This window comes from Stenotrophomonas koreensis, assembly GCF_001431525.1.
GTDB lineage: Bacteria > Pseudomonadota > Gammaproteobacteria > Xanthomonadales > Xanthomonadaceae > Stenotrophomonas > Stenotrophomonas koreensis.
Genome location: NZ_LDJH01000014.1, coordinates 1 through 55,756, shown reverse-complemented (window position 1 = coordinate 55,756; position 55,756 = coordinate 1). Strand labels below are relative to the sequence as shown.

The window sequence follows — 55,756 nt, the reverse complement described above, 5'->3', positions numbered from 1 at the left end:
ATTCGGCGTGGACTTTGACATCTACTTCCTGGAAAGCTCGCTGTACACCGACGGCAAGGTCGCCGAAACGGTGAACCAGCTGATCGCCTCCGGCCACACCTATGAGGAAGGCGGTGCGCTGTGGCTGCGCTCGACCGATTTTGGTGACGACAAGGACCGCGTGATGCGCAAGTCCGACGGCACCTACACCTACTTCCTGCCGGACGTGGCCTACCACCTGTCCAAGTGGCAGCGCGGCTACGAGCGCGCGATCACCGAACTCGGCGCCGACCATCACGGCTCGCTGGCACGCGTGCGCGCCGGCCTGCAGGCGCTGGATGTCGGCATCCCCAAGGGCTGGCCGGAATACGTGCTGCACCAGATGGTCACGGTGATGCGCGGCGGCGAGGAAGTGAAGCTGTCCAAGCGCGCCGGCTCCTACCTGACCCTGCGCGACCTGATCGAGGAAGTCGGTGCCGATGCGGTGCGCTGGTTCCTGATCGCGCGCAAGCCCGATTCGCAGCTGACCTTCGACATCGACCTGGCCCGCCAGCAGAGCAACGACAACCCGGTGTTCTACGTGCAGTACGCCCATGCGCGCGTGTGCTCGCTGCTGCGCCAGGCCCAGGAAAAGGGCTTGAGCTATGTCCAGGCCGACGGCATTGCCGGGCTGCACAGCATTGACGATGCGGTCTCGATGACCCTGATGTATGAGATTTCACGCTATCCGGAAGTGGTGGAAACCGCCGGCGAGGCGCTGGAACCGCATCTGATCGCCCAGTACCTGCGTGAGCTGGCCAACGCCTTCCACACCTGGTACGCCGGCACACCGGTGCTGGTGGACGATGCTGCCGAGCGCAATGCCAAGCTGGCACTGGCCAGCGCGGCGCGACAGGTCCTGGCCAATGGCCTGGGCCTGCTCGGGGTCAGCGCCCCGGAAAAAATGTAAGCGCGGACCGGAGACAGATCGGCTCATGGCTGCACGACGCAACAAGCGCCAGGCAAAGCGCACCACCCATTCCGGCACCCCGGCGTGGGTCTGGCTGATCGCCATCGCCGCCATTGCGGCGGTGGTGTTCATGGCCCTGCCCAACCTGTTCAACAAGCAGGGCGATGGCTTCCTGCGCGCCGGACCGCGGCCGAATCCGGATGCGGTCCCCACCCAGGTGGACGAGGCCGAGATTGATGCGCCGGCTTCGCTGCCGCGACCGGCAGGCAACCGTGGCAACACACCCGCGACCGCAGCCACGACCGAGCGACCGAGCCAGCCCTCCTACGACTTCTATACCCTGCTGCCGGGCAGCGAGGTGCAGATGTCCGACGCTGAACTGGCCGCCACCGCCCGTGCCGAAGCCGAGCGGGTGGCACGGGCCGAACGTGATGCCGCGCGTGCTACCGGCGAGGCGGGCAGCACTGCCGCCCAGCCGGCGCCGATAAGCGAGACAGCGCCCCCGGTCAGCGAGGCCCAGCGCGCACTGGCCGCACTGGAGGGCCGACCACTACCCAAGCCGGCACCGGCACCGGTACCCAGTGCCCCGGCAAAACCGGTCAACCAACCGCCGGCGCCCGCCGCTGCCCCTCCGGCCACCGCCAGCGCGGAACCGCCCGCCAACGTGCGCTATCTACTCCAGGCAGGGGCGTTCTCTGCCCAGAACGAGGCCGAGGGCACCAAGGCACGCCTGGCCCTGGCCGGCGTCGCGGCCCGGGTCGAACCGGCGCAGATCAACGGCAACACGGTTTACCGGGTACGCATGGGGCCCTACAACTCGGCCAGCGAGCTGGCCGCGGCCAAGGCCAAACTGGAGGCCGCCGGCCTGCAGGCGATGGCGATCAAGGCCCAGTAAGCTGCAACAACGCCCGGCCAGTCCGGGCGTTGTGCTGTCTGGGCGGCGGCTTTGGTGCGAAAATTGGCACCCCATCGCTATCTGCCTGATCCGCCATGACCCGTACTGCTTTGATTACCGGCGCCACGTCCGGTTTCGGTGCCGCCGCCGTGCGCCAGTTTGTCGCTGCTGGCTGGCGTGTGATTGCCACCGGCCGCCGCGCCGAGCGCCTGGCGGCCCTGGTGGAGGAACTGGGCGCCGAGCGCGTGCATCCGGCCTGTTTCGACATCCGCGATGCCGGGGCCATGCGCGCCGCACTGGCTGAGCTGCCGGCCGAGTTCGCCGGGATCGACCTGCTGGTCAACAACGCCGGCCTGGCCCAGGGCACCGCGCCGGCACAGCGTGCCGACCTGGAGGACTGGCGCACGATGATCGACACCAACATCACCGCGCTGGTGACCCTGACCCACCACCTGCTGCCACAGCTGATCGAGCGCCGCGGCGCGATCATCAACATCAGCTCCACCGCCGCGACCTACCCCTACCCGGGCGGCAATGCCTACGGTGGCACCAAGGCCTTCGTCAGCCAGTTCTCGCTGGGCCTGCGCAGCGACCTGCACGGCACCGGCGTGCGCGTGACCGCGATCGAGCCGGGCATGGCGCAGACCGAGTTCACCCTGGTGCGTACCCATGGCGACCAGGCCGCCTCCGATACGCTGTATGCCGGCGCCCACCCCATGACCGCCGAGGACATCGCCGCACAGATCCTGTGGGTGGCCAACCTGCCGCCCCACCTGAACATCAACCGGATCGAACTGATGCCGGTGAGCCAGTCGTTTGCCGGCTTCCAGGTCGCACGCGAAAGCTGAACAGCCATCCGGCGGGCTGCAGGAAGCCACACTCGCTGTTGCTTCCTGCGACCTTCAGAAAAAGGCAGGCTCACTATTGGCCAATTGCCTCGCGGCCTGGCCGGGGAAAGGGAGCAGCGCCAAAGCAAGCCCCTGAACGACAAGGGCGCACGCACCTTACCCGCGGAGCGTGCTGTCGGAGCGGGAATGCAGACAGGCCACGGTGGGATCACCGTGGCCTGTCTGATTCATGCCCCTGATTGCTGGTCAGATCAACGGCTCATCACTCAGATACGTATACCCGGTCAATCCGGCTTCCAGTGCGGCATCCAGCTCTTGCGCACGCTCTGCATCCAGACCTGCCGCAGCCACACGCGCCTTGTAGGCCTCGCGCAGGTCGTCGAGCTTGTAGCCGACGTAGTCCAGCATCACATCGGTGGTGTCGCCGCGACGCTGCTGGGTGATCACGTAGCCATCGTCATCGACCAGCACTTCCACCGCATCGGTGTCGCCGAACAGGTTGTGGATGTCGCCGAGGATTTCCTGGTAGGCGCCGACCAAAAAGACACCGAACAGGTAGCTCTCGCCGTGGGCCAGGCTGTGCACCGGCAGCGAGGTATCCAGCGACTCGTTCTCGACATAGGTCTTGACCACGCCGTCCGAGTCGCAGGTCATGTCGGCGATGATGCCGCGGCGGTCAGGCCGCTCGTCCAGACGCTGGATCGGCACGATCGGGAACACTTGGTCGATCGCCCACACATCCGGAATGGACTCAAATACCGAGAAGTTGACGAAATACTTGTCCACCAGGCGGTCGTTGAGCTCGTCCAGGATCGGCCGGTGGCTCTTTTCCTCGTGGCTCAGGCGCGCACGCACGCCGTGGGCAATGGCATAGAACAGGTCGTCGATACGCGCACGCGCGGTCAGGTCGATCTGGCCCAGGGCGTAGGCACTCAGGCCTTCGGCATGGAAATGCTGCGCTTCCTGGTACAGCTCCACCGCCGGGCGCACATCCAGTTCCTGATGGATCTCGCGCAGGTGACGGATCGGCGCCGGCTCGTCATCGAAGGCCTCCGGCACACGGCCTTCCGGTGCCTGCTCGACCTCGGCCACGTTGGCGATCAGCACCGCGTGGTGGGCGGTCATCGCCCGGCCGCACTCGGTGACCAGGCGCGGCGGCGGCAGGCCATGCTGCTCGCAGGCTTCGGCCAGCGGCTGCACGATGTTGCTGGCATAGGCATGCAGGCCGTAGTTGATCGAGCAGTAGCTGCGTGAACGGGTGCCTTCGTAGTCGATGCCCAGGCCACCGCCGACATCGACATGGGTGATCTTCGCGCCCAGGCGCGACAGCTCGACGAAATAACGGGTGGCCTCGCGCATGCCGTTGGCGATGTCACGCACGTTGGAGATCTGGCTGCCCATGTGGAAGTGCAGCAGGTTCAGGCAATCGGCGTATTCGCTGTCACGCAGGGTCTTCCACAGGTCCAGCACCTGGCGCGGGGACAGCCCGAACTTGGCCTTGTCACCACCGCTGTTCTGCCACTTGCCGGCGCCAAGGCTGGCCAGGCGCATGCGCACGCCCAGGCCGGGCTTGACCTCCAGCGCGCGCGCCTCCTCCAGCACCAGCTTCAGCTCGGAGGGCTTCTCGATCACGATGAAGGTCTGCAGGCCGAGCTTGCGCCCGATCAGCGCCAGGCGGATGTATTCACGGTCCTTGTAGCCATTGCAGACAATCAGCCCACCCGGGCGCGACAGCGCCAGCACCGCCATCAGCTCCGGCTTGGAACCGGCCTCCAGGCCAAAGCCCTCGCCGTGGTTGGCGGCCAGGGTGCCGGCCACGCCACGGTGCTGGTTGACCTTGATCGGATACACGGCCGTGTAACCCCCGCTGTAGTCCCAATCGGCCTGGGCCTGGGCAAAGGCCGCCTGCAGCTTGCCCAGGCGCTGGTTGAGGATGTCCGGAAAGCGCACCAGCATCGGCAGCCTGGCGCCATTGGCGCGCGCGGCAGCCACGACCTGCGGCAAGGACACCGCCGGGCCGGCCGCGCCGGTTGGTTTGACCACGATGTGGCCTTTGCCGTCCACATCAAAATAGCCATCAGACCAGTGCGGGATGGAATAGGTCTTGCGGGCCTGGTCGGCGGACCAATCGCTCATCGGCGTAAGAACTCGGTGGTGGGTGAAAGGAGGCGCATTCTACCCCCCATTGCCCCGCATATTCCTATACAATCCGCGCCCGCACCGGCCCCCTGGCGGGGAACTCCCGGCCGCGTGAAAGATGAACGCGCGCCACGTGTCTGTCAGCGGTCTTCCAAGGCAGTCCGTCCGAAGCGACACCCTTTGCTCCCCCTTGGCCCCTCGTTGTTCCCGCAACCCCAAGGCCAGCTTGCAGGAAACATCATGAGCGACAACTCCCAGTGGTACATCGAACACTTCCAGCCGACCGGTTCGGCGATCGGCTTCCGTATCAACGGCAAGCTGGATGAAGTGCAGTCCCCGTTCCAGAAGATCGAGATCTATGACTCGACCGACTGGGGCAAGTTGATGGTGATCGACGGCGCGATGATGCTGACCACCAAGGACAACTTCTTCTACCACGAGATGATCAGCCACCCGGTGCTGTTCACCCACCCGAACCCGAAGCGCGTGGTGATCATCGGTGGCGGCGACTGCGGCACCCTGCGCGAGGTGCTCAAGCACCCGGGCGTGGAGAAGGCCACCCAGTGCGACATCGACGAGCAGGTCACCCGCATGGCCGAGAAGTACTTCCCGGAGCTGTGTGAGTCCAATGGTGATGCGCGCGCCGAGCTGCTGTTCGACGACGGCGTGGCCTACATGGCCAACCTGGAGCCGGGCAGCGTGGACGTGGTCATCGTCGATTCGACCGACCCGGTCGGCCCGGCCGAAGGCCTGTTCAACAAGGCGTTCTTCGAAAGCTGCTTCCGTGCGCTGAAGGATGACGGCCTGCTGGTGCAGCAGAGCGAATCGCCGCTTGCCCTGCTGGACCTGATCGGTGACATGCGCGCCGAGATGGGCAAGGCTGGCTTTGCCTCCTTCAAGACCCTGCCGTTCCCGCAGCCGTGCTATCCGACCGGCTGGTGGTCGGTGACCGTGGCCAGCAAGCAGGCTGGCTTCGGTTTCGGCTTCCGCCAGGACGACTCGGCCAACAAGCCGTTCGACACCCTGTACTACACCGCCCACCAGCACAACGCCGTGCTGGTCGCCCCGCCGTTCGTGGCCAAGGCCCTGGGCGAATAAGCCAGCGGCTGACGGCTGTCCAGAACCCACAGTGCCGCAGGCGCTGTGGGTTTTTTAATGCAACAAAGACGACGCAATGCAGGACGATGCATTCCATCTGCATCTTCTTACATTTTTTTTACATTCAGAGTTCCTGAACCGAACGGTATTAAAATTACCCCGGTCGGCGCCCCCTCCCCAATCGGCGCCCCACTCACCGGGCCGTTGCGGCCAGCGCCCACGCCCGGTGCGGAGAACTCTCATGAATGCCATCACCCTGCTGCCCGACGACGCCGTCGGCCCGCTGACTTCAGACAAACAACTGCTCAAGCGCGGCGAGCGCCTGCTCGAACCGGACGTCTATCGGGCGGCCATCGATGGCCGCATCGCCGTGATCAAGGATTACCGCCGCTACCGCGGCACGTTCCTGGCGCCGGTCGCGCGCCTGCTGGTACGCCGGGAAGCCCGCATGTTGCGCCAGCTCGCCGGCTGGAAGCATGCACCAGCCCTGGTCGGGGTCATCGGCGGCCTGGCACTGGGCATGGAATACATCAATGGCCAGACCCTGAGCAGCCTGCAGGTTGCCGATGGCCGGGTCTTCGACCAGCTCCACAGGGCCCTGGAGCGTCTGCACGAGCAGGGCATCACCCATAACGACCTGCACGGCACCAATGTGATGGTCGCTGCCGGGGTACCGGTGTTGATCGATTTCACCTCTGCCTGGCGCACCCCGCGCTGGCGCCGCAACAACCCGATAGCGCGCCAGCTACGCCGCAGCGACCTGAAGAACCTGCTGAAGATGCGCAAGCGTGTCACCGGTGTCGAGGTGCCACCGGAACTGGCCGCCAAGGTGGCCGAACCGCACTGGGTGAGCGTTATCCGTAGCGGCTGGAAGCGCAATTACCAGCGTTTCAAGGCCCGCCACAACGTCCCCGCCTGAAAACCGCAGCGCCCCGGCGCTTGCCTGGGCCCCTGCAGGGCCCAGGCCCTGCCATCACAGGGCGTCGGCATCCATCTCGCCGGTACGGATACGCACCACCCGGCCCAGGTCATAGACGAACACCTTGCCATCACCGATCTTGCCGGTGCCGGCCGCCTGGACAATCGCCTCGACCACCTCATCGGCCTGCTCATCGGTGACCGCCACTTCCAGCTTCACCTTCGGCAGGAAATCGACCACGTATTCGGCACCGCGGTAAAGCTCGGTGTGGCCTTTCTGCCGTCCAAAGCCCTTCACCTCGGTCACCGTGATTCCGGCAACACCGCGTTCGGCCAGCGCTTCACGCACGTCATCGAGTTTGAACGGCTTGACGATGGCCATGACCATTTTCATCGCTTCTCTCCTGCTCCTGCTGCAATTCCCACAGCATACCCGTCCGTCCGTTCGCCGGCAGCCGAGGATTAGCCTTACCATCTTCCCTGACAGCTGCCGATGGCTGACCGGCCGCCATCCCGGCAGGCTGAGACCTCGCCCACAGGAATCCTCATGATCGATCTCAAGCACATTGACGAACTGGCCCGCCGCCTCAGTGACCTGGTTCCCCCGGGCCTGCGTCAATCCCAGCAGGATATCCAGGAAGCCTTCCGCGGCGCACTGCAGGCAGGCCTGTCCAAACTGGACCTGGTCACCCGTGAGGAATTCGACATCCAGCGCGCGGTCCTGCAACGCACCCGGGAAAAGCTTGAGGCCCTGGAAAAAACCGTCGCGGCAATGGAAGCCCAACAGCATGGTGACAAGACGCCCTGACGGTGGTCCCGGATGAGCCTGGCGCTGGTGCACAGCCGTGCCCGTGCCGGCATCGATGCCCCGGCTGTCCGGGTCGAGGTGCATCTGTCCGGCGGCTTGCCGGCCATCCAGATCGTCGGGCTGCCCGAGGCGGCGGTACGTGAGTCACGCGACCGGGTACGCGCTGCCCTGCTCTGCGCCCGTTTTGAATGGCCCCAGCGCCGCATCACCATCAACCTCGCACCGGCCGATTTACCCAAGGACGGTGGCCGCTTCGATCTTCCCATCGCCCTGGGCATCCTGGCGGCCAGCGGACAGATCCCGCTCGATGCCCTGGCCGGCCACGAATTCATCGGCGAGCTGGCCCTGACCGGCGAACTGCGCCCGGTAGATGCCGTAATACCCGCGGTGATGGCCGCTGCCAGCAGCGGCCATACCCTGATCCTGCCCCAGGCCAACCAGGCAGAGGCGGCCCTGGTCAGCCAGGCGTCCACCCTGGTGGCAACGACCCTGTTGCAGGTCTGTGCCCACCTGCAGGGCCAGCAGTCACTGCCCGCTGCCGAGCCTGCCGTGCAGGCTGGCAACTTACCGAATGGGCCGGACATGCGCGATGTGCGTGGCCAGGCGCAAGCCCGACGCGCACTGGAAGTAGCTGCCGCCGGCGGTCACCATCTCCTGCTGGTCGGTCCTCCGGGCTGTGGCAAGAGCATGCTCGCCAGCCGGCTGCCCGGCCTGCTGCCAGCACTGGATGAACAGCGCGCGCTGGAGACGGCGGCCATTCATAGCCTGGGCAACACCAGCAAGACCTTGTCGGCCCAGTGGCGACGACGTCCATTCCGCGCCCCGCATCACAGCGCCAGCGCCGTGGCCCTGGTGGGTGGCGGCTCCCATCCGCGGCCGGGCGAGATTTCCCTGGCGCACAACGGCGTCTTGTTTCTGGATGAACTCACCCAATGGCAGCGCGGTGTGCTGGAAGTCCTGCGTGAGCCACTGGAAACCGGCTCGGTCACCATTGCCCGTGCCGCACGCAGCACCACGTTCCCGGCGCAGTTCCAGTTGGTCGCCGCGATGAATCCCTGCCCCTGTGGCTGGGCCGGAGACATCAGCGGCCGTTGCCGCTGCAGCAGCGAACGCATCACCCGCTACCTCGGCCACCTGTCCGGCCCGTTGCTGGACCGCATTGACCTGCAGGTACGCATCCCCAGGTTGCCGCTGGAACTGCTGGCAAAACCGGTTGCCGCAGCCGAAGACAGCGCATGCATTGCACAGCGGGTGGCCAATGCCCTGCAACGACAGTGGCAACGCCAGGGCTGCGCCAATGCACAGCTCGATGCCGCCGGCACCTTTGCCCATTGCGTGCTTGATGGCGAGCAGCAAAACCTGCTTGAGCAGGCTGCCCAGCGCCTGCAGCTTTCCATGCGCGCGGTACAACGCAGCCTGCGTGTTGCACGCACCATTGCCGATCTCAATGATCAGCCGTCCATCGACCGTGCGGCACTGGCCGAAGCCCTGAGCTATCGACAAACCGCACCTGAAGCGGCCCCTTGAAGCACACGACGGGCTATCCCTGCCCGTCCGGCGGCCATAACACCACCACACCAACCGGTGTTCTCCGACAGCCATCCTCCAGGCCTGCACGCATAGTGAAGCTGCCGCATGCGGCAACGCACTGTCATCGTCAGGAGCCCACCATGACCCGATCACGGAAGATCACACGCGCGTTGCACGCATGCGGCTACTGCACCGGCCTGTTGCTGCTGGCCACCATGGTTTGTCTGGTGCCTGCCCGGGCCTCGGGCATGCCGGTGTTTGATGCCACCAACTGGGCCGAAAGCATTGCCCAGTTGCAGCAGCTGCAACAGCAACTGCAGACCCAGCAGAAGCTCACCGGCATCAGCGAACGCGGCCATGCCCAGCACGCCATCGACAACCGCAGCTATCAAGGCCAGCGCAGCCTGCGCAACCAACAGCCACTGCGTGAAGAAGACCATGACGTCAGCCAGCGTTGCAGTGCCTCGCGTGCACCATCCCAGGCACTGCGGCAGGCATGCAGCCTCTGGGTCAGGGCCCAGAACCGGCGCTACAACACCGCCGTGCAGCTGCAGCAGCAACTCCAGCAACGCGAACAGCAATGGCTGGAAATGCTCAATGAGCGCAACCAACTGGAGAGCGAGCAGAGCGGCCTGTTGCAATCGCATATCGGCCGCATGAGCGAGTTCCAATCCCAGCTGCAGATCGATCTGCATTTCAGCCAGACCCTGATCCAGGCGCACGACCAGTATGTGGATGCCGTGCAACAGAGCTACATCCAACAACTGCGCAGCTATTTTCATGGCCAGACAACGCGCAACGCGCTGGCCCGGGAAGCGCAACTACTGCTGCTTCAGGCCAGCTTGAAACTGGCGGCAGATAAACGCCGCTGAGGAAACCGCATGAACGGCGCATGGTCAAACCAGCTTGAAGATGTACTGTACTTTTCGCTGATCAAGCAGTTCATTGACAGCGAGCTGGAGCAGTACGCGCACAACCTGCTCGATCGCATCGGTGATCTGATGCTGACGATCGCCTTGCCGCTGCTGTCGCTCTGGATCATGTGGCGGGGCTGGGAAATTGTCAGTGCACGCCAGCGTGAACCAATGATGGCCCAGGTAGTGGATCTGCTGCGCGTCAGCGTGGTGGTGATGCTGGCCAGTACCGCGGCCTTGAACCATGATTCGCTCTACCGGGTGCTCACCGATGGCATCAGCAATGCCACCGTCAGCCTGGTTTCCGGCAAGCCTGCCGGTGCCCTGCTGAACGATATCGACCGCGGTTTTGCCGTGATGGACCTGGCCTATTCACGGCTGCAACAGATCGATACCGGGGATGACATCCAGGCCAGCAACCAGCGCGACAAGAGCAGCGAACTGGCCAGCCTGGGGGCCGCCAGCCCGGCGGTGGTCGGCAGCGCGATGATGGTGCTCAACCGCTTCATGCTGGCCATCCTGCTCGGGCTGGGTCCTTTCTTCGTGCTGTGCCTGGTCTTCAAACAGGGCGAGGGATTGTTCCGCGGCTGGCTCAGCGCCCTGGTCGCCTGTCAGGTCTCGTTGGCGGTATTGAGCGTGGCCATCAGCCTGGCGATGGATCTGGTGGTTGCGATGGGCGCGACCCTCTGGCTCAGCGACACCCTGCTGGCCGATGGTCTGGGCGTGGATGCCGGCGGCATCTACAACATGGCCCGGCTGCAGGCAGCCACCGGGTTGATCCTGAGCACCTTGATCCTTGGCGCACCACCGGCTGCGGCTGGTCTGTTCCGCAGCGCGGTGGCCAACTTCAATCCCTACAGCCCCTTCAACAAGGGCAGCGAGATGGCGCCGGCCAACCGCGGCAAAGCCAGTTGATGCCCGCAGCGCTACATCCATGCCGGGTTGGGTGACGCCATCCATCACCCGCTCAGTGCCACGCAGCTCCCGTAGCCATTACCGCTGCATACCGCCACAGCAAAGGAACTGCTCCCGTGGCAGCTGCTGGCTGTCAGCTGCAGGTGCACCGGCCGTGTGACCGGCAGTGCTTGCCGAGGCTCCAGCCGATGATTGCACCGGGCAATGGGTGGCAGCCGGGCCGTCAGGTCAGGCACCAGAGGCGGAGCCAGGATGTTGTCGGGATTACCGGCTGAAGGAGGGCTCAGTCGCTGATATGCAGGGCCCGCGGGCGGTGGCCCACGGCCACGGGCCAACGGTTTGCGCGTTGCACAGACCGCATCGTATTGCGTGCTGTCTGCGCCAGGCTGCCGCACACCCGGCTTGAGCAGGAGAAACGCAAAAACCCCGGTTTCTGGCCGGGGTTTCGTTCTTGCAGCGGGGCATCGATCTGGCGCGCCTGGAGGGATTCGAACCCCCGACCAATGGCTTCGGAAGCCACTACTCTATCCGGCTGAGCTACAGGCGCGTTGTCTGCGATGCCGCTGCAATCCTGCCTGTCGCCGAGGGCGATGGCAGACCGTGATTGTAGCTGAAAACAGCGGCAGTGAGCAGCACAGCCGCACTTTTTTGCATCCGGCCCGCAACACCACGCAACAACGCGGCGGGCAGGCCACTGAGCAACACCCCCGATCGCGCCCCCGGGGCGCCCCCGCTGGTAACCTTGGCACATGTCTTACGAACGCTATACCGAACCTGCCCAGGTGCCGGACTCGCGCCTGCGCCTGTACTGGAAACTGATGCGCGCCGACCGCCCGATCGGCACCCTGCTGCTGCTCTGGCCCACCTGGTGGGCGCTGTGGCTGGCCGCCGGGGGCACACCGCCGCTGTGGATACTGTTTGTTTTCAGCGCCGGGGTCTGGCTGACCCGCTCGGCCGGCTGCGTGATCAACGACTATGCCGACCGCTGGCTGGATCCACATGTCCAGCGCACCAAGGACCGCCCGCTGGCCAGTGGCGCATTGACCGGCCGCGATGCCTTGAAGCTGTTTGCGGTGCTGATGCTGGCTGCCTTTGCGCTGGTGCTGACACTGAACTGGCAGACCATCGCGATGAGCGTGGTGGCGGTGATCCTGGCCGCCAGCTACCCCTACATGAAGCGCTATACCCACCTGCCCCAGGTCTACCTCGGCCTGGCGTTCGGCTGGGGTATCCCGATGGCCTTCACCGCGATCACCGGCAGCGTGCCGGCCGTGGCCTGGCTGCTGCTGATCGCCAACGTGCTGTGGTCCACCGCCTATGACACCTGGTATGCGATGGTCGACCGCGAGGACGACCTGAAGGTCGGCTCGCACTCCACCGCGATCCTGTTCGGCGAACTGGACCTGGTAATCCAGGCCATCCTGTACGCACTGTTCATTGCCGCACTGTCACTTGTCGGGCAGCACGCGCAGCTCGCCTGGCCCTACTGGGCCGGCCTGGGTATCGCGGTACTGCTGATCGGCTGGCAGTTCTGGATCGCACGCAAGCGCGAACGTGGCCCGTGTTTCCGGGCATTCCTGCACAACAACTGGGTCGGTGCGGTGATCTTCGCCGGCCTGCTGGGCGCGCTCTACCTGCCCGGCGTCACCTGATTCAGGGCGTGCGGGCCGCCACCCAGGCCCGCACCTGCACCACGCCGGCGCGTTGCAGCGCCTGCGCCGCAGCTTCCAGCGTGGCTCCGGTGGTCATCACATCGTCCACCAGCACCACGCTGGGCGGCAGCGGTCCGGGAAGCGCGACAAAGGCCCGCCGCAGGTTTTTCCGCCGCTGCTGGCGATCCAGCCCGGATTGGGCCGCAGTAGCGCGTTCACGCCGCAGCAGATGGCCGCTCGGCAAGCCGGTTGCCTGCGCCAGTTGCGCGGCCAGTTCATGGGCCTGGTCGTAGCCGCGCTGTGCCAGCCGCTGACGGTGCAGCGGAACCGGCACCAGTACCTGGCCGGCCAGCCACGGCGGGCGCTGCTGCAGCATCAAGCCGGCCAACACCGCACCGGCGGCCAGATCCTGTTCGAACTTGTAACGCCGTACCAGCGCATCCAGGGTCGGGCCATAGCGCCAGGCGGCGTGGCAAGCCAGCAGTGCCGTTGGCGCCGACAGGCAGGCAGCGCAGACCGAAACCTCACCGGCAGGCAAGGGCAGCGCGCAACGCGGGCAGGCCGGCAGGTTCGTCTGTGCGGCGGCATGGCAGGCCGGACACAGGTCCATGCCCTGATGGCCGCGCTGGGCACAGACCCGGCACCGCAGAGGCAACAACCAGCGTGCAAGCGAATGGACAATCCCCACGGTCATCCTCATTGGCTCAAGAGCAACCCGCACAGCATCGGACGGCCCTGCAGCGTCCACCATCGTCCATTGCGAACTGCCAGCCTGGGGCATCACCGCGGCCCGACGTCGGCCGAAGATGCCGCCGCGATCGACAACCGTTACCCTAGCCAGCCTCGTTCCGTCAGCGTCGTCTGCCTGCCATGAGCCGCCCCACCCTGTCCCAACGCCTGCAACAGCTGCCATCGACGCGTTTGCCGGTGGAACCGCTGCAGACCCAGGCAATGCCGGTGCTTGATTTCGCCAGCCCGGATTACCTGGGTCTGGCGCGGCATTTCCAGGTACTCGGTGCCCTGCAGGACTGGGCCGCGCGCCAGGGCATGCAGGCCGACGGGCACAGCCGCGAGCACACCCAGCTGGAAGCCGGGCTGGCCGACTGGCTGGGGTTTCCGGCCGCACGCAGCTACCAGAGCCTGGCCCAGGCCCGGCTGGCCGTACAACAGGCCCTGCTCACCGAGGAAGAGGACCTGTGCCTGCATGACCACCTCAACAACCCGGCGTTGATCCAGGCCACCCACCTGACCGGCAGCCGCCTGCGCCACTACCCGCACCGCGATGCCGAAGGTGCGGCCTGGCAGCTGCGCCAGGCGCCCCGCGGGCTGGCCTTGCTGGTCAGCGAGGGGCTGTTCCAGGCCGATGGCCAGCTGGCACCGCTGCGCACCCTGGCACTGGTGGCCCAACGGCATCAGGCGCACCTGCTGGTCGATGACGTGCATGCCATTGGCGTCTGTGGCGAACAGGGTGGCGGCAGCCTGGAAGCAACCGGCCTGGCCGCGACGGCGGTAACCGCACTGGTGATTTCGCTGGAGCATGCCCTTGGCCTGCAGGGCGCGGTGGTACTGGCCGGCAAGCCTCTGATCGAACAGCTTGAACGGCTTGGCATGCTGCACCAGCATCCACGCCCGCCCACCGCAATCGCGGCCGCAGCCCAGGTCTCGCTGAAACTGGCCCGGCGTGACGGCTGGCGGCGCCAGCGCGTACTGGAACTGGCACAGCAGCTGCAGCAACGCCTGGCCAGCCTTGGCATCAACGCAGCGCCTTCGCCCGGGCCCTTGCTGTGCCTGGAGGTCCTGGGCGAGGCCAGCCACTGGCAGGCGGCCCTGGCCCGGCGTGGCCTGCGCGTGATTGCCAGCCCCGACAACCGGGACCCCGACACACCGATGACCCGCCTACGCCTGCAGCTGTCGGCGTTGCATGACAGCGCACAGCTGGACCCGCTGGCCGAATCGATTGCACGGCTCAACGACAGCGCGCGCCTGAACGTGCCGCTGCTGCAGCCGCAGGAGGTTTGAACGCGTGCTGCATATCGACGTGCAGGGGCGCGGACCGGCCCTGATCCTGCTGCATGGCTGGGGGCTGCATGGCGGTGTTTTCGCCCCGCTGTGCCGGCAGCTGGGCGCGCACTTCACGCTGTACAACGTCGACCTGCCCGGCCACGGCCGCAGCAGCCACCTGCCGGTGCCGGCCAGCCTGGACGCCTGGGCCACCGCGGTGCTGGACGAGGTGCCGGCCGGTCTGTGGCTGGGCTGGTCACTGGGCGGGCTGGTCGCCCAGCGCGCCGCACAGCTGGCGCCGGCGCAGGTGCGCGGGCTGGTCAGCATCGCCAGCAGCCCGTGTTTCGTGCGCCATGCGGGTTGGTCACACGGGATCGAGCCAACGGTGCTGGCCGGATTCACCGGACACCTGCAGCAGCATTACGCGCAGACCGTTGACCGCTTCCTGGCCCTGGACCTGATGACCCTGCCCGGCGGACAACAGGCCGCGGCGGACCTGCGCGATGCGCTGCTGGCGGTCGGCCGCCCGAGTGATGCCGCGCTGGCCACCGGCGGCCAGTTGCTGCTGGACAGTGACCTGCGCCAGCAGTTGCCCGACCTGCGCATGCCCAGCCTGTGGCTGGCCGGCCAGCGCGACCGTCTGGTCACCCCGGCAGCGATGGCCGCCGCCGCGTCGCTGGCACCACAGGCACGGCAACTGACCGTGCCCGGCACAGGCCACGCACCATTCCTCGGCGATACTGCCGCCATTGCCCGCGCCGTGCTGGATTTCCAGCGCCAGTGCACGGGCTGATGCTGATCTTTCTGCCGCGCCTGCGCGGCCCTGGTTGGATGCTCCGATGACCCTGCTCGACCCCTTACAGATCCGCCGCCACTTCGGCCAGGCTGCTGCCGGCTTTGATGACGTCGCCGTGCTCGCGCGCGAAGCGGGCAAGCGGCTGTTCGAATCATTGGACTACCTGGATGACCGCCAGCCGGAGGTCATCCTGGAAGTAGGCTGCGGCACCGGACACAACGCCGCACTGCTGAAAAAGCGCTGGCCCAGGGCGCGGGTGATCGCGCTCGACAGCGCCCTGCCGATGCTGCGCCAGGCCAAGGCCCAGGCTGGCTGGTGGAAGCCGTTCCAGCGCGTGGCCGGCGATGCGGCGCAGCTGCCACTGGCCGATGCCAGCGTGGACCTGCTGGTCTCCAACCTGTGCCTGCCGTTCGTCAATGACCTGGCAGACACCCTGGCCGGCTTCCGCCGGGTGCTCAAGCCCGATGGCCTGCTGCTTTGCTCGACCTATGGCAGCGAGACCCTGGGTGAGCTGGATTACGCCTTCGCCCAGGCCGACACGCTGCCGCATGTGCACCCGTTCGCGCCGATTGCCAGCTTTGGCGATGCACTGATGCGTGCCGGCTTCCGCGACCCGGTGATCGACCGGGACCTGTTTACCCTGACCTACCCCGACCTGCCTGCGCTGATGGCCGAACTGCGTGCGCTGGGCTATGCCAATGCGCGCAGCGACCGCCGCCGCACGCTGACCGGCCGTGGCCGCTTCGCCGCCGCGACCCGCGCCTACGAGGCACTGCGCCAGGCCGATGGCCGCCTGCCCAGCACCTGGGAAGTGCTGTACGCGCACGCCTGGGCGCCGGCGGCGGGCACGCCGATCCGCCAGCAGGGCCAGGACATCGCCGCGGTTCCGCTCAGCGCCATCCCGATCCGGCGCCGGCAGCCCTGAGCCGTCGTTGCCGGTGCGGGCCAGCCGGAACCCGTGTCCGCACTGTGCACGCCGGGCTGATGGCGCCCGGGGTGCTCAGTACACCTGGTCGATCCAGTCTTCCAGGTTGTAGTAGTTGCTGACCCGGGTAATGCGGCCATCGCTGACCGCAAAGAAGGCGCCCCCCGGCAGCTTGTAGCGCTGGCCATTGGCCGGCGGCAGGCCCTCGTCGGTGGCGATGTACTGCCCATGGACCACGTATTCGGCGGCACCGCGGCTGCCATCATCGGTAGCCATCAGCACCACCGGGTCCAGTGTTTCGCGGTAGCAGGTCTCCATCCGTGCCAGGAAGGCGGCAAACGCCGGGCGGCCGATCTCGCGCACGCCCTGGTTGAGGTCATGGGCGACCTCTTCGGACAGGCAATCCAGCATGCCGGCCCAGTCGCCACGGTTGAACGCATCGTAGTAACGCTGCAACAAGGCCAGCGTGGTGGCGCGCGGGGAGGTATCAGTCATGGCCGGATCCAGTTATGAGCGGAGTTGAGCCCACCAGCGACGTGCCTGATCGAACAGGTCGCGGTGGAAAAAGTAGATTTCCTGGGCCAGGAAGCGCCAGCTGCTGCGCAGCGAACGGAAGCGGGTACTGGGCGTGGCACTGGCCACCGCCTCGATGCCGAGATCGCGGCTGATCCGCAGCGCGCGTGCCATGTGCAGCGGGTCGCTGACCAGGATGACCTTGTTGATGCCATTGGCGCGCATCAGTTCGCGCGCATACAGCAGGTTCTGCCGGGTGCTGCGCGAGTGGGTTTCGATCAGGATCGCCTCATCGGGAATGGCGTGCCGCAGCGCATAGCGACGGGCCACTTCGGATTCAGCAAAGCGCGCGCCACTGCCACCGAAGCCGCCGGTGAAGATCAGCCGCGGCGCCAGCCCGCGCTGATACAGCGCCAGACCATGGCGGATGCGCTCTTCAAATACCGGGGAAGGCCGCGCATCGTAGGCAGCCGCACCAAGCACGATGATCGCATCGGCCGGTTCGGCCTGGTCGTTGTGGCCCACCCAGAAAACCCAGCCACCAACGGCCAACAGCCAGAGCAACAGCAGCAGCGACAGCCGCCACGCCCAGCCGATCCAGCCACGTTGCCGCTTCATCGCCACCCTGCCCATGCCCCTGCCACAACCACGCCCGCACAGGTGGCGCCAGCATGTCGGCAGTCAATGGGCACGGTGGTGGCAGCGGTTGGCCGGATCATCTGCCAAGATTAGCCCAGCCTTCACATCACGGCGACTGGCTGCAGGCAAACCGCCTGCCCGCACCGGCAGCGAGGTTAAGTGGCGATTCAATCGCCTGATCCGATGCTGCCAATCGTCAACACCCACCAGGGGGGAGCGTAATGATCAAGCGATTCGTTATCGGCGCCGCGGCGCTATTGGCGCTGTCAGGCTGCGCGACCTACGACTATGTCGGCGGTGGCAGTGGTTACTACCACGGCTACGGCGGTGCCAGCTCCAGCCCGTATGGCTATGGCCAGTATGACTACAGCCCCTATGGCAGCTACCGTTACGGCGATTACAGCTACTACGGCAACGGCGCCTATTCGATTTACCGGCCAACCGTTGTGCGACCGGTGGTCGTCCGGCCGGTGTACCCGGGCAACCGGCCCGGCCATCAACCCCGCCCACCCCACCAGCAGGGGCAGCGTCCGCACAAGCCGGGGGCCGGTGGGCATGCCCAGCGGCCACCACAGCGTCCGCCGGTCGGCCAGCCGGGTGGTCACCGTCCCCATCCTGGCAGCGGGCAACGTCCGCCGCAGCGTCCGCCGCAGCAGAACCGCCCGCCGCGTCCGGAATCCTCCAGCGGCTCACCGTGGCGCAACATGGATCAGCTGCAGCGGCCGCGCCGGCAGCAGCAACCCTCTCGCCAGCAAGAGCAGGAGCCTTGAGCAGGGCGGGAACGAATTAAGTGCGATTGAGTGCACAAAAACACGTTTGCAAGCGGCCTGACACTTGCCGACAGGCCGTCAGAACGGCTATCAATAGCCACTGGTGACCAAAAGCGTCGCTTTGTGACGCAACAGGCACCCTCGACTTCATGTCGACCTCCGGCGGGATTCACTGGATCCCCCCTGTTCCGGCCCTGCCGGATGTCGGCGCCTTTACCAACGGCCCGCCTCGTGCGGGCCGTTTTTCATTGCCCATACAACAAGGGCCGGCAGCGCATGATGCACTGCCGACCCTCCAGCTTCCCCGCCCTGCGCCGTAGCCGGCCCCCGTTCCATTTCCGGCTCCGCGCCTGGATATGCGCGATGGCCAGGGCGAGTGCTGCAGACAATGAAGCATGAAGCATGCCAACTGGATTTTCCGCCCGGCCGCGCGCTGGCGCTAAAATGCCCGCCCCTGTTGTGTGCCCACGCCCATGCGCGATTCCTTCTTCCACTATGACGTCATCGTGATCGGTGGCGGCCATGCCGGCACCGAGGCGGCACTGGCGGCCGCACGTACCGGCGTGCGCACCCTGCTGCTGAGCCACAACGTGGAAACCATCGGCGCGATGAGCTGCAACCCGGCCATCGGCGGCATCGGCAAGGGCCACCTGGTCAAGGAGATCGATGCCCTCGGCGGTGCGATGGCCAAGGCTGCCGACCGCGCCGGCATCCAGTGGCGCACCCTGAACGCCTCCAAGGGCCCGGCCGTGCGCGCCACCCGCTGCCAGGCCGACCGCAACCTCTACCGCATGGCGATCCGCCAGATGGTCGAATCGCAGCCCAACCTGACCGTGTTCCAGGCGGCAGTGGATGACCTGCTGATTCAAAACGGCACGGCCGAGGGCGATGCGGTGCGTGGTGCCATCACCCAGACCGGGCTGAGCTTCCATGCCCCGGCAGTGGTGCTGACCGCCGGCACCTTCCTGGCCGGCAAGATCCACATCGGCCCGACCCAGTACACCGCCGGCCGCATGGGCGACCCGCCGGCCACCACGCTGGCCGCGCGCCTGCGCGAGCGGCCGTTCGTGATCGACCGGCTGAAGACCGGCACCCCGCCGCGCATCGACGGCCGCTCGCTCAACTATGCGGTGATGGAAGAGCAGCCCGGCGATGATCCACGCCCGGTGATGTCCTACCTGGGCAGCACCGCCGACCACCCGCGCCAGGTCAGCTGCTGGATCACCCATACCAGCCAGCAGACCCACGACATCATCCGCGGTTCGCTGGACCGCTCGCCGCTGTATTCGGGCCAGATCGAGGGCATCGGCCCGCGCTACTGCCCCTCCATCGAGGACAAGGTGGTGCGCTTTGCCGAGAAGGACAGCCACCAGATCTTCGTCGAGCCCGAAGGCCTGGACGTGGTGGAGATCTACCCCAACGGCATCTCCACCTCGCTGCCCTTCGACGTGCAGCTGGCGCTGGTGCGCAGCATTGCCGGCATGGAAAACGCCCACATCACCCGCCCCGGCTACGCCATCGAGTACGACTTCTTCGACCCGCGCGGGCTCAAGCACACGCTGGAAACCAAGCTGGTGTCCGGCCTGTTCTTCGCCGGGCAGATCAATGGCACCACCGGTTACGAGGAGGCCGGTGCCCAGGGCCTGCTGGCCGGCATCAATGCCGCCCGCCATGTGCGCGGCCTGGAAGGCTGGTACCCGCGCCGCGACCAGGCCTACCTGGGCGTGCTGGTCGATGACCTGATCACCCACGGCACCAGCGAGCCGTACCGCATGTTCACCAGCCGCGCCGAGTACCGCCTGCAGCTGCGCGAGGACAACGCCGACGTGCGCCTGACCCCGACCGGGCGTGAGCTGGGCGTGGTTGATGACAGCCGCTGGGCCGCGTTCAACCACAAACAGGACGCCGTGGCGGCCGAGACCGAGCGCCTGCGCGGGCTATGGGCGACCCCGGCCAATGCGCTGGGCCGCGAGGTGGTGGAAACACTGGGCGTACCGATCAGCCGCGAAACCAATGTACTGGACCTGATCAAGCGCCCGGAATTGGACTACGCCAGGCTGATGACCGTACCGACGCTGGGCCCGGGCGTGGACGATGCCAAGGTCGCCGAGCAGGTGGAGATCAGCGTCAAGTACGCCGGCTACCTGCAACGCCAGCACGAGGAAATCGCCCGCCAGCAGCGCCACGAGGCCACCGTGATTCCGGACGGTTTCGACTTCGCCAGCGTCAGGGGGCTCTCGGCCGAAGTGCTGCAGAAACTGCAGCGTGTGGCGCCCTCCACGGTGGGCCAGGCCCAGCGTATCCCCGGCGTCACCCCGGCCGCGATCTCGCTGCTGCTGGTGCATCTGGAAAGGGCGCGGCGGAGCCGGGTCGCCTGATCTCCTGCCGCCTGCACTGAAACAAAAAGCCCGCTCAATGCGGGCTTTTTTTCGGGTCAGGGATTGCGGCTCGCGAACGGCAGATGCACGCTGCAGGCATCGGCAGAACAAAGGAATACCCATGCCAGTACCTGATGACCCGCAAGATCCCGCCAACGAGACAGGCCCCGCAGCTGCAGACGCAACACAGTGGAATCCCAGCTTGCTGACCGACGAGGAAAGTCCAGAATGGGTTCGTCCGATCCTGCGGGCGTTGCGCGAAGGTCAGCGGGAGCAGGACCAGCTATCGGCAACATCCACTCGTGCGCCTTCGGATATCCCATCAACCGACTGAAGGACGTACACGCGCCCCAGGCACCGACCACAGCAACAGCACCAGCCCGGTGATCAGGAACAGGGCAATGCCGGAAAGCAGGAAGGGGTCCATCCACCATTTCTGGGCCAGGGCGAACTCGCCGGCGCTGAGCTTGCTCCAGCCGCCGAAGTGCTGGCGGCTGGCGACCTGGGCGCCGAACACGGCCAGAACCGTGGCCAGCCAGCGCACTGCCCAGTGGCCCAGTGCCGGCAGTGGCAGCAGCAGCAACGCACCAAGCAGGCCGATGACCGTGCGCTGGGAGCGGCAATACGGGCAGGCGTAGACCAGGCCGGCCAGGTCCACCGCCCAGGTGAGCACGCTGATGACGATGGCGACCAGGGCGATCCAGCGCAGGTGGTGATGCAGGGTTTGCAGGGTGGGCATGCGGTCTCCGGGCGGAAGCGGGCAAATGATCAACGAGGCGGTCTGCCGCCTTTGGCCTGGCCAGATCATGCCCGCGTGCCGCGGCCCCTGACCAGCGCAAAAGGTCACGCTACCGCCCTGCCGCGCGTGCACCCGGCAGCGGCAGGGCAGAGATCCCCCGCCCGCCTTGCGCCCCGGCCAGGCGGGCAGCGGCCGCGTGCGTGACCGCCCCGTCTGCAGCGGCCTGGGTTGCGCCCGGCAGTGCGCTCAGCGCCGGCGGCTTACCCGCCACCCATCGGCGGCAAAGATCAGCAAGGCCGCCCAGATGCAGGCAAAACCGACCAGCCGGTCCGGCCCGAAGGGTTCGCGGAAGAACAGCACGCCGGTGAGGAACTGCAGGGTCGGGCCGATGTACTGCAGCAGCCCGACCGTGGACAGCGGCACCCGCTGTACGCCGTAGGTGAAGGCAATCAGCGGCACCGCGCTGACCGCGCCGGCCAGCACCAGCAGGCTCATCACCCCGGGGCCCCAGCTGCCGCTGAAGAAGGCACCGCCATGGCCGGCTTCAACCCACAGCAGCCAGCCCAGCGCCGGCAGCAGCAGGAACAGGCTCTCCAGCCCGATCCCGGCCACCGGCTCCACCTTGACCAGCTTGCGCAGCAGGCCATACACGCCAAAGGTGGCCGACAGCCCGATCGCGATCCACGGCGCGCGCCCGGCCTGCCAGGTCAGCCAGATCACCCCCAGCGCGGCGATGCCCACCGCCAGCCACTGCCAGAGGCGCAGGCGCTCGCCCAGCACCAGCACGCCCAGCAGCACGCTCAGCAGCGGGTTGATGAAGTAGCCCAGGCTGGTCTCGACCACATGCCCGGCGTTGACCGCCCAGATATACAGGCTCCAGTTGGCGCCGATCAGCAGGCTGGCCGAGCCCAGCAGCCAGAACGTGCGCGGGCTGGCCAGGATGGTGCGCAGCCATTGCAGGCCCTGGCGTGCGCACAGCAGCACGCACAGCAGCACCGCGCTCCAGACAATCCGGTGGGCAATGATCTGGTCCGAGGGCACGGCCTTGAGCAGATGCCAGTACAACGGAAACAGGCCCCAGATGACAAAGGCCAGCGCCGCTGCCAGCAGGCCTTTACGGGATTGCTCATCACTGCTCATCGCTTGCCCCGTTGTGCCAGGGTGATCACCACCACGCCGGCCAGAATCACTGCCATCGCGCCGAATTCGCTGCTTGAAAAGCGTTCGCCGGCCAGACTGGCGCCCAGCGCCACCGCAATCACCGGGTTGACGTAGGCATAGCTGCCGGCCAGTACCGGGCGCACGTTGTGCAGCAGCCAGACGTAGGCGGTGAAGGCGATGATCGAGCCGAACACGCACAGGTAGGACACCGCCAGCAAGCCGGACACCGGCGGGGGCGTGTTCCAGCGCTCACCGCTGGCAAAGCCGACCATCATCAGCAGCACCCCGCCGCAGAGCATCTGCCCGGCGGCGGTCATGAAGGGCGAAGGCAGGTCGCGTCCGCGCGACCAGATCGAGCCGAAGGCCCAGCCCAGCGGCGCCAGCAGCAACAGCCCCAGCGCCAACGGCGATGCGCTCAGGCTGGAGCCGGCATTGAGCCAGACGATGCCGGCAAAACCGATGCCAAGGCCCAGCCATTCCCGGCCACCGACACGCTGGCCGCGGATCAGCGTGAACAGCGCCATCCACAACGGCACCGAGGCCACCGCCACCGCGGCCAGCCCGGAAGACACGTCGCGCTGGGCCAGCACCACCATGCCGTTGCCCAGGAACAGCAGGCACATGCCCATTACCAGCATGTTCAACCACTGCGCCCGGCTCGGTGCCGGCAGGCCACGCCAGCGCAACAGGCCATACAGGATGCTGCCGGCCAGCACGAAGCGGCTGCCGGACACCATGGACAACGGCTTCATGCCGGCCTCCAGGGCAAAACGGATGCCCAGGAAGGTGGAGCCCCAGACCACGTACACCAGCAACAGGGCCAGCAGGACAAGGCCGCCACGCGGGGCGGCCGGTGCAGCAACAGGGACGGACATCACGGACTACTCGGCAGGGCACGGCCGACGGGCCGCAGGAAGGCTGCCTGTCGCAGGGAGCGGCAGGGAAGGAAGGCGGGCGGTGCTCAGGGGCTGCGCTGGGCCTGGCTGGCCTGGCGGGCAGCGGCAAACTCCGAACCGTCCTCCCACTGCGGCCACTGCCGGCTGTTGGCCAGGCGGTGGCCCAGGTCGTAGACCAGCAGGGTGTCCGCGGCCAGCCCGGCCGGGTTCCAGCTGGCATCCCAGCCATCGCAGGCCTGGTGGTAGCAGTTGGCGAAATAGGCTTGGCGCCGCTGCCGGCCGGCCGTTATCCCGCCGTCCAGGGCATCCAGGCCGGCACCGATGGTGATCGCCGGCACGCCCAGGCGGGCAAAGGCGAAATGGTCGGCGCGGTAGAAGAAGCCGGCTTCCAGGTCCGGATCCGGGCTGTAGTAGCGGCCACGGGCGCTGGCTACCTCGGCCAGGTCCTGCTCCAGCGACACCCGGCCACGGCCCCAGCTGGCGATGTCGGCGGTGGCGCCATCGGGGCTGAACATCTCGATGTTGAGCACGGCCGCCACCTGCGCCAGCGGCACCGGCGGGTGGGCGGCAAAGTAACTGGCGCCGAGCAGCCCCTTCTCCTCGGCGGTGAAGGCCACGAAATACAGGCTACGCTGCGGCTGCGGACCGGCGGCAAACACCCGCGCCAGCTCCAGCACCGCGGCCACCCCGGTGGCGTTGTCCACCGCGCCGGGGCGGACCGTGCGCCCCTGGGCATCGGGCTGGCCGATGCCGTAGCTGTCCCAGTGGGCAGAAAACACCACTGCCTCCCCGGCATGGCTGCCGCCATCGAGGCGGGCAACCACGTTGCGGCTGCGCACCGGTTCGTGCAGCAAGGCCAGCTCCGCCGACAGTGCCACCCCGGCCAAGGCCACCGGCACAAAATCGGCCTGCATCGCCTGCCGCGACAGCTGGTCCAGGTCCTGCCCGGCGGCGGCAAACAGCTCGCGCGCCACGCCCGGCTCAATCCAGCCACGCAACGGGGTGTGCGCGGCCATCGCCTCGGCCGGCGGACGCTGGATGTCAAACAGCGGCGAGGTGCCAGAGGCACGCACCGTGGCCCACGGGTAGGCTGCCGCAGCGGTGTCGTGCACGATCAGCACGCCAGCGGCGCCACGCCGGGCGGCTTCCTCGTACTTGTAGGTCCAGCGGCCGTAATAGGTCACCGCACGGCCATCGAAGGCACCGGGCTGCCCGGCGTGGAAATCGGCATCGTTGATCAGCACGATGGCGATCTTGCCGCGCAGGTCCTGCTGCTTGTAATCATCCCAGCCGCGCTCGGGCGCATTGATGCCGTAACCGATGAACACCAGCGGCAGCCTGTCCAGCGTGATCTGCGCCTGCGGCTGCAGGCTCTGCAGGGTGATGTCCTGGCCGTTGACCAGCTCGCGCACGCTGTCGCCAAGGTGCAGCCGGGCCGTTGGCGTCTGCCGCGTGCTCACCCGTACCAGCGGCACCTCCTGCACCCAGCGGCCATCCTCACCGCCCGGCTGCAGGCCGGCGGCGCTGAACTGCTCGACCAGGTAATCCACCGTGCGCTGTTCGCCGGCCGAGGCCGGCGCGCGGCCCTCGAACGCCTCCGAGGCCAGCACCTGCACATGCCGGTTCAGCGTCTGTGCGTCGATCCCCCCGCCCGGCAGGTCATTGGCTGCATGGGCAAGCCCACCTGCGAACAGGCAGGAGGACAACAGCACGATATGCATCGGATTCACAACGGGCACCGGCAGGCAAGGCGGGAAGCGGTGAATGATAGCGCCAGCCGGGGATGGCGATCATTGCCGGTAAGGCGCCGGCGCATTCTGCCGCCGGCGTTCCAGCACCTGCTGGTGCACCTGCCGGGCCTGCTCGTCGCTTTGCTGGTAGCGCGGGGCAAAATGCGGCACCAGGGTGCGCGACCAGGAGCGGGTGATCCGCCTGCTCTCCTCCGGGCAGCGCAGCGCACGCGCCTCGGGCAGCCGGCCGGAAGTCACCACCCGCAGGTAACGCCCCGGATCGGCGCCATAGAGCAGGCACATCAGGTTGAAATAGCGCTGTTCCCCCAGGGAATGCTCACCGGCGTAATGGGCCAGGCCATAGCCGTCCTCGCGGGTATTGGCCAGGAAAAAACGCCCGGCCATGTCCAGGTTGCTGGCGACATCGGCTTCGGATTCTTCCGGGTCGATCAGGGTCAGCATCAGCGTGGTGGCCAGCTGGTCCACGGCATCCTCCTCGCGCCCGGTGACATTGAGCTGGAGCTGGTCCACCAGCGCATGGCCGACCTCATGCAGCATCATGAAACGCAGGTTGGCCAGCAGGAACCGCGCCGCCTGGGTGGTATCGGCCTGCCCGGAGGGGTCACGGTGCAGCTGCAGGCCCAGATCGACCAGGTAGCTGATCATTTCATAGCACAGGACGATTTCGCCGCGCTCGGCCACGTAATAGGCGTTGATCGTCTCGCATTCGGCGGTGAGCAGGCGCAGCGGGCCGGGCAGCATCAGCACACCATCCAGCGAGTTGACCTCGTTGAGCTGGTGCAGCACGTCCAGCTCGCGGGTGAAGGCCTCGGTGGCACGCATCGCCGGGCTGTGGGCCGGCAGGTAGGCATAGACAAAGCGCGGCCCGGCGGGCAACTCGGCCGGGATCGGCGGCGGCGGCTCGCTGGGCACCTGCCCGTTATCGGCCGTGCTGGCGGTATCGGCCGCTAGCGGCGGCCCGGCAACCGGAGGTGCCAGCACCGCCGGGGCCGGCAACGGGGTACTGCCCGCCGCCTGGCGCTGCTGCCAGAGCAAAAAACCCAGGCCACCGGCGATGCCGCACACCACCATCAGGGCCAGGATCAGGATTCCCACCAACAGTCTGGATTTCATCACGCCTCCGTTTGCGTTTTACGCGACTTCCATGACGCGCTCCCTGCTGCCCGCCCCCCTTCAGGCCGGGATACCCGTCGACTCTGGATCGGTGTCAGTCAAGCCCACGCTGCAGCCAGCACACCAGGCCCTGGGCATTGAGGCGGATGTCGATGGCCAGCAGCGGCAACACCTGCGCCGGCGACAGCCCGGCCTGTTCGGCACGCCCGGCGTAGTAACCGCTCAACGCATCGAACAGGCGCTGTTCCAGGGTCTGCGCATCGCCTTGCGCCTGCTGGCGGGCAATGGCGACCATCGCATCGATCTGCTCGATCAACTGCTGCCCCAGCCGCTCCACCTGGCCGACACTGGCGTAATGGGTCAGGTGCATGGCCTGCGGTTGCAGCGCCAGCATCCGGCCAATGGAATGCTTGAGCGGCCCGGGTTCGAACTGCACCGGCGAGGTGGTGGGAATGATGAAATGCCCGTGCGGCCCGTCCAGCTCGCGGTAGGAAATACCGAAGGTGTCGCCGGTGAACCAGCTGCGGCTGCGTGCATCGAACACGCACAGGTGGTGGCGGGCATGGCCGGGGGTGTCGATGCACAGCAGCGCGCGCCCGGCCAGGTCGATGCTCTGGCCATCGCTGGCGCAGTGCACCCGCGCCGGGTCGATCGGCAGCACCTGGCCATAGCTGCGCGCCATTTCTTCGGCGCCATAGACAGCGGTGGCACCGGCCACCAGCCGCGACGGGTCGATCAGGTGCGGCGCGCCGCGCGGATGCACCAGGACCCGGGCATGGGGCAGGTGCGCCAGCAGCGCCCCGGCACCGCCGGCATGGTCCAGATGCACATGGGTCAGGATCAGCCAGTCCACCGCCTCCGGCCCCAGCCCGAGCCGGGCCAGCGCCTGCAGCATCGCCGGCACCGCATGGCTGGTGCCGCAGTCGATGAAGGCCGCCCGCCCCTGCTCGACCACCAGCCAGGCGGCATCGAACCCAGGACGCACCAGGCCGGTATCGATGCAATGGATTCCCTGCGCGGAAAACGCCGGCAATTGCTCACCCATGTCCAACTCCTGTCAGTCAAACCGATCCGGCACCAGGCCGGCCATGATCACCACAACCGTGGCCGCAGCCAGACCGCCACGCACAACACCGCCAGAAATGCCCCATAGGCAGACAGCACGGCCAGCACCTGGCGCCAGATCGCCCCGGCATCGGCAGCCGCCTGGCCCAGCGCATGCCCCCAGTGCATCGCCACAATGCTCATCAGCAATGCCAGCAACAGCAACGCCGCATCGATCCAGGACCGACGCGGCGTGCGCGGGTGGCGCGGGAAGAACCAGAACAGCCCTGCCAGCACCACAAACCAGGGAAAGAACAACAACAACGTCAACCACGCCATCGGTGCTGCCCCTCCACTGGTGTTGTCAGTCAGCCTCGCGCATCAGGGCCAGCGCTTCAAGCACCTGCTCGGCCGGCACCTGCAATTGCAGGTCCGCTCCATCCAGCGCAGACGCTTCAGCGGCCTGCTTCAGGCCGGCAATGCGCTGGCCGGCATCACGCGGGGCCGGGTAGCCGCTGCTCTGCAGCAGCAGGTCGCCCTGGCCGTCGAGCAGCTTGAAGTAGAACTGGCCATCGGCCTCGCGGTACTGCTTGAAGCTGGGCAGCACGGCCTTGCTGGCAGCCTTTTGCTGCGGCTTGTCGCCAACGCTGGACAGGTCGCGCAGGCCGACCGCATCGCGCAGCTGGCGCAGCAGCGGGATGGCGAAGCGCTCGCGCAGCTGCGCACCACGGCGACGCAGCAGGGCCTCGATCTTTTCCGGCTCGGCCATCAGCGCGTTGTAGCGCTCGCGCATCGGCGCCAGGTGGCCATCGACCACCTCCAGCAGCTGGGCCTTGGCCTCGCCCCAGCCGATGCCGTCGGCAAAGGCTTGGGCGAAGGCGGCGGTCTGTGCCGGCGTGGCGAAGGCCTGGTAGAGCTGGAACAGCGCCGAGCCTTCGGTGTCCTTCGGCTCGCCCGGGGCGCGCGAATCGGTGACGATCTGCGCGATCAGCTTTTTCAGCTCGTCACGGCTGGAAAACAGCGGAATCGTGTTGTGGTAGCTCTTGCTCATCTTGCGGCCGTCCAGGCCGGCCAGGGTGGCCACGTTCTCATCGACCACCGCCTCGGGCAGGGTGAAGAATTCCTGGCCGTAGACGTGGTTGAAGCGCTGGCCGAAATCGCGCGCCATCTCGATGTGCTGAACCTGGTCGCGGCCGACCGGCACCTTGTGCGCGTTGAAGATCAGGATGTCGGCAGCCATCAGCACCGGGTACATGAACAACCCGGCGGTGACCCCGGCATCGTCATCGAGCTGCTCGGCGCGGTTCTTGTCCACCGCGGCCTTGTAGGCATGGGCACGGTTGAGGATGCCCTTGCCGGCCACGCAGGTGAGCAGCCACATCAGCTCGGTGGTTTCCGGGATGTCGCTCTGGCGATAGAACCACACCTGCTCCGGGTCCAGGCCACAAGCCAGCCAGCTGGCCGCGATCTCCAGGGTCGAACGCTGGGTACGGTCCGGCTGCTGGTCCTTGATCAGGCTGTGCAGGTCGGCCAGGAAGAAGAAGCTCTCGATGCCCTCGGCCTGGCTGGCGGCAATGGCCGGGCGGATGGCGCCGACGTAGTTGCCCAGATGCGGAGTGCCGGAGGGGGTAATGCCAGTGAGGACGCGGGTGCTCATGTACGGTCTTGCGGTTTTTTGACCGTGCCAGTGTAGCGCCCTGCGCCCCGGGCTGCCCCTGTCAGCGAGGCAGCCCGGGGAGAAATCAGCGGTTGTCGCGCTGCCAGTCGTCGGTGAACTGCTTGATCTCGCGCTCGGCACGGTCCTTGGCCCAACCATAGCGCTCCTGCAGCTTGCCACTCAGGTACTCGGCATTGCCCTGGGCAACATCGAAATCGTCGTCAGTCAGTTCGCCCCATTTCTCACGGATACGGCCCTTCAGCTGGGTCCACTTACCGGCAACAATGTCGTTGTTCATTGGTTGTCGTCCTGTCTGTGCGCGGCAGGATCGCCGCACAAGCAGAATGCGTGCCAGCGCATAAGCTCACGGTCAAGCCTTCATAAAACCGCTGCTCAACACCCTGAAGCCTTCCCCAACCGGGGCAGGCAGGCACAAAAAAGGCCGGCACCAAGGCCGGCCTTCCGGTATCGACAGTTGCCAGGATCAACCCTTGGCAGCGCCTTCAAGCTTGTCGCCAGCCTTCTGCATGTCCTTGCCGAACCCGGCCACGGTATTGCAGCCGGCAAGCAGCCCCAATGCGAGCAGGCTCACCATCAATGCCATCAACGTACGCTTCATCAGTGCTTCCTCGCTTACGGAAACGGCATTTTACAGGGCAAGGACCTGCGGCTTCAGCAACGGCCATCCTTGCAGTCCTGGGCCTTGTCCTCGATCTTGTCGCCTGCCTTCTGGATGTCCTGGCCGGCACCGGCGACGGTATTGCAGGCGGTGAGCATGCCCAGCGAGAAAAGGCACAGCGACAGCAGGGTCAGTAAACGCTTCATCGTTATCTCCCGAGTGGACGAATGCGGCGGCGCTGGCAAGGACACCAGTGCCTGGCCGACAGCGCAATCTGTCCACTGCGCTGTCGAGCCGATGTGAACCGGCAAGGCGTTTGTTCAGTCACGCATCAAGGTGGATTTGCCGAACAGGCTCTCCACCAGGTCCACTGCCAGCTCGGCCGTGCGGTTGTGGTGGTCCAGCAGCGGATTGAGCTCGACGATGTCCAGCGAGCCCATCAGACCGGTGTCGGCAATCATCTCCATCACCAGCTGGGCCTCGCGGTAATTCACTCCGCCCGGCACCGTGGTGCCGACACCCGGGGCAATCTGCGGGTCGAGGAAGTCGACATCGAAGCTGACATGCAGGTGCGTATTGGCATCGACCCCGGCCAGCGCGGCCTGCATCGTGCGCTTCATCCCGTTCTCGTCGATGTAGCGCATGTCATAGACATCGACCTGGTGCTGCTTGATCAGCCGCTTTTCTTCCGGGTCGACCGAGCGGATACCGATCTGGCGGACCTGTGCTGGCTGCAGGGCCGGACTGTGCTGGCCCAGGTGGGTCAGCACCTTCGGACCCAGCCCGCACAGGCAGGCCACCGGCATGCCGTGCACGTTGCCCGAGGGCGTGACCGCACTGGTGTTGAAATCGGAGTGGGCATCCAGCCAGAGCACCCGCAACTGCTTGCCCTGTTGCCTGCACCAGTCGGCCACGGCGGTGATCGACCCCACCCCCAGGCAGTGATCACCCCCGAGCATGACCGGCAGACGCCCGGCCTCCAGCTCGCGCCGGGTGGCCTGCATCAGCAGCCGGTTCCAGGCCACCACTTCGTCCAGGTGGCGATAACCGTCCACCGGCGCCGACCAGGGATTGACCGGGCCATCGAGATTGCCGCAATCGCGCACATCCACGCCACGCGCGGCCAGGGCCTCGGGCAGGCCGGCGATGCGCAGGGCCTCCGGGCCCAGGCGCGCGCCACGGTGGCCGGCACCGATATCGGTGGGCACGCCAATCAGGGAAACTGCCACATTACTGACCATCTGCTGCGTCCTGCACACATTGACAAGGCGGGCAGTCTAGCCAGTGGCTCCGGCCCCCACCTGCGGCGGTGCAACACAACTGAGCGCTACCAGGCCTGCCGCCCGCTCGCCCTGCCAGCGGCGGCCCACCGGCAACCAGGCCGGTGCTGCAGGCAGGCGGCAGCTGGATGCCAGGGCAATCCGTGACCGTCCGCACACCTTCTGCATCCAATTGCCCCGGCACTGCGTAAGACACCGCAATTGTTGTCATTGCAGACGTTGTCATGAACCCAGGCGTGACTGGCCAACCCGGTCCGGTGGCCCTACCGGCACACACCACCGGGCGCCCCCTATCCTCCAGCACCATTGCGCAGCTGGTGGGCAGCAGCACGGCCCATGCCGCTGCCCGTCCCGGCCATGACACCGCGGCGATCAAGGCGGTGCTTGCGCAGGCACGCCAGCGCGAACCGGGGCTGTCGTTGCTGATGCTGTCCACCGCCGATGGCCGCGCGATTGCCGAGGACTCCTCGCTGCCGATCGATGGCCGTCGGCTGGCGGCGATGGCCAATTCGTTCCTGACCCTGGGCGAGACGGTATCGCGCGAGCTGGCACTGGACAAAGCCGAGTACGCCACGATCTGCACGCCACTGGGCAATGTGGTGCTGATCCGCATCCTCGCCGACAGCCCGCTGACCCTGACCGCCGTGGCTGACAGTGCGCTCAACCTGGCCGTGCTGCTGTTCCATGCCCGTGAATGTGGCGCGCGGCTCGGTGCCGTGCTCAACGGCTGAGCCCATTCCCCCCCATCCCCCTCCGGCGCGGTCTTTTCGGCCCGCCCTTTTCCATCACCCACAAGGATTTTCCATGTCCAACCTGATTCTCGACCAGCTCAATGCCCTGGCTGGTTTCGTCGGTGCCGCCCTGGTCGACAGCGACAGCGGCATGGCGCTGGCAATGCATGGCGGCGGCAACATCAACCTGGAACTGGCCGCCGCCGGCAACACCGAGGTGGTCCGCGCCAAGCGCCGCGTGGCCGCCCAGCTTGGCCTTGATGACACCCTGGAAGACATCCTGATCACCCTCAGCGGCCAGTACCACCTGATCCGTCCGCTGGAAAGCAACCCGCTACTGTTCCTGTACGTGGTACTGGACCGCAGCCGTGCCAACCTGGCCATGGCCCGCCACGAACTCAAGGGGTTTGAAAAGACCCTGGATTTCAGCTGATCTGCCGTATATCGGCCTGATGTCCGGGTGGCCATACCGCGCCCGGACGGCAGCCGCGCGGCCCTCTCCCCTTGCCCCACGATGAGCCCTCCCATCCATACCCTTGATGTGGCCTCCTTTGGCCTGGATCTGCTGCACCAGACCCGGCTGAAGCTGGCCTGCTCGCTGTTGCTGGCGCAGCGGCTGGACGTGAGCGTGCAGCCCTGGAAGGACGGCAGGGCCGACCTGCTGGTGATCGGCATCGATCAGCCTGAAGCAGCGGCGGTGCTGGCCCGGGCACGGGCGATGGGCGTCCCCTGCCTGATCATTTCCCGCCACGTCGACCCGGACGCCGCCGACCAGCTGGCCCATGGCGCCACCGTGGCCAGCCTGAACCAGAAGCTGTCCACCCTGCTGGCATCCAGGCACAGCGACAGCCCCGCACGGGCGACGCCGCTGCTGCTGGAACTGGCACAGATGCAGACAGCCGCCGGCACGCTGCACCTGCTGCAACGCGGGGCGGCCCAGGTGGTGGTCGACCCGGCCACTCGCAGCCTGGCCCTGCCCGCGAACCTGGGCCTGCTCGAACTGGTGCAACTGCTCGACGACAGCCACTGGTCGTCCGAGCGCATCAGCCGTGCCGGGTTCGACCACCAGTACCGCCACCGGCTGCCGCAATGGCAATCGCTGGAGGCGCTGTTCTTCTGCCTGGCCCGGCATCGCCCGCAATGGCTGCCTGCCGGCGGTGCCGGCACGCTGCTGCAGCTGGAGCACTGGCCTGACCTGGGCAGTGCCGATCTGCCGGCCAGCTGGCTGCTGGCCATTGCCTGCCTGCATGCCCGCCCCTGGCAGGCCAATGCACTGGCCGCGCATTGCCAGATTCCCATCAGCACGGTCGAGACCCTGTTCGCCGCAGCGGCGGCCAGTGGCCTGGCCCAGACCGCGCCCATCGCCAGCACCGCGCCCCCACCCCGCCTCAGCCGTGGGGACTCCCGCTTCTTCGGCTGGGTGGCACGGCGCTTTGGCCTCACTCTCTTCAAGACAGCACAGGCATGAATCTTCCTGCAAACAAACTGGTTTTTGTCGGCGGCATGGGGGCAGGCAAGACCACCGCAATACGCGCCATTTCCGACATCGAACCGGTAAGTACGGAAATGCCGTTGAGCCAGGACGCGCAGGACGAAAAGGTGGAAACCACCGTGGCCCTGGACTACAGCTCGATCGAGCTGGATGACGGTGAGTTGCTGCACATTTACGGTGTGCCCGGCCAGCGCTACCTGGATTTCATGTGGCCGATGGTCTGCGAAGGAGCACTGGGGATCATTGTGCTGGTCAATGCCGCCGGGCAGCAGCGGGTCAGTTCGACCATCGAGCTGCTGCAGGAGTTCTCGCGCATTGCCCCGGACGCCAGCCTGGCCGTGGGCCTGACCCGCACCGATCAACACGGCGAGGTGCTGATCCCGCAGTTCCGCCAGGCGCTGTTCGCGGCCGGCTTCCGCCTGCCGGTGATGCGGGTGGATGCACGCGATCCGGCGCAGGTGACCTTCCTGGTGCGCTCCCTGCTGTCTTACCGCTACGCCGGCGGGCACTGAAACCACCGCCCGGCAGCCGGGCGCGGCAGCGGCCTGGGCAGTGCCGCAACGACCGTTTGCCAGCCCTGATCAGCGCAGGCCTGAGCAGGTGCCTGCATCGACAGCGGCTGGCCAGCCATAGCGCCGCCCAGGTCGGCAATCGATGCCGCACCTCACGGCCTCAACGGCTGCAGCACATGCCGGCCTGTCGCGTGCGCAGCCCCGGCAGTGGGCGCTAGCTGTGATCTCCCAGTAGGTTGTTCATCCGGGGCATCTCTGGAAGATGGTGGTTACCAAGCCAAACCAGCCCCCAGGAGCCCCGGATGAACCTGCATAAACATGCCCGTTTGAGCCCTCGCGGTCGAGCCCTGCTTGTGGACCGCATCCTTGTTCAAGGCCTACGCGCCGAAGAGGCGGCCCATGCCGCCGGCGTCAGCGTGCGCACCGCGTACAAATGGCTCAAGCGTTTCAGTCAGGAAGGGCCGGATGGCCTGCTAGATCGCTCCTCCCGTCCTCATCACTGTCCGCATGCAACACCGCAGGCGGTAGTGGGTCGGGTGTTTGAACAGCGACGTGCGCGCCAGACCTATCGCCAGATCGCCGAACAGTTGCCGGTGGCGCCGAGCACGATTGCCCGCCTGCTGCGGCGCGCTGGTTTGCACCGGCTGGCCGAGTTGGAGCCCGCACCGCCGACCAACCGCTACGAATACGCCCGGCCCGGCCAGTTGCTGCATTTGGATATCAAGAAACTGGGGCGCTTCCGCCAGCCCGGCCATCGCGTTACCGGCAATCGTCAGATCAACTCTCGCGGCGGCGGTTGGGAGTATGTCCATCTGGCCATCGACGACCACTCGCGCGTGGCCTTTGCCTCCATCGAGCCGGATGAGCGCGCCCGCAGTGCCGGCCGGGCCCTGTTGCTGGCCGTGCGTTACTACCCTGGGCTGGGCGTGCGCTTCGAGCGCGTGCTGACCGACAACGGCGCCTGTTACAGATCACGCAGCTTCCGCCGTCTCGTGCGCCGGCTCGGTATGCACCACCTGCGCACCCGGCCCTACACGCCGCGCACCAACGGCAAAGCCGAGCGCCTGGTGCAGACCAGTCTGCGCGAGTGGGCCTACGCACGCGCCTATGACAGCTCCGAACAGCGCGCCCATGCGCTCGGGCCGTGGCTGCATCAATACAACTGGCACCGGCCCCATGCCAGCCTCGGCTACAAACCACCTATTTCCCGAATTCCACTGAACAACGTGTTGGGTTTACACAGCTAGCCCGTCGCGGTCGGACCCGGCGGGCGCGCCAGTGCCGGCACGCGTCCGCCGGGCGGTCCATGCTCAGTCGTTGCCGCCGGCCGGCGCCACCACCCCGGCCGCCTGTGCCAGCCGGCGCGCCTGCCCGGCGCCCTTGCGCTCGCTGTAGCGGTCCACCAGGTAGTCGCTGCGCCCGCGCACCAGCAGGGTGAACTTGATCAGCTCCTCCATCACATCGACAACCCGGTCGTAGTACGGCGAGGGCCGCATCCGCCCGTCATCGTCGAATTCCTGCCAAGCCTTGGGCACCGAGGACTGGTTGGGGATGGTGACCATCCGCATCCAGCGCCCGAGCACGCGCAACGTATTGACCACGTTGAACGACTGCGAGCCACCGCAGACCTGCATCACCGCCAGGGTCCGGCCCTGGGTCGGGCGCACACCGCCCTCTTCCAGCGGCAGCCAGTCAATCTGATTCTTGAACACCGCCGTCAGCGTGCCGTGGCGCTCCGGCGACACCCACACCTGGCCCTCGGACCACTGCGACCATTCACGCAGCTGCTGCACCTTGGGGTGATCGGCGCCGACACTGTCCAGCAGCGGCAGGTCATGCGGATCAAACACCCGGGTCTGGGCACCGAGCTGACGCAGGATACGCTCGGCTTCCAGTGCCAACTTGCGGCTGCAGGACTGCGGCCGCAGCGAGCCATACAGCAGCAGGATGCGCGGTGGATGGGCACTGGCCGGGGCGCCGAGCAGGTCGTGCCGCGGCCCCGGCAGCAGGTCGGCATCCAGCTGGGGAAGGGAGAGCGCGTGGTTGGCTTGTTGGTCATCATTCATTCCATTATTCTAGAAACATGGAAACGAACCAGGCAATCGCCGCCCTCACCGCGCTGGGGCATCCGACCCGGCTGGCCGCCTTCCGCCTGCTGGTCCAGGCCGGCCCGGACGGGCGCATGGCCGGGGAAATCGCCGAGGCACTCGGCGTACCCGGCGCCACCCTGTCCTTCCACCTGAAGGAGCTGCTGCATGCGCAGCTGGCCAGCAGCCAAAGCCAGGGGCGGCATGTCTGCTACCGGGCCAATTTCGCCGCGATGAACGGCCTGATCGCCTACCTCACCCACAACTGCTGCGCCGACAGTGCCAATCCCGGCTGCGCGCCGGCGAGCGACTGCGGCTGCTGATCCCTCTGCTGACCCTTGACCTGGTGCCTGTCCGATGAAACCCCGCATCCTGTTCCTGTGTACCGGCAACTCGGCGCGCAGCGTGCTGGCCGAAGCCACCCTGCGTGCCTGGGCGGGCGAGCGCTTCGAAGTGTTCAGCGCCGGCAGCCAGCCCACCGGCACGGTCAACCCGTTTGCCCTGCGCCAGCTCGCTGCCGCGGGCATCGCCATCGATGGCCTGCGCAGCAAGTCCTGGGATGAATTTGCCGGCGCCGACGCCGCGCCACTGGACTTGGTGATCACCGTCTGCGATTCGGCCGCCGCCGAGAGCTGCCCGCTGGTGTTCGGTGATTTCCTGCGCACGCACTGGGGGCAGCCGGATCCGGCGGCGGTGGCAGGCGATGATCACACCAAGGCCGCGGCGTTTGCCCAAGCACACCGCATCGTCAAGGCCCGGCTGCAGGCCCTGCTGGCATTGCCGGCCTCAGTCTGGGAGGACCGTGCGGCCTTGAAGCAGGCGCTGGACCGCATCGGTCTGGTCCAGCCCGCAGATGAGGCGCCACAGCCTGCCGCCGCGCCCCACAACCTGCCCGGGCACTGAGCCATGCTGCTTGCGCTGCTGATCTTCATCGCCACCCTGGTGCTGGTCATCTGGCAACCACGCGGCCTGGGCGTGGGCTGGAGTGCCAGCCTGGGCGCGGCACTGGCCCTGCTGGCCGGGGTGGTCAGTGTCGGTGACATCCCGGTGGTCTGGGACATCGTCTGGAATGCGACCTTCACCTTCATCGCCCTGATCATCATCAGCCTGCTGCTGGATGAGGCCGGCCTGTTCGCCTGGGCCGCGCTGCATGTGGCGCGCTGGGGCCAGGGCAGCGGCCGCCGCCTGTTCACCTTCCTGGTGCTGCTCGGTGCAGCCACCGCCGCGCTGTTCGCCAACGATGGCGCGGCGCTGATCCTGACCCCGATCGTAATCGCCATGCTGCTGGCGCTGCGCTTCAGCCCGGCGGCCACGCTGGCTTTCGTGATGGCGGCCGGCTTCATCGCCGACACCGCCAGCCTGCCGCTGGTGGTCTCCAACCTGGTCAACATCGTCTCGGCCGACTATTTCGAGATCGGCTTTGCCGAGTACGCCGCAGTGATGCTGCCGGTCAACCTGGTCTCGGTGACCGCCAGCCTGGGCATGCTGTTGTGGTTGTTCGGCCGCGACATCCCGGCCCGCTACGCGGTCGCCGAACTCGGCCAGCCGCAGGCGGCAATCGTCGACCGGGCCACCTTCACCGCCGGCTGGGCGGTGCTGGGGCTGCTGCTGCTCGGCTTTTTCGGCCTCGGCCCACTCGGCGTACCGATCAGCGCGGTGGCCGGCAGCGGCGCGCTGGTGCTGCTGGCGGTCGCCGCGCGCGGCAAGCGCATCGCCACCGGCCGTGTGCTGGCCGGCGCGCCGTGGCAGATCGTGGTGTTCTCGCTGGGCATGTACCTGGTCGTCTACGGCCTGCGCAACGCCGGGCTGACCGACGCACTGGCGCAAGTGCTCGATGGCCTTGCCGGCCACGGCGTGTGGGCAGCGGCCCTGGGCACCGGACTGCTCAGCGCAGGGCTCTCCTCGGTGATGAACAACATGCCCACGGTACTGGTCGGTGCACTGGCGATCGAGGCCAGCCAGGCCGAAGGCGTGGTGCGCGAGGCGATGATCTACGCCAATGTGATCGGCAGCGACCTGGGCCCGAAGTTCACCCCGATCGGCAGCCTGGCCACCCTGCTCTGGCTGCACGTGCTGGCCCGCAAGGGCATCGGCATCAGCTGGGGCTATTACTTCCGCATCGGCATCCTCCTGACCCTGCCGGTGCTGCTGGCCACCCTGGCCGCATTGGCACTGCGCCTGACCCTTGGCTGAGACAGGAAGCGACATGGACCCACGCAACGACGAAGCAACCGCCCGGCTGGACGTGATCGTGATCGGCGGCGGCCAGACCGGCCTGGCGCTGGGCTTTTTCCTGCGCCGCACCGGCCTGTCCTACGTGATCCTGGATCGCGAACCCATCCCCGGCGGCGCCTGGCCGCATGCCTGGAACTCGCTGCGGCTGTTCTCCCCGGCCGCCTGGAGCTCGCTGCCCGGCTGGCAGATCCCGGCCACCGCACAGGGCAACCCGTCGCGTGAGGAGGTCATCGACTACCTGGGCCAGTACGAGCAGCGCTATGGCCTGCCGGTGATCCGTCCGGTCACGGTCAGCCAGGTGCAGCGTGCCGGCGACGGCTACCGGGTAGTGGCCGAGGATGGCCGGCAGTGGCAGGCGCGCGCCGTGCTCAGTGCCACCGGCACCTGGTCCAGCCCGTTCATTCCCGACATCCCGGGCCGGGATCTGTTCCATGGCAGGCAGCTGCATTCGGCCCACTATGCCGGCCCGCAACCGTTTGCCGGCCAGCGCGTGGCCATCATCGGCGGCGGCAATTCGGGCGCGCAGATCCTGGCCGAGGTCTCCACCGTGGCACAGACGCGCTGGTTGACCCTGCAGCCACCGGCCTTCCTGCCCGATGAGGTCGATGGCCGGGTGCTGTTCGAGCGTGCCACCGAGCGTTGGCGCGCGCAGCAGGAAGGCCGCCCGCCCAACGTGCCAGCCGGTGGCTTTGGCGACATCGTGATGGTGCCGCCGGTGCAGGAGGCCCGCCGCCGCGGCGTGCTCACGGCCGCGCCGATGCCGGAGCGTTTCACCGCCGATGGCGCGGTCTGGGCCGATGGCCACCACGAGCCCTTCGACGCGCTGATCTGGTGCACCGGCTTCCGTCCCGCACTGGGCCACCTGGCGCCGCTGGGCGTACTCGATGCCCAGGGCCGGGTCGAACTGGATGCCAGCCAGCTGCGTGCACTCAGGGAACCGGGACTGTGGCTGCTCGGCTATGGCGACTGGAACGGCATGGCCTCGGCCACCCTGGTCGGCATCACCCGCTACGCCCGCCAGGCGGTGCAGCAGGTCCAGGCCTGGCTGCAGCCGCGCATGGCTGCGGTGGACGGCATCGATCCAGCCAGCACGGCGGCGGGATCGTCGCCCGCCCTGCCCACCTCTCCGGGCATGGCCGGTGACGCCAACGATGAGCCGTGAAGCAGGCCCCTCAGGCTGGCCGAGCGGGTCGAGTGGTTCGATGGTAATCAGTACAAGGACAGCCGCCGCGGCCTACAGCTCCGCGGCAGGCACCGGCCGTGCGACCAGGTAACCCTGGAAGAACTGGCAGCCATGCTGGACGAGGTAGGCGAACTGGTCCTCCTCCTCCACACCCTCGGCTACCACCTCGACCTCCAGGCTCGCTGCCAGCGACAGGATCGTGCGCACGATCGCGGCGTCATTGCGGTCATTCTGCACCCCGGAGACGAATGAACGGTCGATCTTCAGCTGGTCGATCGGCATGCGCTTGAGGTAGCTGAGCGAGGAATAGCCCGTGCCGAAATCATCCAGGGAAAAGCGCACTCCCTTCAGCCGCAGGCTGGCCATCTTGCCGATGGTGCGCTCCAGATCCTCCTGCAGCATGCTCTCGGTGATCTCCAGCCGCAGGTGCGAGGGGTTGGCCCCGGTGGCCGCCAGCACCTGCTCCACCCGGGCAACGAAATCGGCCTCGTACAGCTGGCGGGCACTGACATTGATGGCAATGGACCAGTGCGACTTGACCGGGTCTTCGGCCCAGACGGCGAGTTGGCGGCAGGCCTCCTCCAGCACCCAGCGCCCGATCTCGACGATCAACCCGTGCGATTCGGCCACCGGGATGAACACACCCGGCGGCACCCGGCCGCGTTCGGGATGGTTCCAGCGCAGCAGCGCCTCGACACCGCGGATGACCCGGCCCCGGTCCACCACGGCCTGGTAATGCAGCGCGAACTGGCCCTGCTCGCAGGCGGTGCGCAGGTCGCGCACCATTTCGGCACGGGCGACCATCTCGGCCTGCAGGGCAGGCGCGAAGAACGAGACCGCGTTGCGGCCCATCGCCTTGGATTTGTACAGCGCCAGGTCGGCCTGCTTCATCAGCTCCTCGGGGGCGGGGGCCTGGCGCCCGACCATCACCACGCCGAGGCTGGCGGTGGCCATCACGTCCTGCCCGGCCAGCAGGTAGCGCCCGGCAAGGGTGAGGCGGATGCGCTCGGCCATCTGGCCGGCGGCTTCGAAGGCCACGGTTGCATCGGTCCCCAGACCCTGCATCAGCAGCACGAACTCGTCACCGCCGATCCGCGCCACGGTGTGCCGGTCACCGGCGACCTGCAGCAAGCGGTTGCCGACCTGCTTGAGCAACTGATCGCCAGCGGCATGGCCAAGGGTGTCGTTGACGTCCTTGAAATTGTCCAGGTCCAGGATGATCAAGGCCATCTGTCCCGGATCGCGCCCGGAGCTTTCCAGCACCTGCTCCAGCCGCTCGTGCATGAACCGGCGGTTTGGCAGACCCGTCAGCAGGTCATGCAGCGCCATCCGCATCGCCTCCTGCTCGGCATGGACACGCTGGGTGATGTCGGCGCGGATGGCGATGTATTGCTCGGGCAGGCCATCGGCACCGATCAGCGGAACGATCGTGGTGTGCACCCAGTACAGCGAACCGTCGCGGGCACGATTGCAGATCTCGCCGTTCCACACCAGGCCACGGGAAATCGTCTGCCACATCTGGCGGAAGAAAAGCGGATCGTGGTGCCCGGAGTTGACGATCCGGTGGGTGGACCCGACCAGCTCCTCGCGCGAGTACTGCGAAATGGCGCAAAACTTGGCGTTGACACGCAGGATGACGCCCTTGGCGTCGGTCACCGCGACGATGGCGTGGGCGTCGAGCGCGGCCTTGAGCTCCACCACTTCGCGCATCGACTCGTTGGCCAGTGCACGCGCGTTCTCGGTGTCGGTGACATCGACGAAGATGCACAGCGCGCCGTGCGCCTGCCCGCCCTGCAGCATGTCCGGCACGATTTTCGCGTGCAGGAAGCGCTGCTGGCCCGATTCGGTCAGGAAATCGATCGGGTATTCGCTCCCCTGTCCGGACAGTGCCAGGGCCAGTTGCTCACGCGCCTGGTCCAGGTTCCGCTCCGGGATCACCTCATCAATATGCCGCCCCACCAGGTCCTGGACCGGATGCCTCAGCGTTTGTGCGTGGGCCTGGTTGACATAGACGTAGCGGCACTGGGAGTCGAGCCTTGCGATGTCCAGCGGCAGCTGCTCGAGCAGGCCGCGCAACGCCTCCTCGCGCGAGCGCAGCGACTCCTTCGACGCGGCCAGCTGCGCATACGGCTCGCCGATGCCGGAGCGCAGGGCAGCGGCCAGTACGAAGCAGTAGGCACCGATCTTGAGCAGGTGACCGGCGAAGTTCACCAGGTCCGTCACCATGGTGTAGTTGGCAAAAGCGAAATTGGCCAGCGCCATCAGCAGCGCCGAACAGGCGAACAGGCGCATCACGCCGGCCCCTTCCCGGCCGGAAAGCAGCAGCAGCCCGCTCGCGATGGCAAGGTTGGCGCCGAAGAAGCCGTACTCGATCGCCTTCTTCAGCGATGTCACGCCTTCGCCGGGGATGAACATCGGCGGCAGCTGATCCATGTTCAAAAAACCGACCAGCGAGAAGGCCGTCACTGCCGCCAGCCCGATCAGCAACCACAGCAGCGGGTGGCCGCGCAGCCGCGTGCCCAGGGCCAGCAGCAGCAGGGCCAGGGTCTCGAACAGGCGCCCGACAAACCAGAAGTAGATGGCCCGGTTGGCGCTGGCCTCCACGAACAGGGCCGGCATGCCTTCGTAGAAGACCGTATGCCACAGGTCAGCGACGCAGACGGCGGCAAAGCAGGCCACCAGTGAGTTCGCGCTACGGATCCGGCGGCGGGCAAGCCCGTACCAGGCAATGGCCACGACCATCACCGAGATGGAGATCGCCACCATCTCCAGGATCAGGTGGATGGTCGCGTAGTCGGACCTGCCGATGTTCCATGACAGCCCACCTGCTACCGGTAGCAGGTTGAATCCGGCCCCCCCGGCGATGGCCAGCAGCAGGGTTCCCCCGACGTACAGTGCAGTGCGCTTGATCATCAATGGCTTGCTCGAGTGTGTTATCCGGCCCAGGCTTGCAGTCGCGGCCCGGACCAACCGATTGTCAGGATCAACCCCTGGCCAACGCATGAAACCTGCCACCTGCATTCACAGCCTGCCTGCCCAGCTGCCCGGACAGGCCTCTGGAAAGCCGCCAGCCAACGCCAGCCTGCGGCGTCTGGGTACCTTATCGGCCGATACCCGGAATCCTTTGGCCGGTGCCGCTGACGACGACCGGCCGGCACCGCCCGCCTGCAGGGCAACTCCCGGAGCAGACACCAAAGAGCGTAGTAGACAGCGGCCACCCCCAGCAGACAACCTGCAAGGCTTTTCCTTCCCGTTGACGCTCCGAGCAGCCCTGTCAGTCAGCGTTTTACGAGCCAGTGGGGGTACTTCCTGCTGCAGATCGGCCGACGTTGCCTCCCATACCCCCACCTGTACCCCGATTCCACCTGGATGACACTGGAGCCAACTGCACGCGCAGCAACAAAAAACCCGCTGGATCAGCGGGTTGATTGTGCCTGCAGGACGCTTGTGGACGCCAGCGGAGCGAGTGATGGTGCCGCTTATCCGAATCGAACGGATGACCTACTGTTTACAAGACAGTTGCTCTACCAACTGAGCTAAAGCGGCAAGCGCGTAAGTTTAACGCAGAACCGCACAATCCAGCGACTGCACCTGCGGCGCAGCACTGCGCTGGCGGGCCTGGGTGGCACTGATACCTGCTGCCAGCCGGGCATCCAGCCACCAGCGTGACTGTGCCGACGCCGAGGGCACGATCTGCGCGGCAAAACCGGCCGCCTGCAGCTGGTCCAGGCGGCGCTGGGCACCGTCGCGGTTGCGGAACTGGCCCAGTGCCACCGCATTGGCCAGCTCACCCTGGCCAATGATGAAGTAATCGCTGATTCCGGCCGCGACGATCCGCCTGACCGTGGCCTGGGCGGCCTCGCGGCTTTCTGCCGGCGGCAGCATCACCCGGTAACTGCCGCTGCTGCTGGAGGCCGACTCACGCGGCCGCGCCACCGCGAAAATCCCGGCGGCACGCTGTTGCGCAGCATCCAGCTGGGCACGATCGGCAAACGCCCCCAGGCTGACACATACCGGCGGCGGGGGCGCAGAGGCGACCGTGGCCTCACCCTGCGCACTGCCAGCCAGGGCCCCGGCGCCGGTGTCGCTACCGGCCGGTGCGGCGTTGTCCGCCGCAGAGGCTGCCACCGACAGGGCCAGGGCGTTGTCCTGCGCGGCGGCATCGGCAGCCAGCACCGGGACCTCGGAGCGCAGTTGCAACAGTGCCACCCCCTCCGGCGGGCTCATCACCGGCACCGGTGCATCGGTCACCGGCGGTTGGCTCCACCACCACAGGGCAACGCCGGCATTGAAGATGGCCAGCACAACAATCAGGGCACGAATCAACATGGCTAGATGCTACCTGCTGGGCCGGCTGTGGTGCAGCGCCCAGCGCGCCAGACCGTCCAGCACCAGGGTCGGAACGTGACGCGCATCAAGCAGGTACGGCAGCAGCGGCCCGGCCCCGCCCCCGTGGATGACCAGCTCCGGCATGCGCCCCAGGCGCACGCTGGCACGCTCACGGCTGCGCTGGATCAGGCCCAACGCCGCAGCGAGGCTGCCGCTGGCCAGGGCATCGAGGGTGTTGTCGGCAAAATCGACGATATGGCCACCTTCCACCGGCAAGTGCCGGGCTTTGGCATGAATGGCCTGACGCATCGAGGTCGGCGACGGTGCGATCAAACCGCCATGGTGCTGGCCATCGCCAGCCAGCAGATCCACCGTCAATGCCGTGCCGACCCCGACCAGCAGGCAATCACGCGGCGTATCGGCACAGGCCAGCAGCGCGAGGTAACGATCCACCCCCAGCTTGTCCGGTTGCGCATAGCCACTGCGCAGGCGGCCGCAGCCGGCTGTACTGACCGCCAGCTCGACCCGGTCAAAGCGCTGCAGCAGGCGCTCACGCAGCTGCTCGCGCAGGGCCATATCGGCCACGCTGGCCAGCCAGGCCACCTCACCACCGGGCAACTGCTCCGGGTCCGGCAGCGGCCGCTGCTGGTCCTGGTGGGCCCAGACCGCCACCGGCCCGGCTGCCGCCTGCTGCAGCGGGGCATACTTCAAGCGGGTATTTCCCAGGTCAAACAGCCACTGGCTCATTGTTTCCTCACACTGACATCGCCGGCATGCAGGCAACGCTGCCCATGTTGATCAAGCACACGCAACCCGCCATCGGCCGCCAAACCCAGCGCGGTGGCCGGCTGACGCTGCCCATCCTGGTGGATCCAGACCGGTTGTCCGGCCAGCACATCCAGCGCCGCATACCGCGTCAGGAAGGGCGCCAGGCCCTCGCGCTCGAACGCGACCAGGCCCGGAAGCAGCCCATTCAGCACCGCAGCAACCACGCCATCGCGCTGCGCCAGCCCGGGAAGGTGCTGATCGATACTGGTCCAGGGCTGGTCAATCGCGCCCGCAGCGGCGGCAGCATTGTGCACGTTCAGGCCGATGCCGATCACCGCCAGCGCCGGGTCCTGCGCACTACCGCGGGATTCGAGCAGGATGCCGCCCAGCTTGCGACCGCCAAGCAGCAGATCGTTGGGCCATTTCAGCCCCACCCCGGTCAACCCATGGCCACGCAAGGCCTCGGCCACCAGCACCCCCACGGCCAGACTCAGGCCCGCCATCGCCGCAATCCCGCCCTGGAAGCGACAGGCCAGCGACAGGTACACATGCTGCGCCAGCGGTGACACCCAGTGGCGTCCGCGCCGGCCACGACCGGCCGTTTGCCGCTCGGCCAGCAGTACGCTGACCCCGGCCTGCGGCAACGGCCGCCGGAGCAGCTCGCTGTTGGTCGAGTCCACCTCCCAGAGCACCTCCAGCCCGCCCAGCAACGGCAGGGTGGCAGGGGCAAGCAGCTGCTCGATACGGTCTCTCTGGTGCAGGTCAGGCGGTTGCCGCAACTGCCAGCAATCGCCCTGCTGCTGCAGGGCAACCCCGGCCTGCACCAGCGCCTGCAGCTGGCCTGCAAGCTGCCCGGGCGGCACCGCCAGCGCCCGGGCAAGCTGGCTCAAGGGCATCGGAGCGGCAGCCAGAAGCGCCAGCAACCGTTGATCGTCCACACCCATACCTCGGCCAGAAACGGCTGATTATGCGCCATCGTGCCATTGGCCACCCCAGCCTCCCCCACTTGACAGCACAAAGCACGCTAGAATCGACCGCACTGGTCCTCCCTCGACCACTGGATGTGACGATGCGCCGCTTTGCCCATTGCCTGATCCTCTTGTTGGCCCCCAGTTCGGTGGTGTGGGCAGATGATGCCTTCAACCTGTCCCAGCGCGGTGCCTGCGTGTATACCGACAGCGCAGCTGCCGGTGTTGGCGCGCGCGCCCGCAACCCGCGCAGCGAACCGGTCCCGGTGCCCTCCCCGCGCAGCAGCGCGGCAAGGCCTGGCAGTGAGGGCGGCGGCGGCGGCGGCGGCAGTGAAGATGACCTGATGCAGCGCATGCGGGCGCCACGATGGCACAGCTTCCTTCCGGGAATGTTCCGCTGATCCACCGCTTGTTGCGCTGGCTGCGGCCAGCCCCTGCCACGCTGGATGACGCCCTCTGGCAGCAGGTCTGCCAACGCAGTGTGCTGATTGCAGGGCTGCCCCCGGCGCGCGCCAGCCAGCTGCGCGGTTTGGCCGCCTGGTTCCTGAAGCGAAAGACGATCACCCCGTTGGCCGGGCTGGAACTGGGCCAGGGCGATCGCGCATTGCTGGCAGCGCTGTGCTGCCTGCCATTGGCCCGGCTGGACAAGGCCGGGCTGCAGGGCTGGTCCCAGTTGTTGGTCTACCCGGAAGCGTTCCGGGTCCAGCGCAGCCATCTGGATGCCAGCGGCGTGCTGCACCAGTGGGACGATGAAATCATCGGCGAAGCCTGGCAGGACGGCCCGTTGATCCTGTCCTGGGCCGATGTGCTTGCCGACCTGGAGCAACCCGATGCCGGCTTCTGTGTGGTCGTGCATGAAATGGCGCACAAGATCGACGCCCTCGACGGCGTCCTGGATGGCACCCCGCCACTGGACCGAACCTGGCAGCGGCAATGGGCGGCAGACTTTCAGGCCGCCTACGATGCTTTCTGCGCCCAGGTCGATGCGGGCATCGAGACCAGCATCGACCCGTATGCCGCCGAAGCACCGGAAGAGTTCTTTGCCGTGCTCAGCGAGTACCACTTCTCCGCGCCACAGCAGCTGGCGCAGGCCATGCCACTGGTGGCCGGGCATCTTGAACGCTACTACGGCCGCTCGCCGATGCAGCCGGTAACCATGACGGCGGAAGCAGCGATGCTTACAGGCCCGGCGGCAACCTGACTTCGAAACGGGCCCCGCCCAGCTCCTCGCTACGGCCGACCTGCAGCTCGCCACGGTAGTCCTTGATCAGGTCCTGCACGATCGACAGGCCAATGCCGTGACCCTGAACCCGCTCATCACCGCGCACGCCACGCTGCAGCACCTTGGCGATGTCATCGGGCGCAATCCCCGGGCCATCATCTTCAACCACCAGCAGCAGGCCGCTGCGGCGGTTGCCGTCCAGGTGTGGCTTTGCGGTCAGCAGCACCCGCGAACGGGCCCACTTGAAGGCATTTTCCAACAGGTTGCCGAGCAGCTCCTGCAGGTCACCGGCCTCGCCGTGGAAACAGGCCTTCTCGTCGATCTCGAATTCGCACAATACGCGCTTGGCGGCGTAGACCTTCTCCAGCCCGCTGACGATCTCTTCGGCCGTGGACTCCAGCGGGATCGCCGCCGAGAACAGCTTGTGGCCACCGGAGGCCGCACGCGCCAGCTGGTAGGAGACCAGGTTACCCATCCGCTTGAGCTGGGTATCCAGCTCCTGGCGCAGGGTCGCCTCGCTTTCACCGCTGTCCAGTTCGGTACGCAGTACCGCCAGCGGGGTCTTCAGGCTGTGCGCCAGGTCGGCCAGGGTGTTGCGCTGGCGCTCCAGATGGGAGCGCTCGCTGTCGATCAGCGCATTGATGCTGTCGGTCAGCGGTTCCAGCTCGCGCGGGTGGTGCTCGCTCATCCGCTCCGACTCACCGCGCTGGACATGGGTCAATTCGTTGATCACATGCCGCAGCGGGCGCAGGCTCCAGCGCAATACCAGGGTCTGCAGCAGCAGCAGGATGATGCCGGCACCGCCGAGGTAGAACCACAGCGCGCCACGGAACAGCCGCAGCTGGGCGCCGAGCGCACGCGAGTCTTCCATCACATAGATGGTGTAGGGAAATTCGCTGGCCGGATCACCATCGCCGCCCCAGACCAGGCCCAGGCCATAACGGTAGACCTGGCCTTCGCTGCCATCGATCTGGGTCATGTCCAGCGGGCCTTCGAATACTTCCTGGCGCGGTGCCAGCAGCCGCCCTTGGTTGTCCGGCAGCAGCGGCCCCTCGGCCGACATCGAATTGCCCTGCCCTTCGGGCATCACCACTTCCAGGTACAGGCCACTGCCGGGCACGTCAAAACGCGGATCCGGTGGCTGCTCACGGATATACAGCGAGCGGTCACGGGTGAAGTCGATCCCGGCCGCATAGGACGTGGCGTAGTTTTTCAGCCGCTCACGCAGGTTGTTGCGCGCGGTGTCGGCGAAGGCCGCATTCAACGCATAGCCGGCCAGGGCCAGAAAGGCCACCAGGCCGGCCGCTGCGGCCAGCATCTGCCGCGCCTGCAGGGAGCGCAGCCGCCAGCGGTCAAACAATCCAACCTTGCCCGCCACGCGGCTGCCTCCTCAGGCAATCAACCCTCGTTGCGCGGAATCGCGAAACGGTACCCACGACCGCGGACGGTCTCGATCGGCTTGAGTTCACCGTCGGCATCGAGCTTCTTGCGCAGCCGGCCGATGAACACTTCCAGCACGTTGGAGTCGCGGTCGAAATCCTGCTGGTAGATGTGCTCGGTCAGGTCGGCCTTGGAGACCAGCTCACCGGCATGCATCATCAGGTATTCCAGCACCTTGTACTCGTAGCTGGTCAGGTCGACATTGCTGCCATTGACGCTGACCGTCTGTGCGGCCAGATCCAGTGCCACCGGGCCACATTCCAGGGTCGGCTTGGACCAGCCCGCAGCACGCCGCAGCAGTGCATTGACACGTGCGAGCAGCTCTTCGACGTGGAACGGCTTGACCAGGTAATCGTCGGCACCCTGCTTCAGGCCCTCGACCTTGTCCTGCCAGCTGGAACGCGCGGTCAGGATCAGGATCGGGAACTTCTTGCCCTCGTCACGCAGGGCCTTGATCAGCTCCATGCCCGACATCTTGGGCAGGCCGAGGTCAATGATGCCGACGTCAAAGGGCACTTCGCGGCCCATGTACAGGCCTTCTTCGCCATCCTGCGCGGCATCGACCGCAAAGCCTTCACGCTTCAGGCGTGCGGCCAGGGTTTCCCGCAGCGGGGCCTCGTCTTCGACCAGAAGGATACGCATGAACTCTCCCTAGAACTGTGGGCCGGAAGGTGATTCCGGCAGATGGTGGCCTGTCGTTCCCGCACCACTGTGCGCAATCATCAGTGATTGCCGTGTCGCGGAACCGAAGCGGGATCTACACGTGGATTATTCACCGGCGCATCCATGTAACGCACGCGCCCGCGGTCATCCATGTATTTGACGCGATTGATATCACGACCATCGTATGGAACCCGTTCCGCACCCAAGATACGTCCACCGGTAGTGCGTTGCACATGACGGACGGCATCGGACAGGGAGCGATCATGGCTGCCGCGGGTACCGCGGTCTTCCGCAGGCCGCGGCATCTCCTGGGCCCAGGCCACGCTGGAGAAGGACAGAGCCGCCCCCAAGGCGATGATGGTCAACGGTCGATGAGTGAAGCCCAAGCACATGGTCGAAATCCTAGCGAACTACGGAAAATCGTTCAAAACCGCCGAGAAAACCGTTGTATCCGCAGGTCGTTCCGGGAGAGATCCTGTTCGATTCTTGGCGTGATGCAGTGAATCCGATCTGAACTTTTCGGCCCCTGCCCAGCAGCCGGTTCAGTTCAATGAACACTGTAGCAGGAGAAACTGAATACGGTTGCAAGAAACCTGAACAACGAGAGGTCAGCCCGGATCACGCCCCTCGCCGGTCACCGCAATCGCCGCCTGCACCAGCTCCCAGCCGGCCCCCGGCCGGTGGGCCCCTTCACTGAGCACCTGGCGGAAGGCGCGCCCACCGGGCTGGCCGGCATACAGGCCGAGCAGATGGCGGCTGATGTGTTTCAGCGCCAGCCCACGGTCGAGCCACTGCTCCACATAGGGCTGCATCTGCAGCAGCAATTCGGTCCGGCTGCGCGCCGGGGCGCCGGTCTGCGCACACTCCAGCAGGTGCAGCACATAGGGATCGTGGTAGGCCGCGCGGCCCAGCATCACCCCGTCCAGGTGTTGACGGTGCGCCTGTGCGGCCTCGACCGTGGCGATGCCACCGTTGAGCACCACCGGCAGCCGCGGACGTTCGGCCTTCAGGCGGTAGGCCCAGTCGTACTTCAGCGGCGGGATTTCACGGTTTTCCTTCGGCGACAGTCCCTTCAGCCAGGCATTGCGCGCGTGTACCACGACCATCGCGCTGCCGGCGGCCACCTGCATGTCGACGAAGGCGGCGAATTGTTCGTAATCATCGTCCTCGTCCACCCCGAGGCGGCATTTGACCGTCACCGGGACCGCCACTGCCGCAGCCATCGCCACCACACACTCGGCCACCAGCGCCGGCTCGCGCATCAGGCAGGCGCCAAAGCGTCCGGCCTGCACGCGGTCGGAGGGACAGCCGCAGTTGAGGTTGATCTCGTCATAGCCCCAGTCGGCGGCGATGCGTGCGGCCTGGGCCAGCAACGCCGGATCACTGCCCCCCAGCTGCAGCGCCAGCGGCTGCTCGACCGGGTCAAAACCGAGCAGCCGCTCGCGATCGCCGTGGATCACCGCGTTGGCATGCACCATCTCGGTATACAGGCGCGCGCCCGGCGCCAGCAGACGGTGAAAGAACCGGCAGTGGCGATCGGTCCAGTCCATCATCGGCGCCACGGACAGGCGCAGCGAATCGGTGTAAGCGGTGCTAGGGATATCCAAGGTCGTTTCCTGCAGCGATCATGCACCGTGGTATCAGCAAAGCCGCGGTGTGGGGACAAAATTCAAGCCGCACAGGATAAACGATGCGCTTTTAACCCCGGCCCGCCAGCGGCGTGCATCGCCCGGCTTGAGAGCCGGCAAGGACTGGAACACAATCGGTTTTTTGTGATTAACCTCACGGCCAGCCCCACCCCGTGACTGGCAGCAGCCGCGCGCGGACCTGCGCCCCTCTTTTGATAGGCAACAACTGCATGCACAGCGACAGCCACACCGACCCACTGGCCTCAATGCCGCTGTTTGCTGATCTGCCGCCTTCCGAACGGGCCTTGCTGCTTGAAAAAATGCAGCTACTGAGCGTGCGCAAGGGCGAATTCCTGGTACGCCAGGGCGATGAGGCTGACTGCCTGTACTACGTGCTGCGCGGCCGCCTGGATGTGCTGCGTGATGGTCACCTGCTGGTGGCCGAGATCGGCAGTGGCGAGCCGGTCGGCGAGATTGCCTTCTTCGCCGATACCCGGCGCACCGCCGATGTGGTGGCCAGCCGCGACAGCCAATTGCTGCGACTGGGGCGTGAACAGTTCAGGCAGGTCAGTGCGCTGCAGCCGGCGCTGGTGGAAGCGATACTGCGTACTTTCGGCCGTCGCCTGGCCAACGCCACCGCAGGCGCACCGCCGTTGCCGCCACGGGTTCCGAACACGATTGGTCTGTGCCAGGCCGGCGAGGTGGCCATTCCGGAAGGATTGATCCACGCCCTGGCCCAGGCCCTGACGCAGGAGGACGGCGCCTGCCGGATCATCAGCGGCGCGGACCTGCCCAGCGGGCTCGACCCGGCCGACACCCCGGTATTTTCTGACTGGATTGCCCAGCAGGAGCGCCAGAGCGGCCGGCTGCTGGTGGTCACCGGTCAGGGCCACCTGGAATGGGATCACGCCGCGCTGCGCCATTGCGACCAGCTGTTGCTGTGCGGCTGCTTGCAGCAGGCCAGCGAGCCTGCGCAACCGGTGCCCCTGGCCGGGCTGGAGGCAGAGATGATCGGCCGCTTCCGGCCGCGCCACATCGGCCTGCTGCTCTGGCGTGAGAACGAGCAGCAGCCGGTTGCCGGGACCGCCCGCTGGCTGGCATTGCGCCCGGCCCACCTGCACCACCACGTGGTGCTGGGCAACCGGAAACATTTCGCACGGGTGGCACGCCTGCTCAGCGGACGCGCACTGGGAGCGGTGTTCGGCGGTGGTGGCGCACTCGGAGCCGGCCATATCGGTGCGCTGCGCGCCCTGTTCGATGCCGGGCTGGAGCTGGACATCGTCGGCGGGACCTCGATCGGCTCGACCGTGGCGATGGCCTGCGCCGCCGGTGAGGACCCGCGCGCGATGATGGAGGCCTACAACTACTTCTTCCTGCAGCGCAAGGCGTTCGGCCGCTATACCCCGCCGGTCTACGGCTTGGTTGACCACCGCCACGTGGACAACAGCCTGAGGGAACGCTACGGCACGCTGCAGCTGGAGGACCTGTCACTGAACTGCTATGTGGTGGCCGCCAACCTGAGCACCAACCAGCGCGAAATCCTGCGCCAGGGGCCGTGCTGGGAAGCGATGCGGATGTCGGCGTCCATCCCCGTGGCACTGCCGCCATGGATCAACCCGCGTGGCGAGGTGCTGGTCGATGGCGGGCTGATCGACAACGTCCCGACCTCGGTCATGCACGGCATCAAACCCGGCCCGAACCTGGTGTTCATGCTTTCACCCGGCGAGCGCTGGGAGGTCAAGGCAGCGTATGCCCAACTGCCGTCACGGCTGCGCCAGCTCTGGCAACTGATCACCGGTGGCAAGGGCCATGCCGACTTCCCGCGGATTGGCCAGACCGTCGCCCGCTCGATGCAGATCTCCTCCAACAGCACCCTGGTTGCCAGCCGCCACAGTGGTGATCTGCTGATCGAACCGCCCACCGTGCCCGGCATGGCCCTGACGGCCTGGAAAATGGGCACGGCCCAGGAGCAGGCCGGCTATGAATACACCTGCCGCTGGCTGGAACAGCAGGGCGGCCTGGACGGCCTGCAGGCCTGGCGCCGCGGCCAGCGCTGAGCCGCTGGCCAGCAACACCCGGCGGCGGACTCACCAGCCGCCGGTCAGCCCGCTGCCCAGCAGCACGACCCACACCAGCTTGCAGGCCACATGCAGGGCCTGGTCGGTGTTGAAGCCGATCCGTCGCGCGCACTTGGCGTCATCGATGGCGAAGTGCAGCAGTGCTTCCAGCAGCCCGAGCAGCACACTGCCGGTGATCAAGCCAACCATGCCGCCGTGGATGGCCGCATGCGCGCCCATGGCCTGGTACCAGGGCACACCGGGCAGTGATTGAAAACGGTTCTTCGCCCGCGCCAGGAACTCGCCCTGCAACGGATAATCCGCCAGCGCGTGCGCGGCCACCAGCAATGCAAACATGCCCACCAGTGCGTAAAAGTCCATCTCGGTCCCAGCGATAATGAGAAATGCAGGCGGCCTTACTTGCTGCTGGCCACATGGACACCCTGCCACTGACCCGGCGGCAGTTGCTGCAGTTCTAGCAGACGCTGGCTCAACACGGTATAAAAACCGCCCACCCCGGGCCAGGGTTTGGCCATCAGTGATTCCAGCGCCTTGCTGGCCTGCACGAACCTGCCCTGCTGGTACAGCCCGATCATCTGCTGGTGTTGTTGGCAGTAGGCAATGAACGCTGCCGAGGTGGCCATCTGCGCATCACCGAGCAGGGCATGCAGGCCGACCGCTTCGCTGCGCCCGACCACCTGCACCCGGTCCAGTTCAAGCAGCGCCAGGTCCTGTACCTGCGCGCGCACCGCATCGGTCACCAGCACCGTCACCGCGTACTGCTTGGTCAGCCCTTCCACCCGCGCGGCCAGGTTGACCGTATCGCCGATGGCCGAATAGGAAAAGCGCTGCAGCGAGCCCAGGTTGCCGACACAGGCCAGCCCGCTGTGGATGCCGATGCCGATCTGCAGGCTGCTGCCACGCTGCGCATTGAGCGCCGCGACCGCCTCGACCATGCCCAATGCGGCCAGGCAAGCCTTGCGCGGATGCTGGTCGATATCCAGCGGTGCGTTCCAGAAGGCCATGATCGCATCGCCGATGTACTTGTCGATGGTGGCCTCGTGGGCCAGCAGGACCTCGGTCATCGGGGTCAGGAAACGGTTGAGCAGGGCGGTCAGCGCATCCGGTGCCAGTGACTCGGACAGGCCGGTAAAGCCGCGGATGTCGGAAAACAGCACACTGATGTCGCGGCTTTCACCGCCCAGGCGCAGGGCGTCCGGATCCTCGGCCAGGCGCTGCACCAGCGTCGGTGACAGGTAACGCCCGAAGGCCTCGCGCACCTGGCGTTTTTCGCGGTTACCGGCAAACAGCAGCAGTGGCATCATGCCGGTGAACAGCAGCAGCAGGCTGAGCACCGCCGGCAGCGGATCCAGCAGCCACTGGCGCTGGCTGTAACCCCACCAGCTGGCCCCCACCACCGCGGCCAGCAGCACCAGCAGGGCCAGGCTGGCCGGCAAGGCACGCCCTGGCAGCATGGCCAGCAGCAACAGCAGGCCGAGCACGAAGGCCACGACCACTTCGGCACCGCGCGCCCAGTCCGGACGCAGCAGGTACTGGCCATTGAAGGCCTGGTCCACCAGCTCGGCATGCACCTGTACCCCAGGCACCGCCGCGGCCAGCGGTGTGGCCACGATGTCGCGCAGGCCAATGGCCGAGGTACCTACCAGCACAACTCTGCCTTCGAGCTGGCCCAGCAGGGGCGAGGGTGTGGACTCAAGCAACTGCCAGGCCGGAATCACCGGCATGTGCGGCATGCCCGAGTAATGGATGCGCATGCTGCCATCGGCCTGGCTGGGGATGTCCAGCATGCCTACCCGCAACTGCAGTAATCCCGGCGCGCCGCCGGCATGTTCGCCACTGGCATCACTGCTGCGCAGCTGCAGCCCGGGCACGCCCTGGGCGACCCGCAACGCCTCCACTGCCAGGCCGGGGTACAGCGCGTTGCCGGCGTTGGCCACCAGCGGCATCTGGCGGATGACGTTGTCCGCTGCCGGTGGGAAGGAAAAGCTGCCGATGCCACTGGCCGCCTCGCTCAGTACCGGCAGGTTGCCCAGCCCGCCACGGTAGTCCGGCAGATACTGGCGCGGATCCGAGCCGGCATGGGCAATGCCGGCGACCGGCGCGGCCAGCGCATGCCCGGTCTGGTTGCTCAGCGCCACCCCCATCACGACCGGGTTGCGGGCGATGGCGGCGGCAAAGGCCAGGTCATTGTCCAGCTGCTGGGCCGGGATGTCCGGGGCAATCACGATGCCGCGCTGGCGCAGACGCGGTGCCTGGGCCAGCACCGAGGTGCGGTCAGGCTCATTGAAGGCCATGTCAAAGGCAATCACCGCCGCCCCGTGCCGGCCGATCGCATCGACCATCTGCCCGAGGCGGTCACGCGGCCAGGGCCACTGCCCCAACCGGGCCAGCGAGGCCTCATCGATGTCCACCACCGCCACCCCGGGCTCCAGCGTGGCGGCACGCGGCTGGGCGCGCTGCCAGGCATCGTGGAGCTGGGTCGACAGCCGCTGCATGCCCTCACGGAACACCACATCGGCGGCCAACGCCAGCAGCAACAGCAGCAGCCCAACGAGCAGGAACTGCCGCCAGCCCTTGAGCCGGCCCTTGAATGGGCGTCTACGGGACATTGGCATCAGGGCCGGGTGCCACCGAACACGCCGCTGGCCGACCACGCGCCATCCTCGGCACTGAAGGTGCCGATCATCGCGGCGGCCGGGTCCACACCATCGGTGGCAAAGGCGGCGTTGTACTGGCCGGTGAGCCCTGCGCTGTCACTGAGCTGGCCGGTAAAGCCCCAATCAAACATGCCGCCGCTGTTGATATCCAGGTTGCTGTCGCCAAAGCTGCGCCCGGCAAAACCATCAATCTGCAGGCTGCCCAGGCCGGTGCCGAAATCCACGCTCGCGGTGAAACTGCCGGTGACGCCGCTGAGAACGGCCTCGCCGTCATTCACGGTGCCGATCGCCTGGCCGCTGTAGCTGGCTACCCCCGACAACGGCAGGTCTGCCGCCGCACTGAGCTGGCCAACCACCCAGTAGCCGGCATCGGGTCCGTAGGTGGTGCCGTTGGCATCGATGCTGGCATTCCAGCTGCCCCAGCTCAAGTAATCGCAATCACACAATACGCTGGGGTCGGCAGCGCCTTGCAGACTGTTCGGGTTGGCCGGGTCGTTGCTGATATTGCTGCCACCCAGGTCGTCATCGGCGGTGTAGTAGCTGTCCGCCGCGGCCAGCTCCCAGCTGGCCCCCTCCCATTGCATCGGGCTGATCCGTGCACCGAGCGTGCCGGCAGCGGCATCGAACACCAGCTCGGCCGTGCCCGACATACCGGCACTGCCATCACTGCGGGTCACGCTGGCAAAGCCGCTGTAGCTGCCCGTCAATGTCGGTGCGGGTGCGGGGGCGGGTGCCGGTGCCGGTGCTGGTGCTGGTGCTGGTGCTGGTGCTGGTGCTGGTGCTGGTGCTGGTGCAGGTGCCGGGGCAGGTGCCGGGGCAGGTGCAGGTGCAGGTGC

General features: G+C 66.9%; 56 protein-coding genes and 2 tRNA genes (1 of these 58 cut by a window edge). 27 read left to right on the top strand and 31 right to left on the bottom strand.

Annotated elements, in window-relative coordinates:
- From argS to ABB25_RS09515, 3 genes are all read left to right on the top strand, one after another.
- Positions 1–928: the 3' portion of an arginine--tRNA ligase gene (gene argS / locus ABB25_RS09525; protein WP_057666219.1), read on the top strand. 761 nt of this gene lie to the left of the window's left edge; the window shows 928 of its 1,689 coding nt (coding positions 762–1,689); its start codon lies off the left edge, out of view; it ends in the stop codon at positions 926–928.
- Positions 929–953: 25 nt separating this feature from the next.
- A complete protein-coding gene (locus tag ABB25_RS09520; protein ID WP_057666218.1) occupies positions 954–1,823 on the top strand; it encodes an SPOR domain-containing protein in 870 nt (289 codons plus the stop codon).
- A gap of 95 nt (positions 1,824–1,918) precedes the next feature.
- Positions 1,919–2,671 (top strand): SDR family NAD(P)-dependent oxidoreductase, encoded by a 753-nt coding sequence (locus ABB25_RS09515; protein ID WP_057666216.1) that lies wholly within the window; start codon positions 1,919–1,921, stop codon positions 2,669–2,671.
- A gap of 246 nt (positions 2,672–2,917) precedes the next feature.
- Here the strand turns inward: ABB25_RS09515 and speA are convergent, their stop codons facing one another.
- Positions 2,918–4,807, bottom strand: a complete 1,890-nt coding sequence (gene speA / locus ABB25_RS09510) for an arginine decarboxylase (RefSeq protein WP_057666214.1) — start codon at positions 4,805–4,807, stop codon at positions 2,918–2,920.
- Positions 4,808–5,050: 243 nt separating this feature from the next.
- On the opposite strand from speA, the gene speE reads away from it, so the two are divergent.
- A complete protein-coding gene (speE, locus tag ABB25_RS09505; RefSeq protein WP_057666212.1) occupies positions 5,051–5,908 on the top strand; it encodes a polyamine aminopropyltransferase in 858 nt (285 codons plus the stop codon).
- Between the two features lie 241 nt (positions 5,909–6,149).
- Entirely contained in the window at positions 6,150–6,827 is a 678-nt protein-coding gene (locus ABB25_RS09500; protein ID WP_057666208.1) for an RIO1 family regulatory kinase/ATPase domain-containing protein, read from the top strand.
- Between the two features lie 54 nt (positions 6,828–6,881).
- Here ABB25_RS09500 and ABB25_RS09495 read toward each other — a convergent pair whose 3' ends face one another.
- A complete protein-coding gene (locus ABB25_RS09495; RefSeq protein ID WP_057666207.1) occupies positions 6,882–7,220 on the bottom strand; it encodes a P-II family nitrogen regulator in 339 nt (112 codons plus the stop codon).
- A gap of 153 nt (positions 7,221–7,373) precedes the next feature.
- Here ABB25_RS09495 and ubiK point away from each other — a divergent pair, with 153 nt between their 5' ends.
- The 4 genes from ubiK to ABB25_RS09475 all read left to right on the top strand — a co-directional run bounded on the left by ubiK (position 7,374) and on the right by ABB25_RS09475 (position 10,993).
- The gene (gene ubiK, locus ABB25_RS09490) at positions 7,374–7,634 is read left to right on the top strand and encodes a ubiquinone biosynthesis accessory factor UbiK (RefSeq protein ID WP_057666204.1); all 261 of its coding nucleotides are present in this window, start codon (positions 7,374–7,376) and stop codon (positions 7,632–7,634) included.
- Positions 7,635–7,646: 12 nt separating this feature from the next.
- A complete protein-coding gene (locus ABB25_RS09485) occupies positions 7,647–9,161 on the top strand; it encodes a YifB family Mg chelatase-like AAA ATPase (protein WP_057666202.1) in 1,515 nt (504 codons plus the stop codon).
- A 143-nt stretch (positions 9,162–9,304) separates the two neighbouring features.
- Complete coding sequence (locus ABB25_RS09480; protein ID WP_152981147.1) at positions 9,305–10,036, top strand: hypothetical protein; 732 nt, start codon at positions 9,305–9,307, stop codon at positions 10,034–10,036.
- Positions 10,037–10,045: 9 nt separating this feature from the next.
- The gene (locus tag ABB25_RS09475) at positions 10,046–10,993 is read left to right on the top strand and encodes a TrbL/VirB6 family protein (protein ID WP_057666199.1); all 948 of its coding nucleotides are present in this window, start codon (positions 10,046–10,048) and stop codon (positions 10,991–10,993) included.
- 470 nt (positions 10,994–11,463) lie between these two features.
- Here the strand turns inward: ABB25_RS09475 and ABB25_RS09470 are convergent.
- Positions 11,464–11,540, bottom strand: a tRNA-Arg gene (locus ABB25_RS09470).
- 202 nt (positions 11,541–11,742) lie between these two features.
- On the opposite strand from ABB25_RS09470, the gene ubiA reads away from it, so the two are divergent.
- The gene (gene ubiA / locus ABB25_RS09465; RefSeq protein WP_057666197.1) at positions 11,743–12,645 is read left to right on the top strand and encodes a 4-hydroxybenzoate octaprenyltransferase; all 903 of its coding nucleotides are present in this window, start codon (positions 11,743–11,745) and stop codon (positions 12,643–12,645) included.
- Between the two features lies 1 nt (position 12,646).
- Here ubiA and ABB25_RS09460 read toward each other — a convergent pair whose 3' ends face one another.
- Positions 12,647–13,345, bottom strand: coding sequence for a ComF family protein (locus ABB25_RS09460; RefSeq protein WP_057666195.1), 699 nt, complete (start codon positions 13,343–13,345; stop codon positions 12,647–12,649).
- Positions 13,346–13,515: 170 nt separating this feature from the next.
- On the opposite strand from ABB25_RS09460, the gene ABB25_RS09455 reads away from it, so the two are divergent.
- Genes ABB25_RS09455 through bioC form a run of 3 tightly spaced genes read left to right on the top strand, consistent with a single transcriptional unit; the run spans position 13,516 to position 16,367 of the window.
- Positions 13,516–14,664, top strand: a complete 1,149-nt coding sequence (locus ABB25_RS09455; protein WP_057666193.1) for an aminotransferase class I/II-fold pyridoxal phosphate-dependent enzyme — start codon at positions 13,516–13,518, stop codon at positions 14,662–14,664.
- A 7-nt stretch (positions 14,665–14,671) separates the two neighbouring features.
- On the top strand, positions 14,672–15,439 hold the full coding sequence (gene bioH, locus ABB25_RS09450; protein WP_057666240.1) for a pimeloyl-ACP methyl ester esterase BioH: 768 nt from the start codon (positions 14,672–14,674) through the stop codon (positions 15,437–15,439).
- Positions 15,440–15,485: 46 nt separating this feature from the next.
- On the top strand, positions 15,486–16,367 hold the full coding sequence (bioC, locus tag ABB25_RS09445) for a malonyl-ACP O-methyltransferase BioC (RefSeq protein WP_057666191.1): 882 nt from the start codon (positions 15,486–15,488) through the stop codon (positions 16,365–16,367).
- 75 nt (positions 16,368–16,442) lie between these two features.
- Here the strand turns inward: bioC and ABB25_RS09440 are convergent, their stop codons facing one another.
- Positions 16,443–16,862, bottom strand: coding sequence for a ketosteroid isomerase-related protein (locus ABB25_RS09440; protein ID WP_057666189.1), 420 nt, complete (start codon positions 16,860–16,862; stop codon positions 16,443–16,445).
- Between the two features lie 12 nt (positions 16,863–16,874).
- Positions 16,875–17,513 carry a YdcF family protein gene (locus tag ABB25_RS09435; protein WP_057666187.1) on the bottom strand — a complete coding sequence of 213 codons (639 nt, stop codon included), beginning with the start codon at positions 17,511–17,513 and terminating at the stop codon, positions 16,875–16,877.
- Positions 17,514–17,740: 227 nt separating this feature from the next.
- Here ABB25_RS09435 and ABB25_RS09430 point away from each other — a divergent pair, with 227 nt between their 5' ends.
- The gene (locus ABB25_RS09430; RefSeq protein ID WP_057666185.1) at positions 17,741–18,289 is read left to right on the top strand and encodes a hypothetical protein; all 549 of its coding nucleotides are present in this window, start codon (positions 17,741–17,743) and stop codon (positions 18,287–18,289) included.
- A 473-nt stretch (positions 18,290–18,762) separates the two neighbouring features.
- On the top strand, positions 18,763–20,667 hold the full coding sequence (gene mnmG, locus ABB25_RS09425; protein WP_057666183.1) for a tRNA uridine-5-carboxymethylaminomethyl(34) synthesis enzyme MnmG: 1,905 nt from the start codon (positions 18,763–18,765) through the stop codon (positions 20,665–20,667).
- 322 nt (positions 20,668–20,989) lie between these two features.
- Here mnmG and ABB25_RS09420 read toward each other — a convergent pair whose 3' ends face one another.
- From ABB25_RS09420 to rocF, 12 genes are all read right to left on the bottom strand, one after another.
- Positions 20,990–21,406: a hypothetical protein gene (locus ABB25_RS09420; protein WP_057666181.1), complete on the bottom strand. Its 417-nt coding sequence runs from the start codon at positions 21,404–21,406 to the stop codon at positions 20,990–20,992.
- Positions 21,407–21,652: 246 nt separating this feature from the next.
- Complete coding sequence (gene rarD / locus ABB25_RS09415) at positions 21,653–22,546, bottom strand: EamA family transporter RarD (protein WP_057666180.1); 894 nt, start codon at positions 22,544–22,546, stop codon at positions 21,653–21,655.
- The gene (gene yedA, locus ABB25_RS09410) at positions 22,543–23,442 is read right to left on the bottom strand and encodes a drug/metabolite exporter YedA (RefSeq protein WP_057666178.1); all 900 of its coding nucleotides are present in this window, start codon (positions 23,440–23,442) and stop codon (positions 22,543–22,545) included. Before yedA ends, rarD begins: the two co-directional genes overlap by 4 nt.
- Positions 23,443–23,528: 86 nt before the next feature.
- On the bottom strand, positions 23,529–25,184 hold the full coding sequence (locus ABB25_RS09405; protein ID WP_057666177.1) for a M28 family metallopeptidase: 1,656 nt from the start codon (positions 25,182–25,184) through the stop codon (positions 23,529–23,531).
- A gap of 69 nt (positions 25,185–25,253) precedes the next feature.
- Entirely contained in the window at positions 25,254–26,327 is a 1,074-nt protein-coding gene (locus tag ABB25_RS09400; protein ID WP_057666175.1) for a DUF4344 domain-containing metallopeptidase, read from the bottom strand.
- Positions 26,328–26,421: 94 nt separating this feature from the next.
- Entirely contained in the window at positions 26,422–27,372 is a 951-nt protein-coding gene (locus tag ABB25_RS09395) for an MBL fold metallo-hydrolase (protein WP_057666173.1), read from the bottom strand.
- Between the two features lie 47 nt (positions 27,373–27,419).
- Complete coding sequence (locus tag ABB25_RS09390) at positions 27,420–27,710, bottom strand: hypothetical protein (RefSeq protein ID WP_057666172.1); 291 nt, start codon at positions 27,708–27,710, stop codon at positions 27,420–27,422.
- A gap of 25 nt (positions 27,711–27,735) precedes the next feature.
- Positions 27,736–29,028 (bottom strand): tryptophan--tRNA ligase, encoded by a 1,293-nt coding sequence (locus ABB25_RS09385; protein WP_057666170.1) that lies wholly within the window; start codon positions 29,026–29,028, stop codon positions 27,736–27,738.
- Positions 29,029–29,113: 85 nt separating this feature from the next.
- Positions 29,114–29,326, bottom strand: a complete 213-nt coding sequence (locus ABB25_RS09380; protein WP_057666169.1) for a CsbD family protein — start codon at positions 29,324–29,326, stop codon at positions 29,114–29,116.
- A gap of 186 nt (positions 29,327–29,512) precedes the next feature.
- Positions 29,513–29,632, bottom strand: a complete 120-nt coding sequence (locus ABB25_RS09375) for an entericidin A/B family lipoprotein (protein WP_425477325.1) — start codon at positions 29,630–29,632, stop codon at positions 29,513–29,515.
- A 68-nt stretch (positions 29,633–29,700) separates the two neighbouring features.
- Positions 29,701–29,853 (bottom strand): entericidin A/B family lipoprotein, encoded by a 153-nt coding sequence (locus ABB25_RS09370; RefSeq protein WP_057666166.1) that lies wholly within the window; start codon positions 29,851–29,853, stop codon positions 29,701–29,703.
- Positions 29,854–29,967: 114 nt separating this feature from the next.
- The gene (gene rocF / locus ABB25_RS09365; protein WP_057666163.1) at positions 29,968–30,888 is read right to left on the bottom strand and encodes an arginase; all 921 of its coding nucleotides are present in this window, start codon (positions 30,886–30,888) and stop codon (positions 29,968–29,970) included.
- 344 nt (positions 30,889–31,232) lie between these two features.
- On the opposite strand from rocF, the gene ABB25_RS09360 reads away from it, so the two are divergent.
- The 5 genes from ABB25_RS09360 to ABB25_RS09340 all read left to right on the top strand — a co-directional run bounded on the left by ABB25_RS09360 (position 31,233) and on the right by ABB25_RS09340 (position 34,909).
- Positions 31,233–31,658, top strand: a complete 426-nt coding sequence (locus tag ABB25_RS09360; protein ID WP_425477324.1) for a roadblock/LC7 domain-containing protein — start codon at positions 31,233–31,235, stop codon at positions 31,656–31,658.
- Positions 31,659–31,731: 73 nt separating this feature from the next.
- Positions 31,732–32,091, top strand: a complete 360-nt coding sequence (locus ABB25_RS09355; RefSeq protein ID WP_057666161.1) for a roadblock/LC7 domain-containing protein — start codon at positions 31,732–31,734, stop codon at positions 32,089–32,091.
- A gap of 81 nt (positions 32,092–32,172) precedes the next feature.
- Positions 32,173–33,126 carry a hypothetical protein gene (locus ABB25_RS09350; protein WP_057666159.1) on the top strand — a complete coding sequence of 318 codons (954 nt, stop codon included), beginning with the start codon at positions 32,173–32,175 and terminating at the stop codon, positions 33,124–33,126.
- A complete protein-coding gene (locus tag ABB25_RS09345) occupies positions 33,123–33,662 on the top strand; it encodes a GTP-binding protein (RefSeq protein ID WP_057666157.1) in 540 nt (179 codons plus the stop codon). Before ABB25_RS09350 ends, ABB25_RS09345 begins: the two co-directional genes overlap by 4 nt.
- Before the next feature lie 302 nt (positions 33,663–33,964).
- Positions 33,965–34,909, top strand: coding sequence for an IS481 family transposase (locus tag ABB25_RS09340; protein ID WP_057666155.1), 945 nt, complete (start codon positions 33,965–33,967; stop codon positions 34,907–34,909).
- A gap of 63 nt (positions 34,910–34,972) precedes the next feature.
- On the opposite strand, the gene arsH is transcribed toward ABB25_RS09340, so the two are convergent.
- The gene (gene arsH / locus ABB25_RS09335) at positions 34,973–35,728 is read right to left on the bottom strand and encodes an arsenical resistance protein ArsH (protein WP_057666153.1); all 756 of its coding nucleotides are present in this window, start codon (positions 35,726–35,728) and stop codon (positions 34,973–34,975) included.
- Positions 35,729–35,745: 17 nt separating this feature from the next.
- Between arsH and ABB25_RS09330 the strand changes: the two genes are divergently transcribed.
- Genes ABB25_RS09330 through ABB25_RS09315 form a run of 4 tightly spaced genes read left to right on the top strand, consistent with a single transcriptional unit; the run spans position 35,746 to position 39,146 of the window.
- Positions 35,746–36,072 (top strand): ArsR/SmtB family transcription factor, encoded by a 327-nt coding sequence (locus ABB25_RS09330; protein WP_057666151.1) that lies wholly within the window; start codon positions 35,746–35,748, stop codon positions 36,070–36,072.
- Positions 36,073–36,106: 34 nt separating this feature from the next.
- Positions 36,107–36,652: an arsenate reductase ArsC gene (locus ABB25_RS09325; protein ID WP_057666148.1), complete on the top strand. Its 546-nt coding sequence runs from the start codon at positions 36,107–36,109 to the stop codon at positions 36,650–36,652.
- A gap of 3 nt (positions 36,653–36,655) precedes the next feature.
- Positions 36,656–37,942, top strand: coding sequence for an arsenic transporter (locus ABB25_RS09320; RefSeq protein WP_057666147.1), 1,287 nt, complete (start codon positions 36,656–36,658; stop codon positions 37,940–37,942).
- A 13-nt stretch (positions 37,943–37,955) separates the two neighbouring features.
- Positions 37,956–39,146 (top strand): ArsO family NAD(P)H-dependent flavin-containing monooxygenase, encoded by a 1,191-nt coding sequence (locus ABB25_RS09315; protein ID WP_083488224.1) that lies wholly within the window; start codon positions 37,956–37,958, stop codon positions 39,144–39,146.
- A 72-nt stretch (positions 39,147–39,218) separates the two neighbouring features.
- On the opposite strand, the gene ABB25_RS09310 is transcribed toward ABB25_RS09315, so the two are convergent.
- The 5 genes from ABB25_RS09310 to ABB25_RS09290 form a co-directional block, all read right to left on the bottom strand.
- Entirely contained in the window at positions 39,219–42,080 is a 2,862-nt protein-coding gene (locus ABB25_RS09310) for a bifunctional diguanylate cyclase/phosphodiesterase (protein WP_160319427.1), read from the bottom strand.
- Between the two features lie 557 nt (positions 42,081–42,637).
- A tRNA-Thr gene (locus tag ABB25_RS09305) sits at positions 42,638–42,713 on the bottom strand.
- Positions 42,714–42,725: 12 nt separating this feature from the next.
- The gene (locus ABB25_RS09300; RefSeq protein WP_057666143.1) at positions 42,726–43,496 is read right to left on the bottom strand and encodes an SPOR domain-containing protein; all 771 of its coding nucleotides are present in this window, start codon (positions 43,494–43,496) and stop codon (positions 42,726–42,728) included.
- 9 nt (positions 43,497–43,505) lie between these two features.
- Positions 43,506–44,243, bottom strand: coding sequence for a type III pantothenate kinase (locus tag ABB25_RS09295; protein WP_057666141.1), 738 nt, complete (start codon positions 44,241–44,243; stop codon positions 43,506–43,508).
- Positions 44,240–45,208 (bottom strand): biotin--[acetyl-CoA-carboxylase] ligase, encoded by a 969-nt coding sequence (locus tag ABB25_RS09290; protein WP_057666139.1) that lies wholly within the window; start codon positions 45,206–45,208, stop codon positions 44,240–44,242. The genes ABB25_RS09295 and ABB25_RS09290 overlap by 4 nt, the downstream gene beginning before the upstream one ends.
- Before the next feature lie 125 nt (positions 45,209–45,333).
- Here ABB25_RS09290 and ABB25_RS09285 point away from each other — a divergent pair, with 125 nt between their 5' ends.
- Both ABB25_RS09285 and ABB25_RS09280 read left to right on the top strand, forming a co-directional pair.
- Complete coding sequence (locus ABB25_RS09285) at positions 45,334–45,633, top strand: hypothetical protein (protein WP_057666138.1); 300 nt, start codon at positions 45,334–45,336, stop codon at positions 45,631–45,633.
- Positions 45,600–46,433: a M90 family metallopeptidase gene (locus tag ABB25_RS09280; RefSeq protein WP_057666136.1), complete on the top strand. Its 834-nt coding sequence runs from the start codon at positions 45,600–45,602 to the stop codon at positions 46,431–46,433. Before ABB25_RS09285 ends, ABB25_RS09280 begins: the two co-directional genes overlap by 34 nt.
- On the opposite strand, the gene ABB25_RS09275 is transcribed toward ABB25_RS09280, so the two are convergent.
- The 4 genes from ABB25_RS09275 to dusA all read right to left on the bottom strand — a co-directional run bounded on the left by ABB25_RS09275 (position 46,411) and on the right by dusA (position 50,164).
- Complete coding sequence (locus ABB25_RS09275; RefSeq protein WP_182622622.1) at positions 46,411–47,787, bottom strand: ATP-binding protein; 1,377 nt, start codon at positions 47,785–47,787, stop codon at positions 46,411–46,413. The two genes, ABB25_RS09280 and ABB25_RS09275, sit on opposite strands and share 23 nt — an antisense overlap.
- Before the next feature lie 65 nt (positions 47,788–47,852).
- On the bottom strand, positions 47,853–48,536 hold the full coding sequence (locus ABB25_RS09270; RefSeq protein WP_057666133.1) for a response regulator transcription factor: 684 nt from the start codon (positions 48,534–48,536) through the stop codon (positions 47,853–47,855).
- A gap of 80 nt (positions 48,537–48,616) precedes the next feature.
- Positions 48,617–48,949 carry a PepSY domain-containing protein gene (locus ABB25_RS14340; protein ID WP_425477323.1) on the bottom strand — a complete coding sequence of 111 codons (333 nt, stop codon included), beginning with the start codon at positions 48,947–48,949 and terminating at the stop codon, positions 48,617–48,619.
- 216 nt (positions 48,950–49,165) lie between these two features.
- Positions 49,166–50,164, bottom strand: a complete 999-nt coding sequence (gene dusA / locus ABB25_RS09265; protein WP_275452794.1) for a tRNA dihydrouridine(20/20a) synthase DusA — start codon at positions 50,162–50,164, stop codon at positions 49,166–49,168.
- Between the two features lie 251 nt (positions 50,165–50,415).
- Between dusA and ABB25_RS09260 the strand changes: the two genes are divergently transcribed.
- The gene (locus ABB25_RS09260) at positions 50,416–52,242 is read left to right on the top strand and encodes a cyclic nucleotide-binding and patatin-like phospholipase domain-containing protein (RefSeq protein ID WP_057666129.1); all 1,827 of its coding nucleotides are present in this window, start codon (positions 50,416–50,418) and stop codon (positions 52,240–52,242) included.
- 30 nt (positions 52,243–52,272) lie between these two features.
- Here ABB25_RS09260 and ABB25_RS09255 read toward each other — a convergent pair whose 3' ends face one another.
- The 3 genes from ABB25_RS09255 to ABB25_RS09245 are packed head-to-tail and all read right to left on the bottom strand — an operon-like array spanning position 52,273 to position 55,627.
- Positions 52,273–52,623 carry a DUF3307 domain-containing protein gene (locus ABB25_RS09255; RefSeq protein ID WP_057666128.1) on the bottom strand — a complete coding sequence of 117 codons (351 nt, stop codon included), beginning with the start codon at positions 52,621–52,623 and terminating at the stop codon, positions 52,273–52,275.
- A gap of 35 nt (positions 52,624–52,658) precedes the next feature.
- A complete protein-coding gene (locus tag ABB25_RS09250) occupies positions 52,659–54,872 on the bottom strand; it encodes a CHASE2 domain-containing protein (RefSeq protein WP_057666126.1) in 2,214 nt (737 codons plus the stop codon).
- Positions 54,873–54,877: 5 nt separating this feature from the next.
- Positions 54,878–55,627 (bottom strand): HupA family protein, encoded by a 750-nt coding sequence (locus tag ABB25_RS09245; protein ID WP_057666124.1) that lies wholly within the window; start codon positions 55,625–55,627, stop codon positions 54,878–54,880.
- Between the last annotated feature and the right edge of the window lie 129 nt (positions 55,628–55,756).

Coding starts and splice junctions, on each gene's coding strand:
- ABB25_RS09520 (WP_057666218.1), top strand. CDS start 954: ATGGCTGCACGACGCAACAAGCGCCAGGCAAAGCGCACCACCCATTCC.
- ABB25_RS09515 (WP_057666216.1), top strand. CDS start 1,919: ATGACCCGTACTGCTTTGATTACCGGCGCCACGTCCGGTTTCGGTGCC.
- speA (WP_057666214.1), bottom strand. CDS start 4,807: ATGAGCGATTGGTCCGCCGACCAGGCCCGCAAGACCTATTCCATCCCG.
- speE (WP_057666212.1), top strand. CDS start 5,051: ATGAGCGACAACTCCCAGTGGTACATCGAACACTTCCAGCCGACCGGT.
- ABB25_RS09500 (WP_057666208.1), top strand. CDS start 6,150: ATGAATGCCATCACCCTGCTGCCCGACGACGCCGTCGGCCCGCTGACT.
- ABB25_RS09495 (WP_057666207.1), bottom strand. CDS start 7,220: ATGAAAATGGTCATGGCCATCGTCAAGCCGTTCAAACTCGATGACGTG.
- ubiK (WP_057666204.1), top strand. CDS start 7,374: ATGATCGATCTCAAGCACATTGACGAACTGGCCCGCCGCCTCAGTGAC.
- ABB25_RS09485 (WP_057666202.1), top strand. CDS start 7,647: ATGAGCCTGGCGCTGGTGCACAGCCGTGCCCGTGCCGGCATCGATGCC.
- ABB25_RS09480 (WP_152981147.1), top strand. CDS start 9,305: ATGACCCGATCACGGAAGATCACACGCGCGTTGCACGCATGCGGCTAC.
- ABB25_RS09475 (WP_057666199.1), top strand. CDS start 10,046: ATGAACGGCGCATGGTCAAACCAGCTTGAAGATGTACTGTACTTTTCG.
- ubiA (WP_057666197.1), top strand. CDS start 11,743: ATGTCTTACGAACGCTATACCGAACCTGCCCAGGTGCCGGACTCGCGC.
- ABB25_RS09460 (WP_057666195.1), bottom strand. CDS start 13,345: ATGAGGATGACCGTGGGGATTGTCCATTCGCTTGCACGCTGGTTGTTG.
- ABB25_RS09455 (WP_057666193.1), top strand. CDS start 13,516: ATGAGCCGCCCCACCCTGTCCCAACGCCTGCAACAGCTGCCATCGACG.
- bioC (WP_057666191.1), top strand. CDS start 15,486: ATGACCCTGCTCGACCCCTTACAGATCCGCCGCCACTTCGGCCAGGCT.
- ABB25_RS09440 (WP_057666189.1), bottom strand. CDS start 16,862: ATGACTGATACCTCCCCGCGCGCCACCACGCTGGCCTTGTTGCAGCGT.
- ABB25_RS09435 (WP_057666187.1), bottom strand. CDS start 17,513: ATGGGCAGGGTGGCGATGAAGCGGCAACGTGGCTGGATCGGCTGGGCG.
- ABB25_RS09430 (WP_057666185.1), top strand. CDS start 17,741: ATGATCAAGCGATTCGTTATCGGCGCCGCGGCGCTATTGGCGCTGTCA.
- mnmG (WP_057666183.1), top strand. CDS start 18,763: ATGCGCGATTCCTTCTTCCACTATGACGTCATCGTGATCGGTGGCGGC.
- ABB25_RS09420 (WP_057666181.1), bottom strand. CDS start 21,406: ATGCCCACCCTGCAAACCCTGCATCACCACCTGCGCTGGATCGCCCTG.
- rarD (WP_057666180.1), bottom strand. CDS start 22,546: ATGAGCAGTGATGAGCAATCCCGTAAAGGCCTGCTGGCAGCGGCGCTG.
- yedA (WP_057666178.1), bottom strand. CDS start 23,442: ATGTCCGTCCCTGTTGCTGCACCGGCCGCCCCGCGTGGCGGCCTTGTC.
- ABB25_RS09405 (WP_057666177.1), bottom strand. CDS start 25,184: ATGCATATCGTGCTGTTGTCCTCCTGCCTGTTCGCAGGTGGGCTTGCC.
- ABB25_RS09400 (WP_057666175.1), bottom strand. CDS start 26,327: ATGAAATCCAGACTGTTGGTGGGAATCCTGATCCTGGCCCTGATGGTG.
- ABB25_RS09395 (WP_057666173.1), bottom strand. CDS start 27,372: ATGGGTGAGCAATTGCCGGCGTTTTCCGCGCAGGGAATCCATTGCATC.
- ABB25_RS09390 (WP_057666172.1), bottom strand. CDS start 27,710: ATGGCGTGGTTGACGTTGTTGTTGTTCTTTCCCTGGTTTGTGGTGCTG.
- ABB25_RS09385 (WP_057666170.1), bottom strand. CDS start 29,028: ATGAGCACCCGCGTCCTCACTGGCATTACCCCCTCCGGCACTCCGCAT.
- ABB25_RS09380 (WP_057666169.1), bottom strand. CDS start 29,326: ATGAACAACGACATTGTTGCCGGTAAGTGGACCCAGCTGAAGGGCCGT.
- ABB25_RS09375 (WP_425477325.1), bottom strand. CDS start 29,632: ATGGCATTGATGGTGAGCCTGCTCGCATTGGGGCTGCTTGCCGGCTGC.
- ABB25_RS09370 (WP_057666166.1), bottom strand. CDS start 29,853: ATGAAGCGTTTACTGACCCTGCTGTCGCTGTGCCTTTTCTCGCTGGGC.
- rocF (WP_057666163.1), bottom strand. CDS start 30,888: ATGGTCAGTAATGTGGCAGTTTCCCTGATTGGCGTGCCCACCGATATC.
- ABB25_RS09355 (WP_057666161.1), top strand. CDS start 31,732: ATGTCCAACCTGATTCTCGACCAGCTCAATGCCCTGGCTGGTTTCGTC.
- ABB25_RS09350 (WP_057666159.1), top strand. CDS start 32,173: ATGAGCCCTCCCATCCATACCCTTGATGTGGCCTCCTTTGGCCTGGAT.
- ABB25_RS09345 (WP_057666157.1), top strand. CDS start 33,123: ATGAATCTTCCTGCAAACAAACTGGTTTTTGTCGGCGGCATGGGGGCA.
- ABB25_RS09340 (WP_057666155.1), top strand. CDS start 33,965: ATGAACCTGCATAAACATGCCCGTTTGAGCCCTCGCGGTCGAGCCCTG.
- arsH (WP_057666153.1), bottom strand. CDS start 35,728: ATGAATGATGACCAACAAGCCAACCACGCGCTCTCCCTTCCCCAGCTG.
- ABB25_RS09330 (WP_057666151.1), top strand. CDS start 35,746: ATGGAAACGAACCAGGCAATCGCCGCCCTCACCGCGCTGGGGCATCCG.
- ABB25_RS09325 (WP_057666148.1), top strand. CDS start 36,107: ATGAAACCCCGCATCCTGTTCCTGTGTACCGGCAACTCGGCGCGCAGC.
- ABB25_RS09320 (WP_057666147.1), top strand. CDS start 36,656: ATGCTGCTTGCGCTGCTGATCTTCATCGCCACCCTGGTGCTGGTCATC.
- ABB25_RS09315 (WP_083488224.1), top strand. CDS start 37,956: ATGGACCCACGCAACGACGAAGCAACCGCCCGGCTGGACGTGATCGTG.
- ABB25_RS09310 (WP_160319427.1), bottom strand. CDS start 42,080: ATGATCAAGCGCACTGCACTGTACGTCGGGGGAACCCTGCTGCTGGCC.
- ABB25_RS09300 (WP_057666143.1), bottom strand. CDS start 43,496: ATGTTGATTCGTGCCCTGATTGTTGTGCTGGCCATCTTCAATGCCGGC.
- ABB25_RS09295 (WP_057666141.1), bottom strand. CDS start 44,243: ATGAGCCAGTGGCTGTTTGACCTGGGAAATACCCGCTTGAAGTATGCC.
- ABB25_RS09290 (WP_057666139.1), bottom strand. CDS start 45,208: ATGGGTGTGGACGATCAACGGTTGCTGGCGCTTCTGGCTGCCGCTCCG.
- ABB25_RS09285 (WP_057666138.1), top strand. CDS start 45,334: ATGCGCCGCTTTGCCCATTGCCTGATCCTCTTGTTGGCCCCCAGTTCG.
- ABB25_RS09280 (WP_057666136.1), top strand. CDS start 45,600: ATGGCACAGCTTCCTTCCGGGAATGTTCCGCTGATCCACCGCTTGTTG.
- ABB25_RS09270 (WP_057666133.1), bottom strand. CDS start 48,536: ATGCGTATCCTTCTGGTCGAAGACGAGGCCCCGCTGCGGGAAACCCTG.
- ABB25_RS14340 (WP_425477323.1), bottom strand. CDS start 48,949: ATGTGCTTGGGCTTCACTCATCGACCGTTGACCATCATCGCCTTGGGG.
- ABB25_RS09260 (WP_057666129.1), top strand. CDS start 50,416: ATGCACAGCGACAGCCACACCGACCCACTGGCCTCAATGCCGCTGTTT.
- ABB25_RS09255 (WP_057666128.1), bottom strand. CDS start 52,623: ATGGACTTTTACGCACTGGTGGGCATGTTTGCATTGCTGGTGGCCGCG.
- ABB25_RS09250 (WP_057666126.1), bottom strand. CDS start 54,872: ATGTCCCGTAGACGCCCATTCAAGGGCCGGCTCAAGGGCTGGCGGCAG.